26 protein-coding genes and 9 pseudogenes (2 of these 35 only partly in view) are annotated in these 57,671 nt (G+C 67.1%); 26 read left to right on the forward strand and 9 right to left on the reverse strand.

Annotation, left to right across the window (positions count from 1 at the left end; all coding sequences use genetic code 11):
- From OG254_RS00610 to OG254_RS00625, 4 genes and pseudogenes are all read right to left on the reverse strand, one after another.
- Positions 1–467, reverse strand: the 5' portion of a protein-coding gene (locus tag OG254_RS00610; RefSeq protein ID WP_405576303.1) for a GNAT family N-acetyltransferase. 370 nt of this gene lie to the left of the window's left edge; 467 of the gene's 837 nt are visible here — the first part of the coding sequence; it begins with the start codon at positions 465–467; its stop codon lies off the left edge, out of view.
- 103 nt (positions 468–570) lie between these two features.
- Positions 571–663: pseudogene (locus OG254_RS00615) on the reverse strand (restriction endonuclease); the annotation flags it as partial.
- Between the two features lie 323 nt (positions 664–986).
- Positions 987–1,133: a hypothetical protein gene (locus OG254_RS00620; protein ID WP_405576305.1), complete on the reverse strand. Its 147-nt coding sequence runs from the start codon at positions 1,131–1,133 to the stop codon at positions 987–989.
- Positions 1,134–1,279: 146 nt separating this feature from the next.
- Positions 1,280–1,447 (reverse strand): annotated as a pseudogene (locus tag OG254_RS00625) (transposase family protein); the annotation flags it as partial.
- Between the two features lie 205 nt (positions 1,448–1,652).
- Here OG254_RS00625 and OG254_RS00630 point away from each other — a divergent pair.
- From OG254_RS00630 to OG254_RS00655, 6 genes and pseudogenes are all read left to right on the forward strand, one after another.
- On the forward strand, positions 1,653–2,177 hold the full coding sequence (locus OG254_RS00630) for a transposase (protein ID WP_405576307.1): 525 nt from the start codon (positions 1,653–1,655) through the stop codon (positions 2,175–2,177).
- A gap of 328 nt (positions 2,178–2,505) precedes the next feature.
- Positions 2,506–3,238: pseudogene (locus OG254_RS00635) on the forward strand (transposase family protein).
- A 1,369-nt stretch (positions 3,239–4,607) separates the two neighbouring features.
- Positions 4,608–5,165 carry a sigma-70 family RNA polymerase sigma factor gene (locus OG254_RS00640; RefSeq protein ID WP_405576309.1) on the forward strand — a complete coding sequence of 186 codons (558 nt, stop codon included), beginning with the start codon at positions 4,608–4,610 and terminating at the stop codon, positions 5,163–5,165.
- Positions 5,162–5,926: a zf-HC2 domain-containing protein gene (locus OG254_RS00645; RefSeq protein ID WP_405576311.1), complete on the forward strand. Its 765-nt coding sequence runs from the start codon at positions 5,162–5,164 to the stop codon at positions 5,924–5,926. The genes OG254_RS00640 and OG254_RS00645 overlap by 4 nt, the downstream gene beginning before the upstream one ends.
- 446 nt (positions 5,927–6,372) lie before the next feature.
- The gene (locus tag OG254_RS00650; RefSeq protein ID WP_405594760.1) at positions 6,373–6,669 is read left to right on the forward strand and encodes a hypothetical protein; all 297 of its coding nucleotides are present in this window, start codon (positions 6,373–6,375) and stop codon (positions 6,667–6,669) included.
- Between the two features lie 6 nt (positions 6,670–6,675).
- Entirely contained in the window at positions 6,676–7,419 is a 744-nt protein-coding gene (locus OG254_RS00655) for an acyltransferase domain-containing protein (RefSeq protein ID WP_405576313.1), read from the forward strand.
- 10 nt (positions 7,420–7,429) lie between these two features.
- Here the strand turns inward: OG254_RS00655 and OG254_RS00660 are convergent.
- A pseudogene (locus OG254_RS00660) lies at positions 7,430–7,801 on the reverse strand (transposase); the annotation flags it as partial.
- Between the two features lie 310 nt (positions 7,802–8,111).
- On the opposite strand from OG254_RS00660, the gene OG254_RS00665 reads away from it, so the two are divergent.
- The 10 genes and pseudogenes from OG254_RS00665 (at position 8,112) to OG254_RS00710 (ending at position 18,296) form a co-directional block, all read left to right on the forward strand.
- Entirely contained in the window at positions 8,112–8,981 is an 870-nt protein-coding gene (locus OG254_RS00665; protein ID WP_405576315.1) for an IS5 family transposase, read from the forward strand.
- The gene (locus OG254_RS00670; protein WP_405576317.1) at positions 8,978–9,400 is read left to right on the forward strand and encodes an acyltransferase domain-containing protein; all 423 of its coding nucleotides are present in this window, start codon (positions 8,978–8,980) and stop codon (positions 9,398–9,400) included. Before OG254_RS00665 ends, OG254_RS00670 begins: the two co-directional genes overlap by 4 nt.
- Entirely contained in the window at positions 9,400–9,780 is a 381-nt protein-coding gene (locus OG254_RS00675) for a hypothetical protein (RefSeq protein WP_405576319.1), read from the forward strand. The genes OG254_RS00670 and OG254_RS00675 overlap by 1 nt, the downstream gene beginning before the upstream one ends.
- 171 nt (positions 9,781–9,951) lie before the next feature.
- Positions 9,952–10,692: an alcohol dehydrogenase catalytic domain-containing protein gene (locus OG254_RS00680; RefSeq protein WP_405576321.1), complete on the forward strand. Its 741-nt coding sequence runs from the start codon at positions 9,952–9,954 to the stop codon at positions 10,690–10,692.
- A 256-nt stretch (positions 10,693–10,948) separates the two neighbouring features.
- Entirely contained in the window at positions 10,949–12,355 is a 1,407-nt protein-coding gene (locus OG254_RS00685) for an aminotransferase class V-fold PLP-dependent enzyme (protein WP_405576323.1), read from the forward strand.
- A 123-nt stretch (positions 12,356–12,478) separates the two neighbouring features.
- Positions 12,479–14,140, forward strand: a complete 1,662-nt coding sequence (locus OG254_RS00690; protein WP_405594762.1) for an ATP-binding cassette domain-containing protein — start codon at positions 12,479–12,481, stop codon at positions 14,138–14,140.
- 81 nt (positions 14,141–14,221) lie between these two features.
- Positions 14,222–14,953, forward strand: a complete 732-nt coding sequence (locus OG254_RS00695) for an IS3 family transposase (RefSeq protein ID WP_405576325.1) — start codon at positions 14,222–14,224, stop codon at positions 14,951–14,953.
- A gap of 97 nt (positions 14,954–15,050) precedes the next feature.
- Positions 15,051–16,723 (forward strand): annotated as a pseudogene (locus OG254_RS00700) (IS1182 family transposase).
- A gap of 301 nt (positions 16,724–17,024) precedes the next feature.
- A complete protein-coding gene (locus tag OG254_RS00705; protein ID WP_405576327.1) occupies positions 17,025–17,429 on the forward strand; it encodes a transposase family protein in 405 nt (134 codons plus the stop codon).
- Positions 17,430–17,540: 111 nt separating this feature from the next.
- A complete protein-coding gene (locus OG254_RS00710) occupies positions 17,541–18,296 on the forward strand; it encodes a transposase family protein (protein WP_405576329.1) in 756 nt (251 codons plus the stop codon).
- Between the two features lie 27 nt (positions 18,297–18,323).
- On the opposite strand, the gene OG254_RS00715 is transcribed toward OG254_RS00710, so the two are convergent.
- Entirely contained in the window at positions 18,324–19,181 is an 858-nt protein-coding gene (locus tag OG254_RS00715) for a carbohydrate ABC transporter permease (RefSeq protein WP_405594764.1), read from the reverse strand.
- Positions 19,182–19,266: 85 nt separating this feature from the next.
- A pseudogene (locus OG254_RS00720) lies at positions 19,267–19,656 on the reverse strand (transposase family protein); the annotation flags it as partial.
- An 86-nt stretch (positions 19,657–19,742) separates the two neighbouring features.
- Here OG254_RS00720 and OG254_RS00725 point away from each other — a divergent pair.
- A pseudogene (locus OG254_RS00725) lies at positions 19,743–20,251 on the forward strand (transposase family protein); the annotation flags it as partial.
- Between the two features lie 10 nt (positions 20,252–20,261).
- Here OG254_RS00725 and OG254_RS00730 read toward each other — a convergent pair.
- Positions 20,262–21,005 (reverse strand): transposase family protein, encoded by a 744-nt coding sequence (locus OG254_RS00730; RefSeq protein ID WP_405576331.1) that lies wholly within the window; start codon positions 21,003–21,005, stop codon positions 20,262–20,264.
- A gap of 440 nt (positions 21,006–21,445) precedes the next feature.
- Between OG254_RS00730 and OG254_RS00735 the strand changes: the two genes are divergently transcribed.
- From OG254_RS00735 to OG254_RS00775, 9 genes and pseudogenes are all read left to right on the forward strand, one after another.
- Positions 21,446–21,910 carry an ATP-binding protein gene (locus OG254_RS00735; RefSeq protein ID WP_405576333.1) on the forward strand — a complete coding sequence of 155 codons (465 nt, stop codon included), beginning with the start codon at positions 21,446–21,448 and terminating at the stop codon, positions 21,908–21,910.
- Between the two features lie 179 nt (positions 21,911–22,089).
- On the forward strand, positions 22,090–22,986 hold the full coding sequence (locus OG254_RS00740; protein WP_405576335.1) for a sugar-binding transcriptional regulator: 897 nt from the start codon (positions 22,090–22,092) through the stop codon (positions 22,984–22,986).
- Between the two features lie 142 nt (positions 22,987–23,128).
- A complete protein-coding gene (locus tag OG254_RS00745) occupies positions 23,129–25,459 on the forward strand; it encodes an ATP-binding protein (RefSeq protein WP_405576336.1) in 2,331 nt (776 codons plus the stop codon).
- A gap of 364 nt (positions 25,460–25,823) precedes the next feature.
- On the forward strand, positions 25,824–26,156 hold the full coding sequence (locus OG254_RS00750) for an integrase core domain-containing protein (protein WP_405576338.1): 333 nt from the start codon (positions 25,824–25,826) through the stop codon (positions 26,154–26,156).
- Positions 26,157–26,386: 230 nt separating this feature from the next.
- The gene (locus OG254_RS00755) at positions 26,387–27,760 is read left to right on the forward strand and encodes an ABC transporter substrate-binding protein (RefSeq protein ID WP_405576340.1); all 1,374 of its coding nucleotides are present in this window, start codon (positions 26,387–26,389) and stop codon (positions 27,758–27,760) included.
- A 314-nt stretch (positions 27,761–28,074) separates the two neighbouring features.
- A complete protein-coding gene (locus OG254_RS00760) occupies positions 28,075–29,019 on the forward strand; it encodes a carbohydrate ABC transporter permease (protein WP_405576342.1) in 945 nt (314 codons plus the stop codon).
- A gap of 228 nt (positions 29,020–29,247) precedes the next feature.
- On the forward strand, positions 29,248–29,424 hold the full coding sequence (locus OG254_RS00765) for a transposase (protein ID WP_405576344.1): 177 nt from the start codon (positions 29,248–29,250) through the stop codon (positions 29,422–29,424).
- Positions 29,425–29,512: 88 nt separating this feature from the next.
- Positions 29,513–30,163: pseudogene (locus tag OG254_RS00770) on the forward strand (IS3 family transposase); the annotation flags it as partial.
- 86 nt (positions 30,164–30,249) lie between these two features.
- Positions 30,250–31,004 (forward strand): annotated as a pseudogene (locus tag OG254_RS00775) (transposase family protein).
- A gap of 79 nt (positions 31,005–31,083) precedes the next feature.
- Here the strand turns inward: OG254_RS00775 and OG254_RS00780 are convergent.
- On the reverse strand, positions 31,084–57,671 hold the 3' portion of the coding sequence (locus tag OG254_RS00780; protein WP_405576346.1) for a toxin glutamine deamidase domain-containing protein. 7,690 nt of this gene lie beyond the right edge of the window; only the last 26,588 of its 34,278 coding nucleotides appear in the window; its start codon lies off the right edge, out of view; its stop codon occupies positions 31,084–31,086.

The following is a 57,671-nucleotide window of genomic DNA, read 5'->3' on the forward strand; positions in this document are numbered from 1 at the left end:
TGCTGGAAGTATTGCTGGGCATGGGTGGGGGTGAACCCGGCCGCGGTCAGCGCCCGCGCGGTGGTCTTGCGGTGCTGGACGGGCAAACCGGGAATGCCGGTGGCGGTGGCCGGGCCGGTGCACGCGTACAGTGGACGGCTGCCGAGATGGGCCTGGGCCAGCGCGATTAGCGCGGCGACCGTCTCGAACTCCTCGTGCCCGTGGAGCCACACGATCAGCCCGGCCCCATCCGCTGCCCTCAGTCCGCAGCGCACCGCTCCGACGACCCGGCCGTGCTGATCGCACACCACGAGGATGCCCGCACGGTGCAGGCCCGTGGCAGTCGACGCCAGGGTCTCGCGGGCGAGGTGCCGGCCCGGCAGCTCGTCGGCGTCGATCAGCTCCAGCAGCGCTGATGTGTCCTCTGGGTCCATGGGGCGGGCGGTCAGCCCGCTCGTCCCGTCCGGTAGCCGGATCGGTGCATCCATATGGGTCCACTCCCTTCCCACGGACCCTACAGGCCAGTGCAGCACACCCCGTCGCCCGCCGCGCCAGGCGAGCTCAAAAAGCCGTGGGATGATCTTGCCCTGATTAGCTCAGAGAGGACGGGCGGCGCGGGGGCGGTATCGCCCGCAGCATTTCCCACAGCGGGCGCGCGCCGGACGCCCACACGGCAAGCACCTGGTCGGCGAAGAGGACCTCCCCGCCTTCGGCCTTCGCCCTGGCCCGGATCGCCGGCCAGGTCTCCTCCCGCCAGACACGCACCGCTTCCGCGTCCTGCTCGACGGCCCGCTTGTCCGGGCGCTGGAAGGACAGGCCCCCAGCGGCGCAGGTACTTGCCCATGCCCTGCTCGGTCGGCCGCACCCGGTACAGCTTCGTGATCGGATCCCCCACACCCCGGCCCGCGTCCACAGCTGCTCGACCAGCCCCAGGTCACAGGGACGGTGATCCAGTACGGCCTGCCGGATCGCCTGCTGCTCGACCACGTCGAGCACCTGATGTTCGCCTACCCGGCGTCCAGCCACTTCGCCCACCAGTTGTCCACCGCCTTGAGCGAGACCTGGAACACCACCGCGACATCCTCGCGAGTCCGGCCCGCCACCAACGCGGCCACCGCCCGCAGCCGAAGGGCCTCCTGCGCGGACTGCGACAACTACCTTGCATCCCCCACCAGTTCACTCACACAGGGATCAACGACCCGCAACACCTACCGTTTCGGATCAATAGCATCCTCCCGGGCACCGTCGTCGGGTGCTGGATGAGTTCGCCTCCCATTTTCCTTGGCGGGCCCCACTTTCGTTCCGTCACGCTGTGTACGTAGGCATGGGCGGTGGCTTCGCTGATGCCGAACCCGGCGGCGATCTTCGCCGGGGTGGTGTGCTCGCGCAGGCAGGCCAGGGCCACCAACCCCCGCCCCGAGGCCGGGAGTTTGCACCGGCGGACACCTTCTCGGGTGAAGGTGAGCATGGTGACCCCTTAAGAATGCTGGTGGTCCGGGAGGACTGGGTGTGGCTGATGGTGACCTGCCATTGATGGCTCTGAGTGAGTGGCCGCCCGGTCCTTCGGGACGCTCCGGCTGCTGATTGAGAACTGCGGTCATCGCTGGTTAAGGGCTTGGCGGCGGAGTGTTCCCGGACCCAGAGAGTGCTGGTGCCCGAGGAACGGAGCGACGGTGGCGGAAGGTCACGAGCAGGTCTGGGTCGGCATCGACGCCGGCAAGGCCCATCACTGGGCGGTCGGAGTCAACGCCAGCGGAGAGAAGGTGTTCTCGAGGAAGGTCGTCAACGGTGAGGACGAGATCCTGGCCCTGATGGTGGCAGCGTGCGAGATGGCCGACGAGGTGCGGTGGGCGGTGGACATCTGCGGCCGGGCCTCGACCCTGCTGCTTGCACTGCTGATCGCCAACGGCCAAAGCGTGGTCTATGTGCCTGGACGCACGGTCAACCGAATGTCCGGGGCCTACGGCCGGCCCAAGCGCTACCACCGCCGCCTCCGACACGTCTTCTACATGGCTGCTCAAACCGCCATGATGCGCCCGGGGCCCTCCCGGGACTACTACCTCAAGAAACGCGCCGAAGGACTGATCCATGTCCAGGCACTGCTCGCCCTCCCACGCCGCCGAGTCGACGTCTTACGGGCCATGCTTCGTGACAAGAGGCCCTTCACCTCCGCCCCACCGGCCCCCCAATCGGCTTGACACCATCATTGAGACTCACTCCACGAGGGCGTGCGGCAGGTCGAGTGCGGCAGGATAGATGACCACCGAGGCACCCGGGGTTGATGAGTTGAGACGTGGAATCTCTCGCTCATCCGCCCGAGGGCCTCGTCCACTACGTGCCCAGCCCCGTCACCCGATCAGTGGCCAACTCGAAGAAGCTCAGTGAGCCTCTTTCATCCTGGGGTGGGAGGGTGAGATGGGCAGGTCGGGCGGGGTGGTGACGAGGCAGGGCCCCTGGTCGTTGGCGTGGTGATTCTCACTCATCACACCGGCGACCGAGGGGCCCCTGTTGGTTCCGTATCCTTCCATGCTCGATCCCGTACGAGCTTGTCGAGCATGTCTCCTGGCTCATCTACGCCCGAAGGCGTGAACTGCGCTCACCCTGGCGGACGTTGAGTTGCTTCCGGCAGGCCCTGCTCGCCCTGGCCCATCTACGCAAGAACGAGACGTATCGGCAGGTCGGCGCCGGATTCGGGGTGTCCGAGGCAACCGCCTGGCGCTACGTCGACGAGACCATCGACATACTCGCCTCCTGGGCGCCCGGCCTGCACGAAGCCCTGACCGGACTCGGCGAAGGCGACTTCGTCATCGTCGACGGCACCCTCATTCCCACTGACCGCATCAAGACCGATGAGCCGTACTACTCCCAGAAGCACAGGAAACACGGCATGAACGTCCAGGTCATCGCACGGCCGGACGGAACTCCGCTCTGGTTCTCGCGTGCGACACCGGGACGCACCCACGACCTGACCGCAGCACGAGCCCACGACATCATCCAGGCGTGCCTGACCCGGCAGATCCCCGTGCTCACGGATCGCGCCTACCAGGGCGCCGGCGCCACCGTCCGCACCCCCTACAACCACCACAGCATCCAGCCGCTCCACTACCAGCAGTTCAACCGCGACCACGCACGACTGCGGGCACCCGGCGAACACGCCTTCGCCCAGCTGAAGTCCCGGCGAGCACGCTGCTCCACCCGCCGCATCAGCACCATCGTCCAAGCCATCCACACGCTGCTGACCTGCGCCTATTCAGGATGAAAGAAGTTCACTGACGCTTTCACCCTCAAGCACTTCGGTTTCGACGATCTCATTCTCTTCCGCAACCACGATCGCACGCCGCTGTGGTGGTCCAGCGCGTTCCCCCTGGGGACTGTCAGCAGAAGCGTCGCGGCGCCGGTGTCAGTGACGTCACCCTGCAGCCGGACGGCGATCTCGTGGCGCATGATGAGGACGGTGCCCCGCTGCGACCTTCCCGAGACCTTCGGCAGATGCCGCAGCGCCAGGGCCAACTCGCGTACCTCAGGACGTAATTTCTCTGACAGCTTCTTGAAGCCGTCCGCGTCCTCGTGGGCCGCCTCCTCGCGGCCCTACTCCCCCGTCACCAGTTACTCACCCGTCCCCGTGCATGCGTGCTCCAATCGCGTGCCCGTGTGCACGACCGCGTCCCGCTCACGGGGAAAGTCCATCCGCGTTGGCAGCGCTGAGCCAGCGCTTCGCGGTCGCAGGTTAGCCCTCATCGATGACCCAGTTGAAGAACGCTCCGGCGCCCACACAAGCCGCCGTGTCGGCTATGACCGACTCCGCCGGACCACGGCCCTACAGTGCCGTCAGCACTCCTGCGCCCGCACCGGCCAGGACGCCCAGCAGCAGAACCAACGCAGCACGCACGGTCAGCAGCGACCGGTTCGCCCAAACCCTCCGACTGAACGGCAGCACCCCACCCACTGAACAGGGGTGCGAGCACCAGCACCTTGCAAATGTGGCCAGTGTGCCGCCCGGGTGCGAGGGTGTTCCCGCCCGGGAACAGAGTGTTCCCACGCAACCGGGAACACTAATTCCGCTCAGCGTACGCGGAGTTGCGTCGTCGACGTCCGTATTGCTACGACAGGAGCAGATTTCCGCTCAGCGCACTCGGGATGGGCCGCCTACCGTCAGCGTCCGCGGTGATGGATCGCCGGGCCGCATGATCACGAATATCCGTGACGTCTACTCCGCACGCGGAGATGCGCCGCTGAGCTTCGACCGGCACGACGGGGTCTCTGTTACCGCTCCACTATTTTGCACAAACCAACGCGATGATGTCCGATCTCCCGCTGCCCATGGGCTGCCGTCTCTCGCATATCTCGTGCACAACGGAAGTTCAAGGGCGTAACAACTTCTGGCGCCGCGCATCAACACCAATATGACTTCTTGGACTATCCATGCTTTGTAGCCGAGTGCAGAGACGGTTGTACGTCTGTGCAACGTGCGGCTGCCGTCGTGCTGCCATCCGAAGCAGCACGCATGCTGGCCCTACCCCGCCGTCCGTCGCACCCGGCTAGCCTCGAACCTGCACCGGCGAAGCCTCCTAACACTTCGCCCGCCGTTCCGTAGCAAAGCGAGGCGTGCCTTAGGAAAAGGAGGCACCGTGATCGACGGTTCATCAACGTGGCACCCAAAACACAGGATCGACCCTAAGATTCAGCAGGACGAAGAGTTCATGCAGATTCTGTACCGGGAGCATGCAGTTCCATTGCACACTTATGTCTTGCCGCTGGTGGGAGGAGACCGGCACCGCGCAGAAGACGTCGTCCAGGAAACCCTCGTGCGCGCCTGGCGCTACGCTGACCAACTGGATCTAACTCGCTCAATCCGGCCTTGGCTTGTCACCGTGGCGCGCCGTATCATCATTGACAGCCACCGCAGCCGTCAGGCACGTCCGCAGGAAATCGACTCCTCTCCGCTTGACCTTATGCCTGCGGAGGACGAGATCGGCAATACGCTGTCGCTCATGATGCTCTCCGACGCTATGAGCGACCTCACCGATGCGCACCGCGAGGTGCTGGTTGAATCCTACTTCAAGGGAAGCACTATCAATGAAGCTGCTGAGAAACTCGGCATACCTGCCGGAACTGTAAAGTCTCGCATCTTCTACGGCTTGCGGTCCATGAAACTCGCGCTTGAGGAACGAGGAATAGGGGCATGACCGTGCAAAAACTCTCTCCGGAGCACGAGGCGGTCGGAGCCTATGCGCTTGGAGTGCTCGATCCCTTAGACGTCCAAGACTTCGAACAACACATGGCTCGGTGCGATGCCTGTGCGCAGCGGCTCGACGAGTTCATTGGTCTCAGACCGTCGCTCGCGCCGCTCGCCGAGGTTGCTGCTACGGTTTCAGATCCTGCAGTGCTGCAGATCCAGCCAGGGCCGCAACTGCTGGAGAGGCTGGTTACTGCCGTGGATGTCAAGCGCCGTGGCAAGCGGCGACGGAACCTCTATTTGATTGCGGCCGCCGCATTGCTGATCATCGGTGGACCAGTTGTCACAACAGCTGTTACCTCCGATACCTGGACCGATCAGGCGATCCCGCTCGAACACTCCACCAGCCCGGCCCGGGACGCCTTCCTTAACCATGTGAACCACAAGGTCGAAGCTACGGATCCGGTCAGCAGAGTCACCGCTACTGTGGGCACCGAGGAGAAGGTCTGGGGCACACACGCCGTGCTGGAGCTCAAGAACGTCAAGGGCCCGCTCCGATGCAGCCTGATCGCCGTATCCAAGTCGGGCGCAGAGGAAGTAGTCACTTCCTGGTCCGTTCCACGGTGGGGGTACGGCATCCCTCACAGCACCGATGAAAGGAGCAAAGACCCGCTCTACGTGCACGGCGGGGCGGCTATGCCGCGTAACAGCATTGATCATTTCGAGGTGCGCTCCTTCGAAGGGGAACGTCTGGTTAAGGTCTACGCGTGACACAGAGAGTTTGCGGGTGATCGTCAGCGAAGCCCCTGGCTGACGAGCAGCACGATCAGGATGCCCGGAAGATGCTGCACCGGGTGAGGATCCTATGCACCAGTTGTTGGCAGGATCTCCCGGTGCCTTTTGGGAGGTCTGATCAGGGTCTTGTACGCGGCGGTAGGCACCGGCGAGAGACGCCCTTGCGCAGCGCCAAAACGATGGTGAGAGTCAAACCGCGCGGAGACTGACGCTCCGGGCATCGATCGCCTTCTATCTGCCGACTGGTGACCACTCCCTCCATAAGCGCTTAACTTTCCGCGTTCACTTCCGGTCGTTAGCGTCCGCCGCAGCGAGGGTCCCTCTCGTTTGTTGCAGACTCGACCCGCCTGGCCTGGATTTTTTGACCAACTACGCCATCTCCCCGTCCGCGGCGGGCACGCCGCGATGACCGGAGCCCCGTGGTGTGGCCGCTCTCTGCTGCCTCAACCGGTGCCCTGGGTGAGCAGTCCGCGGCCTTGGCTGCATGGCTGCGTGAACACCCGGACCCCCGCCCCGTCGACGTCGCGTGGTCGCTGGCGACCACCCGGAACGCTTTGCCCGAGCGAGCAGTGCTGATGGGGACCGACGTCAAGGAACTCCTGACCCGCCTCGACGCCCTCGCCGTGTCGGGACGTGTACCCGAGGGGGCAGGAACACGGGCCCGGGCCCGTGATGGTGCAGGGCCGGTGTTCGTCTTTCCGGGCCAGGGCACGCACTGAACCGGAATGGGCGCCCGGCTGCTGAAACAATCCCCCGTCTTTGCCGACGCGGTCCACCGGTGCGCCGAGGCGCTGCGGCCGTGGATCGACTTCGATGTCGTGGACGTGCTGCGGGGTGCCGACGGTGCACCGCCGCTGGAGTGCTCGGTGGCGGTCCAGCCTGCCCTGTACGTGTCTCTCGCGGAGCTTTGGGGTTCCTACGGTGTGCAGCCCTCCGCGGTGATCGGTCACAGCCAGAGGGAGATCGCCGCGGCGCACGTAGCCGGAGCACTCACCCTGGAAGACGCAGCCAAGGTGGTGGCCGTGCGCAGTCAGGCCCTGCGCAGCATCACGGGAGCCGGCGGTATGCCATCGCTCGGGCTCCCCGAGGACCGGGCCAGGGCGCTGCTGGAACGGTGGACAGGACTGCTGGAGATCGCGGCCGTCAACGGTCCGAGCTCCATGGCAGTCGCCGTATACGCGCACGCCCTGAACGAACTGCTGCAGCATTGCGCAGCAGGAAACATCTGGGGACGCCGGCTGCCCGTCGACTACGCCTCCCACTGTTTCCACCTCGATGCAGTCCGCAACGAGGTCACGGCAGGTCTGGACGGTCTTAGAGAGCATCTGATCAGTGTTCACGCGGATGCGAGTGGGATGTCCGTTTCGACTCGCCAGGTTGGTGTGGATTCTCCGGTCAGTTCGCGGGACATTTTGTTAGCCATCGCCCAGTGGATCATCGTCCGGGACCTCTGCGGGAGGGCTTCGTAGTCCCGCGCCAGGCGGCGACGTTTGCCGAGGTCTTCACGCTCTGTGCGTCCACAACGGCCGCGGTCGGATGCGCATCGCGCCCGTGAGCCCGCCGGGACTTGTCGCGTAACAGGTCGTGAACCTGCTGGGTGGTGCCGTCCGCTTCCCACTTCGCGTAGTAGTCATAGACGGTCTTGTAGGGCGGGAAGTCGTGCGGCAGATACTCCCACGGGATGCCGGTGCGGTTGACGTAGAGGATCGCGTTCACGATCTCCCGCAGATCGTGCACCCGGGCCGCCGTGCCGGGTCCGGTCCGTCTCGCTCGCCAGGCGGTGAAGACCGGTTCGATCAAGGCCCATCGGGCGTCGGACACGTCACTGCGGTACGGACGACGAACACTCACACCTCATGCAACGACGACCAACGACGCCAGTCACAAAAACATCCCAGAACACCAACTACCTAGATCAGATGCCCTCTTAGAGGTCGTTTTCATCTGCAGTGTGGGGACGGATCCGTGTTTGTGTGCGGTGATGGTCTGGTGCTGGTGGATCTGAGGGGTCGAATGTGACTGACGGGTCGGATGGTGTGGTGTTTGAGGCGCGTGTCATCTTGCGCCTGTCTCATTCCAAAACACCCCAGTCTGTTCCGTGCTCCCGCGAGGCCGACCGCACGCCTGGGCGCACGCCCCCGGCCAGCGGTATGCCCGGGACATGACGGAACGTCGTGCATATCCGAGTGACCTGTCCGATGCACGTTGGGAGTTGATCGAGCCGGTGCTGGCGGCCTGGCGGTTCGAGCGCCGCGGTCGGGCCCTGGACTTCGGGCGGCCGCCCCGGCACGATCTGCGCGAGATCATGAACGCGATCTTGTACGTGGACCGCACCGATTGCCAGTGGGCCTACCTCCCGCACGACTTTCCGCCCTGGCAGTCGGTCTACGGCTACTTCGCCCACTGGCAGAGGGACGGCATTTTTGCCCAGCTCAATGGCCTGTTGCGGGAGTTGGTGCGAGCACAGGAAGGCAAGGGCCGGCACCCCTCGGCCTGTGTCGTCGACGCGCAAAGCGTCAAGACCTCCACCTCGGTGCCCGCCAGGACGCAGGGTGTCGACGCCGGCAAGAAGATCGTCGGGCGCAAGCGCAGCATCATCACCGACACCCTCGGCCTGCTTTTGGCGGTGCTGGTCACCGCGGCCAGCGTCCAGGACTCCACCGCGGGCCGCGCCCTCCTGGGGCAGGTTGCTGCCGACCATCCCGGCCTGCGCAAGGTGTGGGTCGACCGCGGCTACCGCAAGCACTTCATCGAGCATGCCGCCACCCTCGGCATCGACCTCGAAATCGTCCAACGCGCCCCCGCAACCAGGGGTTTCACTCCGATCCCGAAACGCTGGGCTGTCGAACGGACCTATGGCTGGCTGATGCTGCACCGCCGCCTGGCCCGCGACTACGAGACCCACCCGCACCGCTCCGAAGCCATGATCCACCTCGCCATGACCGACCTCATGGCCCGCCGCCTCACCGGCGAGAACACCATCTCCTGGCGCGACCCGACACCAGGCCATCAAAGCCGCATCCAGGGATGAAACGACCTCTTAGCCCCCAGCCGCCCGCTCTCCCCATCCCTGGCAGGTCGGCGGAGCATACAGTCATGAACGCTGACTACTGGTACCAGGGCATCCGTCGGCCCGTGCTCTTCGAGCAGGCCATGCGAAACGCCCTCGATCAGGAGTATCGCCAGTTCATTGAGGTCGCGCCGCGCCCAGTCCTACGCAGCGCCATACAGGACAGTGCGGCAGACACCGCAATCGACGTCGGCGTCGTACGCACCTTGCGCTGCGACGCAGGGGACACGGCCGATTTCACCGGCGCCCTGGCGGAGGCTCACGCGAACGGCATCCAGCTCGCCTGGTCCAAGCTGTGTCCGGACGCCGAGGAAGTCGACCTGCCCACGTTGGTTTCGCCCTCCACCCCGCCCTGCTGGACGCGGCCCTGCACGGGCTGATGCCCAACGAGGATCAGGAAGACCAGTACGACGAGCGGCAGATTCTACTTCCCTACGCCCTCGACTCCGCTGAAGTATTCACAGCTGGCGCGACGACCTTGCGCACGACTCTGACCACGGCCGGCCCCGATCACGTGGATATCTGCGCCACCAATCCTGCAGGGGAAGAACGTGGTCGAAGTGCGCGGCCTACGGCTGCGCCCGATCACCGCCCGCGCTTGGCGCGCTACCCTGACCGCCGCCCCTGTCACACTGCCCTATCTGGCGTCCCGTTGCTTCTCCCGATGCCTCGCAGACCCCGGCAACGAGCCGCTGGTATGCCATCGGGACCTCCAAGATCCTGGCACAGGACCACAGCTTCAACCGGATGCAAGACCTGATCATGGCCCTGCTGCCCGACGAGTCGACCCCCTAGGTGATCTTGCTGGACTGCCGCAGCATAGTGGGCTCGTACCCGCTGGTGAAGAACAAGGACCTGGCCCGGCAAGTCCGTGATCGGCTGCACCACGTCTTGGCCGACACAAAGGCGTTCCTGGCCGAGCCGCGTCTGCGTGACGCGGCTGGTGCTGCTCACCCGCCACGCCCACAGCACCACCTTTGGCGAGCCCATCGCCGACCTTGCCGCGGCAGCCTGTGCCGGAATGCTCCGCTCGGCCCAGAATGAGTATCCCGGTCAGATCCAGCTCGTCGACACTGAGGGCGACCAGCCCGACTTGGCCGTTCTGGCAGCTGCGGCGGCAACAGGGCAGCCGCAGATCGCGGAACGCGGCGACCGCATGCTGGCCCAACGGCTCAGCCGCGCGCACAATGGCGAGTGCCTGGACCTACCCGCCGACGGCACTACCTGGCTCCTTGCGGGCTCCGCCTCTCACATCTTCGAAGAGATTGCGGCAGTACCAGCGCCGGATCTGGGTGAGCCCGTAGCCGCTGGCAAGGTCCGCGTCCGGGTGGAGACCTCCGGCGTGAACTTCCGGGACACGTTTGCCTGCCTCGGCATCCTCGAGGACTCCCCCATCGGCAAGGAAGCAGCGGGAACAGTCGCCGAGGTCGGCGAAGGCGTCAACAGCCCGCGTCCCGGCGACCGAATTCTTGTTCTTGCATTCGCATCAGGCGGAAGTTACGCGCCGATGATGGACGTAGGCCACCAGTACGTCGTCCCTCTGCCGCTGGGGTGGACACCCACACAGGCCTCCGGCCTCTTCTGTGCCTTCGTAACCGCATATCACGGGCAGTACGAGCTCGCCGATGTACGGCCCGGACACAAGGTGCGGAGCTCGGCTCACCAGCAGTGAAAGGCTCGGCGGCCATCATGCGGAACCCCCGGCGCTCGTCCGGCAGACCGCCGCCCTGCGCGTACCGCATAACGAGCGGCGTACCGCGAGGATCAAGCCCTGTCACGACAACCCGATTCATGCTCAGTAGGTCCAGGGACCCTGGCTGGGGCTGTCCGAGAGGTGGTGTCATCTCTGCAAGGACGGGCCCAGACCAAATTCTCCGAGCAGTACGGTGCGGAGATGAACAAAAGATTCGATGGTGGAGGGACGCTTAATGCTTGAAGCACAGGTCAGCGGGGAGTCCCGGACGGTCACCGCGATGCGTGCCGCAGAATTCGGCTACCTCGACGACGGACAGCATGTCTACCTCGACCACACGGGCGCCGGGCTGCCGCCACGGTCGCTGCTACAAGGGCACGTCGAACGCATCACCGGTAACTGTTTCGGCAATCCGCACTCGGAGAATCCGACGTCCATGGCGTCCAGTGAACTGCTCTCGCAAGCCAGAGCTGCGGTGCTTCGGCATTTCAATGCGGATCCCGCCGAATACGCTGTGGTGTTCACACCCAACGCCTCCGGCGCCTTGCGGCTGGTGGGCGAGGCCTACCCCTTCAGCCGAGGCAACCGACTTGTTCTCTCCGCCGACAACCACAACTCGGTCAACGGGATCCGCGAGTACGCCAGGGCAGCACACGCAAAAGTGGTCTATGTCCCGCTGAACGATCCCGAACTGCGGGTCGATGAACGGGATTTGTTCGATGCCCTGCCCATCAGACGGCGGCGTCCCTGCGGTCTGCTGGCCTATCCCGCCCAAAGCAACTTCACCGGGGTCCAGCACCCACTGGAGTGGGTCGCCGCGGCTCGTGCACGGGGATACGACGTACTGCTCGACGCGGCGGCCTTCGCCCCCACCAACCCCCTGGATCTGTCCCTGGTCCAACCCGACTTCACCGTGGTCAGCTGGTACAAGGTGTTCGGCTATCCCACCGGCGTAGGCAGCCTGATCGCCCGCAAGGAGGCGCTGGCGCGGCTGCGTCGGCCGTGGTTCGCGGGCGGCACCATCCGGATCGTGAGCGCCCTGGCGCAGTGGCACCTGCTGGCCGACGACGAGACGGCCTTCGAGGACGGCACCGTCAACTTCCTCTCGATTCCGGATGTTTCAGCTGGTCTGGAGTGGATCGACGGCATTGGACTGGACGCCGTGCACGCACATGTAATGGAACTCACGGACCGCCTGCTCACCGGTCTCCGGGAACTGAGGCACTCCAGCGGTCTCCCGATGGTGCGTTTCTACGGCCCGGCCTCCACGGAGCGCCGCGGCGTTACCGTCGCCCTGAACTTTCTGGACCGGGACGGCCGGGTCGTCGACGAGCGGATCGTCACCCGCGACAGCGCACGGCTCGGCATCTCGCTGCGCGCGGGCTGTTTCTGCAATCCGGGTGCGGGCGAAGCCGCGTTGTCGTTGACTCTGCAGACGTTGCGGTCGTCGATGCGCCGCCCCTTCCACACCATGGACGAGTTTGTGGAGAGGCTGGGGTTGCCGTCAGCCGGTGCTATCCGGGTGTCGCCCGGGCTGGCAACCAATACTGCTGACGTGGATGCGTTCCTGCAGTTCGCCCGGCATGCCTACCGCGACCGGATTCCCGACACCGAAGGCCTCATCCCGCGGCTCGGTTGCTGACCCTACGGGTCTTATGGATCAGGGCCAGCACAGGCGGCGGCTATCACGGACAGGGCAAAGGAGCCCGTGGCTCGGGCACCCTCGAAATCAGCCTGGGTAAGAACTGGGGGAAACTTGAAGGTGATGAACATGGTGACTACAGGACTGCACATCGCGGCCCGTGGTGCTGGGCAGTCGGTGCGCGGCGCCGGCGAGGTACTGCGCGATGTCTCATTGGACCTGATGCCCGGACAACTCACAGCCGTGGCCGGTAGCAGCGGTGCAGGAAAGACCATCTTGCTGGAGACGCTGGCCGGGCTACGCGTCCCCAGCAACGGTGAAGTCCTGCACAACGGCATCAGGCCGGCGCGGTCAGGACCCGGTTTCGGCTATGTCCCGCAGGATGACATAATCCATCGTGAACTTCCCCTGCGACGCACTTTGGTGTACTCTGCGGGGCTGCGCATGCCCCCTGGTACGGCCGCTGAGAAGATCGACACAGTAGTGGCCGAGGTGCTTGACACGTTGGGCCTTTCCCACCGTCTTGGGACGCCCGTCGGAGCACTCAGCGGGGGCGAGCGCAAACGCGCGAGTATTGCCGTCGAGCTCCTGACCCGCCCGGGTGTCCTCTTCCTCGATGAGCCCACATCGGGCCTCGACCCGGCCACCGGTGCCGAACTCATGCGAACCCTGCAGAAGCTGGCCAGCCAGGGCACAACGGTAGTATTCACCACCCATACCCCTGCAGACCTCGCCTACTGCGATCAGGCGGTGTTCCTCTCTTCCTCAGGCTCGCCCGCCTTCGTAGGGCCGCCCGAGAACCTCTGCCCGGCCTTCGGCGTTGCCACCGTGGAGGAGGTCTACGGGGCGGTCGCAGCCGGAAGCTCCGCAACACCGCTACCGCCGGTCACCGCCACGGCCCATGCGTCGGCCGCAGCCTCTCAGGTCCAGCCAGCCGCCCCGGGAGCCGCAAGCCAATGGCTGCTGCTGACCCGCAGGGCAACTGAGATCCTGCTGAACAACCGGCTTTCGGTCGCGGTGCTCGTCGGCTCGCCGATGATGATCGTGGCGATGTTCGCGTTGCTCTTCCGCGCGGACGCCTTCGACCCCGCCTCGCCCGACCCGAGTTCCTCGGCGATGATTCTCTTCTGGATTGCCTTCGGAACGTTCTTCTTCGGCCTCACCTACGGTCTGCTCCAGATCTGCACCGAGCTGTCCGTGCTGCGTCGCGAGCGCCTTGCGGGACTGCGTATCGGCCCGTACGTCGCGTCGAAACTGACCGTGTTGCTGCCGGTGCTCGCCGCCGCCGATGCGCTGTTGCTCGCCGTGCTCCGCGCCCTCGACCGGTTGCCCGCAGCCGATGCGGCCACGTACATCTCCCTCTTCGCGACCGCTGTACTGGCATCAGCTGCCGCGCTCGCCCTTGGACTGCTCGCCTCGGCCACAGTTTCAGAACCTGGCCAGGCTACCCTCTTGCTACCAATGCTCTGCTTCCCGCAGGTTCTCTTCTCCGGCGCCTTCGTCCCCGTGCCCCGGATGGCCTGGGGCGGCCAGGCGCTCAGCTGGGCCATGACTAATCGCTGGGCCTTCGAGGCGCTGGGCAGCGGCGCCGGACTCGAAGGGCTGTGGCGCTCCGGCAACTCACCGCTCGGGCCGCCACTGCTCGCCTCCTACGGTGACAGCTTCGTGCATTCGGCGGCGCGCGGCTGGCTGATCCTCGGCGGGTTCACTCTGATACTGCTTGCCGCCACCTGGGTCGTCCTGGTCCGCAAGACCCGTGGGGCCAGCAGCCGTTCCGCTGACTGAGACCTTCGGTCCCGGGACCTGATCCGCCGGAGCTGTTCGCGGACGACACCCCCCGTGCCGCCTTTTCCCCTGGAGATTCCCATGCCTGTGCCCAAGCCCGCCCGCCGCAGTGGCAGGCCCGGTCCACGCACGGTCCGCGATGCCGGGCTCACCGAGAAGATCGCCGAAGTCCACGAGCGGTCCCGCGGAACTTACGGTGCTGCGCGCATCCATGCCGTCCCTGCAGCGCGAAGGCGAGAGTTGCGGCCGCCGCCGCATCGCGAGACTGATGCGCCGGGCTGCAGGCGAGGGCACCGGACGACGATCCCTGACCCGCGGGCCGCTGTCCGGCCCGACGTCGTCGTCCGCAACTTCGCTGCCGACCCGGCCGGCCTCAACAGCCGCTGGTGCGGTGACATCACCTACGTCCCCACCGAGGAGGGCTGGCTCTATCTGGCCACCGTCATCGACATCGCCTCCCGCCGGGTGGTCGGCTGGTCCGCCGCCGACCACCTGCGGACCGAACTGGTCACTGACGCCCTCCGGTCCGCCTGCGGCCGGCGTCGTCCCACCCGGCCGCTGATCTTCCACTGCGATCGCGGCTGCCAGTACACCAGTCAGCACTTCGCCACACTGGCAACGGAGTTGGGCATCCGCCCGTCCGTCGGCCGCAGCGGGCAGTTCCGGGACAACGCGCTCGCCGAGTCGTTCTTCGCCACCATCAAGCGGGAGTTGCTCGGAACGCAACCCTGGCCCAGCCGGGCCGCCGCCCGCACGGCGATCTTCGACTTCATCGAGAGACCCTGTTGCCCAATTCGAGTGAAGCCAGCGTGATCACGGGGCATGCGGCGTCCGGGGCCATGAGCGTGTTGTGCGACGGTCTCAAGGGCACGAGCTGGGTGTCCGGCCGCGGGGAACTGGGGGTGCGGCGGTGTCGATGCGCTCGGACTCAGGAGCGGAGGTTCCTGCCCTGACGCGGGATGTGGCTCGCGCGGCGTGCCCCAAGGGCTGTCTGGCCATGAGGATCCGGGACGGCCTCGGTCCGCTGTTCTCGGATGAGGATTTCAAGGCGGCCTTCGGGGTCAGGGGGCGTCCCGGGATCTCGCCCGGCCGGCTGGCCCTGGTCAGCGTCCTGCAGTTCGCCGAGAACCTGACTGATCGCCAGGCCGCGCACGCAGTGCGGGCCAGGATCGACGTGAAATACCTGCTGGGCCTGGAGCTGACCGATCCCGGCTTCGACCACACAGTGCTGACCGGGTTCCGGGACCGGCTGCTGGCGCATGGCATGGAAGCGAGGGTCCTGGACCTGCTGCTGGAGCGCCTCGCCGAGCTGGGGCTGGTCGGCTCCGGAGGGAGGCAGCGCACGGACTCGACACACGTACTCGCCGCGGTCCGCGGCCTCAACCGCCTGGAGTTCATCGGCGAGACGCTGCGGGCGGTGCTGGAAGCACTCGCCGCAGCCGCGCCGGACTGGCTGCGCGCGTCGATGGACCCGGCGTGGCAGGAACGCTACGGGGCGCGGGTCGACGCCTACCGACTGCCGACCGACGAGCAGGAGCGGCGCACCCTCGCCCGGCAGATCGCCACTGACGGATACCGCCTGCTCGAAGCTGTCTTCGCGCCGACGGCGCCAGGATGGCTGCAGCAGGTGCCTGCCGTCACCGTCCTGCGCACGGTGTGGGTGCAGCAGTTCACGCGCACCGTCACCGACGGCGAAGAGGAGGTGCCCTGGCGGGGAAGGACGATCTCCCGCCGAGCAGAGCAATGGTCGCCTCGCCCTACGATCCTGAGGCCCGGTACGCCAAGAAGCGCGGATCCGCCTGGGTCGGCTACAAGATCCATCTCAGTGAGAGCTGTGACGACTGCGGGGCGTCGAAGCGCCCGCACTTGATCACCCACGTTGTCACGACCGACGCCACGGTCAACGACGCGATGGTCGTCGAGGAGGTCCACGACCGACTCACCAGCAAGGGTCTCTTACCAGGGGAGCATCTCCTGGATGCTGGCTACACCTCGGCCGAGCTACTGCTCACCGCGCCGACCACCCGTGGCGTCAGCGTCGTCGGCCCAGTCCGGTCCAACAACACCCGGCAGTCGGCATCGGGCGGAGACTTCGGCAAGTCCGCCTTCACCATCAACTGGCCGGCCAAGCACGCACTTTGCCCGACCGGTGCCACCAGCAGGTATTGGACGGAGGGAGTGGACAACAACGGCCGGGACGCGATCCGCATCCGCTTCGCGACCGCCACCTGCGCGCCCTGCCCGGTGCGCGATCAGTGCACCAGATCCACCCAGTACGGGCGGCAGCTGACTGTCCGGCCCCAGGAACAGGACGCGGTGTTGGAACGCATCCGAGCGGAGCAGTCCACCGACGAGTGGAAGGACCGCTACGCGGCCCGCGCCGGCGTCGAAGGCACCATCCACCAGCCCGTCGCGACCGCCGGCGTCCGCCGGACCCACTACATCGGCCTGGCCAAGACGCGGCTCGCGCACATTCTCACAGCAACCGCCATCAACTTGATCCGTCTCGACGCCTGGTGGAACGAAATCCCCCTCGCACGCACGCGCATCTCCCGACTGGCAGCCCTTGACCTCGCAGCGTGAGGTGTATTGGGCAACAGGGTCATCGAGAGCTGGTACAACTTGCACCGACTGCACAGCAGCCTCGGCTACCTCAGTCCCGCCGACTGCGAGACCGCACTCGTAGCCTGACCACCACACCGACGGTGTCCGTCAAAGCGGAACAAACTGGCTCGTCGCGCGTTTAGCGAAAGACCTCATATGGATCTTGGTGGGCCGTGATCATGCGTCGTGTCGGTTGCTGATCTCATCGCGGTTCTGTTCCCGCATTTCGTCCGCTTGCACGTCGAGTCCGTCAGGGTGACAGGCCGTACGGTTCGGATACATGCACGCGGCCGGGAGCCCTCTGCGGCCTGCCCTGGCTGTGGCAAGTGCGGAGAGGCGGGTCCACAGTCGGTACGAGCGCAGGCTCTCCGATACGGCCATTTCGAACCAGCAGACCGTTCTTCACCTGCGAGTTCGCCGCTTCTTCTGTGACGACGGCGGATGTGAGAAGAAGACCTTCGCCGAGCAGGTCCCGGGACTGACCTTCCGGCATGACCGTTGCACTGTGCTGTTACGGAAAGTCCGCGAGGCCATCGCCTTGGCGTTGGGCGGCCGGGCTGGCGCCCGGCTCGCCGAAGTGCAGGCCATCGGGATCGGCAAGGACGCGCTCTTGCGTCTCATTTCGGGCCTTGCCCGATCCGGTCCCGGGCAGTGTGCGGGTGCTCGGCGTCGACGATTTCACTGAGCCCTTTTCAAGTTGGCGGCGTTGACCACGTGTTGGACGGGCTGACTGAACGAGGAAGCGCCTGGTAGACGGTGTCACAACCAAGATCCACCGTGCTGCCAGGAGCTTCGAGTGCTTGTGTACCCGTCGGCGATCGACCTGCCCAGCCGTACCTTGCGCTACCTGACAGGGCAACTGGCCGCGCGGCGGCGCGAGATCGGCACTCGATGGCGACGTCTGGCAGCCGGGCGCCAGGCCCTGCTCGTCCTGGCTCATCTGCGGTGCGGTGACACTTACGCCCGGCTCGCCGCCGGGTTCGGGATCGGTATCGCGACGGTCTACCGCTACATACGCGAGGCCGTCGATCTCCTGTCCGCCCTCGCTCCCACCCTGGCCGAGGCCATGGACACGGCCCGGAAGAAGGCATTCGTGATCCTGGACGGCACCCTCCTGCCGATCGACCGGATCGCCGCCGACACCCCGTACTACTCCGGGAAACATAAACGCCACGGCATGAACGTCCAGGTCCTGACCGATCCGTTCGGCCGTCTGCTGTGGGCCTCGCCCGCCCTGCCCGGCTCGACCCACGACCTGACGGCAGCCCGACGCCACGGAATCGTCAACGCGCTCGCGGCCGAGGGGCTCAAGTGCTGGGCAGACAAGGCGTACCAAGGTGCCGGACATCCCGTCCGCGTGCCGTTCCGAGGCCGCCGGCTCAAGCGGTGGAGGCGACGCCACAACACCACCCACGCAAAGATCCGCTGCGTCGGCGAGCAGGCCATGGCCATCCTGAAGGGCTGGCGCCTCCTGCGGAAACCCCGCTGCAGCACGACCCGGATCACCGACATCGTGAAGACCGTCTTCGTCCTTCACCAGGCATCAACGTGAGGATGAAAAGCCTCAATGACTACGGCTTCACTTGACTGCTCCCAGCGAAAAACCCTGGACAAGCTTGCCCTGAGCGGCGAATCCAGCGGCCAGCACCGGCAGTGAGACCACAACGGCTGCCGCGCAGACCTGGGCGAGGAACAGTCCTTGGCTAGTGACGAAGCGGGTCAGGAAGACCGGCGCAGTCGTCGCGTTGACCCCGGTGAGTACGCGAGCGAACAATATTTCGTTCCAGCTGAAGATGAAGCAGATGAGCGAGGTTGCTGCGATGCCCGGCGCGGTGATCGGAATGATGATTTTGTGAACAACGGTGAGGATTCCGGCACCGTCGATTGCTGCAGCCTCAAACACATCCACCGGGATCTCTGCGAGAAATGAGCGCATCATCCATACCGCGATCGGCAGATTCATGGCGGTGTATAGGACGGCGAGCAGCCAGATGTTGTCCAGCAGCCCTAGCTCCTTGGCGAAGAGGTACACCGGGAGGAGGCCCGCGACGGCAGGCAGCATCTTGGTCGCCAGGAAGAAGAACATTACGTCGGACCATCGGCGCACTGGTTTGACAACCAACGCGTACGCCGCAGGGATCGCGAGGGCAAGGACGAGCACGGTCGAGGTGATCCCCGCGGTCCCGGAATTGATCAAGGCTGGCCAAGGGCTGGCCCCGGTTGAGGCGCCGAAAAACTCGCGATAGCCCTGGAGCGTCAGGGGCGCGGTAAGTGAGGGGGGATTCGTGGCGGCATCCGTCTCGCTGTGAAGAGAGGTCAACACCATCCAGGCGACTGGTGCGAAGAAGGCCAGCCCTGTGGCCCAGGCGGCCAGTCCTCGGATGGCACTGGGGTGATGTCTGGCTGAGTCGCGGTTGTGCCGGCAATGCGATGACAGTGCCCTAGCAATCCTCATGGAGGTCTCCCTTCGTTGGTGGGCGGAACGGGGGCCAGATGTAGCTAATGACCTGAGTGAGCGTCTTTCATCGTGAGTTCGTGCAGATCAGGAGGGTGTGAACTGCTCGGACGATGCGGCCGAGGCGATTGGTTGAACAGCGTGCCCTTCGGAGCAGGCGCCAGGACTTGAGCTGGGCGAAGGCGCGTTCGCCGGGTGCCCGGAGTCGGGCGTGGTCGCGGTTGTACTGCTGGTAGGGCTCGGGCAGTTCGCGGTGGCCGTAGTAGGGGGTGCGGACGGTGGCGCCGACGCCTTGGTAGGCGCGGTCGGCCAGGATGAGGATCTGGCGGGTCAGGCAGGCTTGGATGATGCCGTGGGCGCGGGCGGCGGTCAGGTCGTGGGTCCGTCCCGGCGTTGCCCGTGAGAACCACAGCGGCGTACCGTCCGGCGTGGTGATGACCTGGACGTTCATGCCGCAGCGGTCCTCACTCTGGAGCGGCAACGCTGAAAGTCTCACTCAACACGACCACCGGCCGGGGGGCTTCGTTGGTTCCGTATCCTTACATGGTCGACGTCCCGCACGAGCTCGTTGAGCACGTTGCGTGGCTCATCTACGCCCGAAGGCGTGAACTGAACTCACCGTGGCGGAAGCTGGGTTGCTTCAAGTAGGCCCTGCTCGTCCTGGCTCACCTGCGGAAGAACGAGACGTTCGCCCAGGTGGGAGCCGGGTTTGGCGTCTCGGAAGCCACCGCGTGGCGGTACGTCGACGAGACACTCGAGGTCCTCGCCGCGTGGGCGCCCGGCTTGCGCGAGGCACTGCTAGGCTCGGGGGAGGGCGACTTCGTCATCGTCGACGGCATGAACGTGCAGGTCATCGCCGCCCTGGACGGCACACCTCTCTGGCTCTCCCGCGCACTGCCGGGCCGCACCCACGACCTGACCCCGCCCGGACACACGGCATCGTCCAAGCCTGCCTCACCTGCCAGATCCTCATCCTGGCCGACCGCGCCTGCCAGGGCATCGCCGCCACCGTCCGCACCCCCTACTACCACCACAGTATCCAGCCACTCCACTGAGCCTCTTTCAACCTGAATAGTCGCAGGTCAGGAGGGTGTGGACGGCTTGTACGATGGTGCCGATACGGCGGGTGGAGCACCGTGCCCGCCGCAGGACCCGCCACTGCTTGAGTTGCGCGAAGGCGTGTTCACCCGGAGCCCTCAACTGGGCGTGGTCGCGGTTGAACTGCTGGTAGTGCTCGGGTTGTTCGCGGTGGTGGTAGGGGGTGCGGACGGTGGCGCCGGCGCCCTGGTAGGCGCGGTCCGCGAGCACAAGGATCTGCCGGGTCAGGCACGCCTGGACGATGCCGTGAGTGCGGGCCGCGGTCAGGTCGTGGGTCCGCCCTGGTGTCGCGCGCGAGAACCAGAGCGGTGTTCCGTCCGGCGTGGCGATGACCTGCACGTTTATCCCGTGCTTCCTGTGCTTCTGTGAGTGGTAGGGCTCGTCGGCCTTGATGCGGTCGGTGGGGATCAGCGTCCCGTCGACGATGACGAAGTCGCCCTCACCGAGGCCGGCCAGGGCCTCGTGCAGGCCGGGTGCCCAGGAGGCGAGGATCTCGAGCGTCTCGTCGACATACCGCCAGGCCGTGGCCTCGGACACCCCGAACCCTGCCCCGACCTGCCGATACGTCTCGTTCTTACGCAGATGGGCGAGCACGAGCAGAGCCTGCTTGAAGCAGCCCAGCTTCCGCCACCGCGAACCACGTTCACACCTTCGCATGTAGATGAGCCAGGAGACATGCTCAACCAGCTCGTACGGGACGTCGAGCATGGAAGGATACGGAACCAACAGAGCCCCTTGGCGCCGGTGTCGAGTGAGATCAACACCGCCAACGACCAAGGGGCTCTGCCATGTCACCAACAACCCACCTGACCTGCCCTTTCACCCCCCAGCGACAGGTTGAAAGAGGCTCACTATGCTCATATGAGCAACTATCGCTCAATTTCTCAAAAAATCTACGCTGGAGCACCTTCAAGCTATTGACATCGCCTTCCATCGGTCTTTAATTGAGACATAGGTCCACACATGAGATGTATGAGCTCATATGAGTAGAGTTGCAGCGCATACTCGTTTAGCGCAACCAGTCGCCCGAGGCGAACGACTCTCACACCCCACACCGCAGCATTAGCTCGCAGGTGTCCCACGCAGAGTCCGCGGCAACCTCAACGGGTGATTCGTCTACCGATTGAAGGGCCGAGACAATGGATGCCGTGGCTGAGATTGCGACTCTCCCTGATACAGAAATAGCCTCCGCCTCGCTCATGTTGGAGCCGGCCCTGTCCGCCCCCCGGCGGGCGCGGTCCTTCGCCAGGGAGTCTCTGTGCCGTTGGGGGGAGATCGAGGAACTCATCGAAGCGGCCGTTCTGATCGTCTCTGAGCTGGCCACGAATGCCGTCTGTCACGGCGCTTCGGTCCCCGCGGCCGAACCTGAGGGGGCGCCGGACTCGTTCATCAGTCTCACGCTGGCGCTGCACTGCGAGTCGCTCCAGATCGAGGTGTTTGACGGTTCATCGATCCTGCCTGTCCGGCGCGCAGCCGGACACGAAAGTGATTGCGGACGCGGGATAATGATCATCGAAGCGCTTGCCGGGTCCTGGGCATCCGGCCTGGTGCCCGACGGCGGCAAGTGGGTCAGGGCCTCCCTACCGCGCGCAGTCGACGCCCTCGCCCAATGACCTGTTCGTCACAGCCGCTTTTGCCGGACACCCACTTCGGTGACGTGACGACTCTTGGGTCCACGGCTGAATATTTCGCAGAATGGGCGGTGAGTCACCACGTGAAGACTCAGGGAAGACGACGAGCTGCGCTCAGCGCAGGCCCGGAAGAATTGGTTCAGACGGCTGCCATGGCGCGGATGTTCTATCTTGATGGCAAGTCAAAGATCGAGATAGCGGAGGAATTCGGCATCAGCCGCTTCAAGGTGGCCCGGAGACTCGAAACCGCCCTCCAAGACGGATTGGTCCGACTCGAGATCCACCTTCCCGCTGAACTGGACGCCGAACGCTCCGAAGCCCTGCGCGTACGGTATGGCCTGAGCCACGCCGTCGTTTTCAAATCGGCGCATGAAGACCCAGACGATCCGGGGCTGTCAACCCGCCGCCTCGGCGTGGTTACCGCGGGCCTGCTCGCTGAGATAGTCACGGAGGGCGATGTCCTGGGGCTCATCTGGGGCCCCGAGATCGACGCGCTCGGCCGTGAACTGACCGCACTGGCGCGGTGTACAGTCATACAGCTATGCGGTGTGACGCCGCTGCGGCCGGTGAATGCGGACACCGTGGGGGCTGTACTCCGGGCCGCTGCGATAGGGGGAGGTGCCGCCTACCCCGTCTACGCGCCGCTGCTGCTGCCTGACAGCGCGACAGTCCGGATGCTACGCGAGAAACCAGGCGTCATCGAAGCGGTTAGCCAGTACGGCCGGGTCACAAAGGCGGTCATCACAGTCGGCGTATGGGGGCCGAGACTGTCCTCCGTCTACGAGGCGCTCAGCGAATCCGAACGCGAGGAATACGAGCGCCAAGGAGTGTGCGCCGAAGTGTGCGGATACCTGCTCGACGCGGAGGGTCGGAGCATCGCCCCGGAACTAACCGAACGGATGATCGCCGTCACTTTCGAGGAGCTACGCCGAATACCCGAGGTGATTCTCCTGGCTGACGGCGTCGAGCGGGCCACCGCCACGTCGGCAGCACTGAAGACCGGCCTATTCAACGGAATTGTTGCGAACTCGGGGATAGCCGAGCGTTTGCTCGAATGATGGCTCGACTCTGCCGGCCCCAATCGGCCTGCTCATGAGGTGGGCGCTCCCGGACACCGTATAAGCCGCAAGCATTGCGCGGCCCTGATCGCGCTGTGGACGAATCTGCGAGTAAGCAATGAGCGAAGTTTCGAGTCACCAAGTGAACCATCTGCCGGGCGAGATGACGTCGTTCCTGGGGCGCCGGCAGGCGATGGCTGAAGCGCGGCGGCTTATGTCGGTGTCGCGGCTGGTGACGTTGACCGGAGTGGCGGGCGTGGGGAAAACACGTCTGGCGTTGCAGTTGGCGCGGAAGTTGAACCGTGCATTCGCGGACGGTGTGTGGTTCGCAGGGTTGGCGGATGTGGCTGACCCGTCGGGGGTGCCGCAGACGGTGGCGATGGGAGTGGACTTGCGGACCTGGTCGGGAGCGGATCCGCAGCCCGCGCTTGCGGATTACCTGGCCGGCAAGCAGGTGCTGCTGGTTCTGGACAATTGCGAGCAAGTGCTGGATGCCAGTGCTCTTCTGGTCCGGGATTTGCTGGCCGTGGCGCCGGAGTTGCGCGTGCTGGTGACAAGCCGGACACCGTTGGCGCTCCGTGGGGAGCATGCGTGGCAGGTGCCACCGCTGAGCTTTCCTGGTGAGCGAGAGGTGTTTGCTCCTGGTGCGGCCCGGCAGTTCGAGGCACCGCTGTTGTTCGAGGAGCGTGCGGCCGCGGTGGCGCCGGGGTTTGTGATCAACGAGGGGAACGAGGAGGCGGTGGTCCAGCTGTGCCGTCGGTTGGACGGTGTTCCGCTGGCGATCGAGTTGGCGGCGCTGCGGGCGCGGGCGTTTTCGGTGGAGCAGATCCTGTCCCGGTTGGATGAGCCGTTGACGTTGTTGACACAGGGGCATCGAGAGTCGTTGCCGCGACATCGTACGCTTCGGTCTGCGATGGGATGGAGTCACGACCTGTGTTCTCCGCAGGAGCAGCTGTTGTGGGCGAGGTTGTCGGTGTTTGCCGGTGACTTTGACCTGGATGCGGCCGAGGCAGTGTGCGCCGGGGACGGCCTGGGGCTGGATGCCGTGTTCGACGTGATCCACGGGCTGCTGGAGCAATCCATCCTGGTCCGGTCGGTCGGCTCATCCCGAGAGGGTGGCCCTGTCCGCTACCGGATGCTAGAGACGATCCGCCAGTACGGTCAGGAGCAGCTCTCGGCGCGGGACGACGGCGCACTCATAGTGCTGCAGCGCCGGATGAGGGACTACTACCTTGGGATGGCGGAGAAATCGTACGAGGAGTGCTTCGGCCCGAACCAACTGAAGTGGTTCACACAATTGCGGGTGGAGCAAGCCAATGTGTGGGCGTCCCTGGACTTCTGCCTCACCCACCCAGGGGAGGAACGGGCAGGGCTGCAGATGGCCGGTGCGCTGAGCTTCGCCTGGACGGCCACCGGTTGCCTCTCCGAGGGCCGGTACTGGTTGGACCGTGCCCTAAAGGCCCAGGATGAACCCGGCTGGGAACGCGCCCGTGCCCTGTGGGCCATGGGGTACATCCTGATCGCTCTCGGATACACGACATCCGCCATACGGGTCCTCACGGAGTGCTGCGAGACGGCCCAGCGCGTGGGTGATGGCACGGCGCTCGCACACGCCACATCTGTGTTGGGTGCGACCGGTGCACGGCTTGGTGCAAGGCGGGAACGAGCAACACCAGGAGACGGCCTCCTTCCTGGAAAGGAGGCGAGTGGCCCCAATATGATCTTGCCGCTGCTCGACCGGTTCAGCTTCGTCCTCATGCTATTGACTTCGGAGGCTGAAGTGCAACGAGCTGTGGCTCTCCTGGAGGAATCCCGTGTCTGCTGCGAAACGTCGGATGACCACTGGCAGCGATCCTGGGCCCTCCGGTTCCTCGGCGTAGCGTACTGGCGGCAAGGCGACCCGCACAGAGCGCTCACAGTACTCCGAGAGTCAGCGCAAATCGGGCGGGAATTCCAAGACGTCTTGGGCCAGGTCTGGGGTCTCGAGGTCGCGGCCTGGGCGCTGGTGGAGACCGATGCCGATCGGGCAGCCTGCCTCCTCGGTGCCAGTGAGGCACGGTGGCGGTCCCTCGGCGCGCGCCTTCCTTGCGCCCCTCACATACGCAGGTGGCACGACGATTGCAAGAAGCGGGCTCGCACGGTCCTGGGTAAGCGGTTGTTCGAGTCCAACTACATGGCGGGCACACAAATGCACTACGACGACGCCAACAATCTCATCCTCGGACGGCGGACAGTCAACCCCGCGCCTGTGCGTGTGCAGGCGCCGGAGATAGCCCTGACCAAGCGTGAGCAGGAGGTCGCCGCGAAGGTGGCCGAGGGCATGTCGAACCAGCACGTCGCCAGCGCCCTCATCATCTCCCAGCGCACCGCTGAATCGCACGTGCAGAGCATCCTCCGCAAGCTCGGCTTCACCTCGCGCTCCCAGATCGCAGCATGGCAGGCCGACCGGCAGTCGAGTACGATCTCGGAGTGATGTGAGCATGCGACGAGCGTGCGGCGCTGACGAGTCCACTGAGCTGACCAGCCGCGAGGAACCGCGGGTGGTTGCGCCGCAAGTCATGATCTCAGGGGGCACACCCGCCATGTGCCACCCCACGGCCGTCCAACAATCGCAACAACCTCTCCCAACGACCCCGGCGTCCAATGGGTCTGGCGGTTGCTGAAGCTCTCCCCGAGGCTGCCACCAGCGGCCGGGCTGGCGGATCGCAGGGGCTTGGTGCAAGACAGCAGGCGATGCCTTTTGGCGACACGATCCAAAGGGTCCACACTGAAGCTTCCCCCTTGATCGTGGACACCTGGAGACTGGGACCTTGAGGTTCCAGAGGAAGTAGCACCAGGTGGGAAGCAAGTACACGAAGCGGTACACCAGTGATCGCGGCAGTGAGTACACCCCGGCCCAATTCCGGGACCGGATAGGCGAGTTGGGACTACGGCAAAGCTGTGGCCGCACCGGATCATGCTTCGACAATGCCGCAGCGGAGAGTTTCTGGGCACTACTCAAGGAGGAGATCGGCACCCGGACCTGGCCCGACCGGACCACCGCCCGCGCCGAGGTCTTCAACTTCATCGAGACCTTCTACAACGGCCGCCGCCTACACAAGCACAAGACCTTCGGCTACCCCACCCCGACCGAGACCAGACAGCGGCATCAACACACCCTCGCGGCATAACCATCGAGTGTCCAAGATCACGGGGAAACTTCAGCTCGGCTGCTGCTCCCGTGCTACGACGCCAGGCGAGCGTCACAGCGCGCGCTCGATCCCCTGATGGAGTTCCAAGAAGGGCGTGTCGCCCGGTCAATCTCTTGCTCGTGGCATTAAATTTCAGACCATGTCGTGTCATCTATTTGTCCGAGCAAGGGGTGTTGGACTACCTTCATCCGCCCAGAAAGAGGGTTCCCGTGAAGACGAGGTCTGTGAGGGCCGGTCGGCATGCAGTTGCCGAATCCACTGTCCTCGGTACCTGTATCGTCCTGGTGCTCGCTGGTTGCAGCGGAGCCGGAGACAGCGGTGGCAGCGGGAACGAGAAGTCGGTGAACGTGCTCATGGTGAACAATCCTCAGATGCTCGATCTTGAGAAGCTGACCAAGAGTAATTTCACCAAGCAGACCGGAATCAAGGTCAACTACACCGTCCTGCCGGAAAACGACGTACGCGACAAGATTAGTCAGGAATTCTCCAGCCAGGCCGGCACGTACGATGTGGCATCGATCAGTAACTTCGAGGCACCTATTTACGGCGTGAACGGCTGGTTGGCCCCGCTGGACGACATCGCGGAGGATAGCGCCTTCGACCAGTCCGACATCCTCGCGCCGATCCAGGAGGGGCTTACCGCGAACGACGGCAAACTGTACGCCGAGCCTTTCTACGGTGAGTCATCGTTTCTCATGTATCGCAAGGACGTGTTCCAGGCCAAGGGGCTGAGAATGCCCAGTCACCCGACCTGGGCGCAAGTCGAAGAATTGGCGGCCGAGGCGGACGGTGCCATGCCCGAGATGAAGGGCATCTGCCTACGTGGCATGCCCGGTTGGGGTCAGCTCAGCGGCGTACTGACCACGGTAGTCAACACCTACGGCGGCACCTGGTTCACCAAGGACTGGAAGGCCCAGGTCAACGGCGCAGGCTTTACCGAGGCGACGCAGCTATATACCAACCTAGTCCGCAAGCATGGTGAGCCCGGTGCCGCTCAGGCAGGCTTCGCTGAATGTCTCAACAGCTTCCAGCAGGGCAGGACCGCTATGTGGTACGACGCTACTTCGGCTGCCGGGTTGCTGGAAACGAAGGACTCGCCTGTCGCCGGAAAAGTGGGCTACGTTGCGGCCCCGGTGAACAAGACTAAGAGCTCCGGATGGCTGTACTCGTGGGCTTGGGGCATCCAGAAAGCGAGTAAACGCCAGGCCGCTGCGGCGAAGTTCATCGAGTGGGCTTCAAGCAAGAAGTACGAGGACCTTGTCGGAGCCAGGCTAGGCTGGGCTAGGGTACCGGCCGGCAAGCGCGCCTCAACCTATACCAACTCTGACTACCGGAAAGCGGCAGCCCCGTTCTACCAGGCCGCAAGGGACGCCCTCACCAGCGCAGACCCGCGCAATCCCGGGGTACAACCCCGCCCGACCGTCGGCATCCAGTTCGTGGCCATCCCGGAGTTCCCGGATCTGGGGACCAAGGTCTCCCAGTTGATCGCGGGCGTCATCGCGGGCCGCACCACGGTGACCGCGGCCCTGAACGAGGGCCAGAAACTCGCCGAGAAGGTCGCCGCTGAATACGCGAAGAATTGACCAGTGCCATGCCGGGCCCCCTGCTCCTTCTGGGGGACGGGGACACTGATCGAAGCGGAGAAACAGTGACGCAGCGCTGGAAATAGACGCATCGGCTACACCTTTTCGCCACCTGGCCATCAGACTGAGCAGGCCCCATTCGCCCACTCCGAACGCTCGTACGGGCCCGCGGCAGCCACTCGACACAGCCCCGATAAAGACCAGAGTCGACACGCGGCCCCAGCATCGGTCAACACTATCCCGCCATCACCAACTGCAAGTCCGAAAACGTGCGCCAAGTCGGAGGTAACCAACACGAAACGAGCACTACCCGCATGCACAAGACAGGACACCGCGCTGGAACCCCACCGGTACTAGTGCCTCGACGGCGGTTGCCCCGAGCCTGGGCCAGACGCGCCCCGCTGCTGCCGGCCCTCGTCTTCATGGCTATCGTCACTCAGCTGCCGTTTCTGGCAACGCTGGTGATCTCCTTCCTGGACTGGAACGCCCTGCGGCCAGACGAGCGCGGGTTCGCGGGGTTCGAAAACTATACGCAGGTACTCAGCGACCCGGCCTCGCGTTCCTCGCTTCTCACAACGGTCCAGCTTACCGCGGGTGTAGTACTGCTCAGCCTAGTGCTCGGCCTGGGCGCGGCGCTGCTGCTCATCGGGAAGTTCCACGGCCGCGCACTGGTGCGCACCATGTTCATCACACCACTCCTCCTCGTTCCTGTCGCTTCCGCGCTGGTGTGGAAGCACGCGCTCTACAACCCCGAGTACGGGTTGCTCAACGGTGTGATGACTTGGTTTTGGTCCCTGTTCGGCTCGGGTAGCCCCCCGCAACTGGACTGGATCACATCGGCTCCCTTGAGCTCCGTCGCGGTATCTCTGATCTGGCAGTGGACGCCATTCATGACGCTGATCCTGCTCGCCGGCCTACAGAGCCGCCCAATTGACGCCATCGAGTGCGCACGTGTGGACGGGGCGAACGACTGGCAAATCTTCCGCTACCTGACGCTGCCGCACCTGCAGCGCTACCTCGAACTCGGCATTCTGCTCGGTTCGATCTACATCGTGCAGAACTTCGACGCGGTGTTCACCATCAGCTCAGGCGGCCTCGGAACTGCAAACCTGCCTTACACCATCTACCAAAGCTTCTACCAGGGGCACGACTACGGCAGGGCGTCCGCAGCCGGCATCCTCGTTGTCATCGGCACCATCATCCTTGCCGCGCTCTCCCTGCGTCTGATCTCGACACTCCTTCGAGAAGAACGGTCATGAGTGTCGGAACAGCAACAATGCCATCGCGTCGACTCCGTTGCCGTCGCCCCCGCCGTTCACCGCCCACCGCCGTCCTGTCGCAGCAGGGCGGTTGAAGCTGAGGGCAGCCCGACCCGGGAGGTGCCGGGGAGGGTGGCCAGCGGCCCTGACAAAGCCGGGATGAAGCTTCCCCTTGATCGTGGACACCTGGAGACTGGGACCTTGAGGTTCCAGAGGAAGTAGCACCAGGTGGGAAGCAAGTACACGAAGCGGTATACCGAGGAGTTCAAACGGGACGCGGTCGCGCTCGTCGATTCCTCGGGCAAGACGGTCACTGCCGTCGCCCGGGAACTCGGCATCCCCGAGTCTCTGCGCGGCTGGTACCGCAAGGCCAAGGCGGACCGGGGCGAGGACCGGGCGAGCTGACCGGAGCCGAGCGTGAGGAGCTCAGGCGGCTGCGGCGGGAGAACCGCGAACAGCAGCAGACGATCGAGATCCTGAAAAAAGCGACCGCCTTCTTCGTGAAGGAGAACGACCGGTGACCGAGCTGTACCGGTTCATCCATGCGGAGAAGGCGAACCATCCGATCACGCTGCTGTGCCGGGTGCTGCACGTGGCCCGCTCCTCCTACTACGCATGGCGCGAGGGCGAGGCCGCCCGCCAAAGGCGTCGGGCCGCCGACGACGCACTCGCGCACGAGATCACCGTGCTGCACATCGCCTCACGCCGTACCTACGGCGTCCCGCGTATCCATGCCGAACTGCGCCGCCTGGGGCGGCGGGTAAACCGCAAGCGCATCGCCCGCGTGATGCGCGAGCGCGACATCCGCGGCGTCACCCGGCGCAAGCACCGCTCGCTGACCCGGCCGGACAAGAAGGCGAGGCCGGCCCCGGACCTCATCGGCCGCGACTTCCACGCGGACATCCCCGGCACGAAGCTGGTCGGAGACGTCACCTTCCTCCCGACGACCGAGGGCTGGCTCTACCTCGCCTGCTGGCTGGACCTGGCCACCCGCGAGGTCGTCGGCTATGCCATGGCCGACCATCACCGCGCCGAACTCGTCGTGGATGCCCTCGACACGGCCCACGGCCGGGGCGGGCTGGAGCCTGGCTGCGTGATCCACAGTGATCGCGGCAGTGAGCCCTTTTCAAGTTGGCGGCGTTGACCACGTGTTGGACGGGCTGACTGAACGAGGAAGCGCCTGGTAGACGGTGTCACAACCAAGATCCACCGTGCTGCCAGGAGCTTCGAGTGCTTGTGTACCCGTCGGCGATCGACCTGCCCAGCCGTACCTTGCGCTACCTGACAGGGCAACTGGCCGCGCGGCGGCGCGAGATCGGCACTCGATGGCGACGTCTGGCAGCCGGGCGCCAGGCCCTGCTCGTCCTGGCTCATCTGCGGTGCGGTGACACTTACGCCCGGCTCGCCGCCGGGTTCGGGATCGGTATCGCGACGGTCTACCGCTACATACGCGAGGCCGTCGATCTCCTGTCCGCCCTCGCTCCCACCCTGGCCGAGGCCATGGACACGGCCCGGAAGAAGGCATTCGTGATCCTGGACGGCACCCTCCTGCCGATCGACCGGATCGCCGCCGACACCCCGTACTACTCCGGGAAACATAAACGCCACGGCATGAACGTCCAGGTCCTGACCGATCCGTTCGGCCGTCTGCTGTGGGCCTCGCCCGCCCTGCCCGGCTCGACCCACGACCTGACGGCAGCCCGACGCCACGGAATCGTCAACGCGCTCGCGGCCGAGGGGCTCAAGTGCTGGGCAGACAAGGCGTACCAAGGTGCCGGACATCCCGTCCGCGTGCCGTTCCGAGGCCGCCGGCTCAAGCGGTGGAGGCGACGCCACAACACCACCCACGCAAAGATCCGCTGCGTGGCGAGCAGGCCATGGCCATCCCGAAGGCCTGGCGCCTCCTGCGGAAACCCCGCTGCAGCACGACCCGGATCACCGACATCGTGAAGACCGTCTTCGTCCTTCACCAGGCATCAACGTGAGGATGAAAAGCCTCACTGTCCGAGAACTTCGAGGCGGCTCAATCGGGCACCATGGGCACGATGCGCGCGCTGCCTGGGTTCAGGGGGGCGGGGTGGTTGTGGTGTCCGGGTGTGGGTCGTTGAGGGTTTGTCCGGGGCCTACGCCGTGGGCGTGTTCGTCGGGGAAGCGGCCGTCTACCGCGGCGTGGGTGCGTAGTTCGTCCTCGGTCAGCGGCGGCAGGGTGCGGTAGCGGCCCCAGTCGTCCTGGTAGTCGAGGAGACCGCCGGTGTGCAGGAACTGCTCGTCGGCCAGGGCGGCGCCCCTCATCACCTCGTGGAACGTGTGGTGTCCGGGTGTGCCGACGGGGAGCATGGTGGCCAGCATCAGCAGCCGCATCTTTTGCCAGTCCACCGGAAGCTGCAAGCGGTGGACCACCCAGAAGCTGAAGTATGTGGTTTTGGAGGTTCCGGCGAATACCAGTCCACCGGTGGCGTCGGCGTTGCGGTGGACGGCATTGGACAGCCGGATCCCGCGGGTCTTCGAGCCGGGCCACCACTTCAGCCGGCCATCATCGCCGACCGAGAGCCTGCGCTCGGCGTCACTGAGCGGGGGCACGACCTCCCCCGGTGACAGGTCTGTCAGCTCCCCGGGCGTGTTGTGGAGCGTATTGCGGTGCTCATCCGCCCATTCCTCCTTGAGTACACCCCACTTCGGCTTGCCGAACAGGTCACTCAGGACACGGTTGACATCTGCATTGCGGAGCATGTTCATCCGCTCACGCAGGTTGCCGGAGTCCACCACCCGCTGCAGGTCGGCCGGGTCGGTGCCCACCGCGCCGGCGGACCACGCCAGGTCGCTGCCCATGAGCGCCCGCTGCCCGGGATCGGCCCTGTCCCACACGGCCTTGAGGATCCGGCCAGCCAACTCGTTCAGCTCAGGCAGGCCGGCCAGATACCGGCCCAGACTCAGCTCGTACGCCAGCGACGCATCACGCAAACGGATCCGACGCTCCACCTCAAGGACAGGATCCTCAACCCCCGGCGACCCCTGTGCACCGGAAGGAGCAAACCGGCGGTCGGCGACAGACACGGTGAGATCACGCGGGCCGGAGGCCTCGGCGGTGCGGGCCTCGCCGGAGTGTGACGGGCCTGCACCGGAGCCCCTGTGCTGAGGGTTCGCCTCGCTGGACGCAGGCGAGTTATCCCTTCCCCCACGTAGTCCGGAGCGGTTCGGGTCGGAAGCACCAGTCGCAGGAGATGCCGGGTCAGTCACGGCCGAGCCAGAGCTGACGGATAGCGTCTCGTCCTTGATGAGCTCGTGTTGTGGGGTTTCACCGATCCCCGCGGTGCCGCCCGAAGGGGCCGCGGTCAGGCTGCGCAAAATCTGGCCGGCCGGGCCTTCGCCGGCTTCCGCCCGGACAGCTTCGGGCTGCTCCTGCACGGCTGCGGATGCAGTGACCGTCCGGGACGGTAGCGCCCATGCGCGCTCAGCCTCATCGTCCGTCGGCGGCTCCTGACTCGTCCGGTCCTCGTGTCCCGTATGCGGCCCCATACCGCCCTGACCGTCGGTGAGCGTGGCCGGTGTTACTTGCTGTGTGGGCTGGTCCTGACCGGGCGCGGGTTCGCGGCCGAACGCCGGGTCAGGGTGAGGGTCGGGGTTGGTAAGAGGGTGCGAGGCTGCGGGGGAATCGGTTTTCGCGGGGGTGGGGGCCGGGTCGCCGGCGTGGGTTTCGTGCCCGGCGGCGGGAGATGGCAGTGCCAGGCCGGTGAGGCGTGCCATCAACCCCTCGGCCCGGCTGATCCCGGTTGTTGATGCGAGAATCTCGCGGGCGACCGTGTGTTCCGGGCCCCCGGAAGCGGTCAGCAGCAGCCGTTCGTCTTCCTTCGCGGGTGGTGTCGCGCCGGCCGGGTTCACCTCAGGCGACAAGCCCGCCTCGGACGGCCCCCCATCCTCGTCCGAGTTCAACTCTTCAGGAGAGTCAAACACGTAGGAAGATCCAGCTCCGTCTTCGTCCGGCCCCCGACCGTCCAGAGGCGCGTTCTCGGAACGTTCAGGGACAGGATCGCGCGGTGCGGGCGTGGACTCGTCAGAGGTGTTCGCGCTGTTCTGCCGTGGCGTGCTGCCGGGGTTCTCGGCCTGCCGGGTGGTGTCTGCGCTGGTGTCGGCGGGGGTGTCTGTTCCAGGATCGGGCGATGCCCCGATGGATGCATGGGCATCGCTGGATGCGGTGAAGTCCCGGAAGCCCTGCCACAGGTCCTTCTCAGCACGTGTCCTCGCGACCGGGTTGAGCCCCGGTGCAGGGTCGGGATCCGCGCCGTAGAGGCGCTCCAGCAGCCGGACCATCCGGGGATCTTCGTGGGTGCGGACCCAGCCGGTCCCGTTGTTCCGTGCCCTGCCGGTGTACGGGTCGTGGCCGTGGTTCGCGCCCAGGTACGCGGTGCTGGTCTGCGCGAAGAACTCCTCGGCGCTGAGCGAGGAGTAGTTGCCGGTCTCTGCTCCCTCGGTGCCCCGGCGGGGCCCATCCGCCCATCCGGTGTCCGGACCCGCCGCCAGCTTGTCCTCGAACTTCTCGCGCACGAGCTCGCGGTCCTGCTCGCTCAGCCCGAAGTACCAGACCAGGTGAGCCAGCTCGTGCGTCACGCTGGAGTAGCCGTCCGGGTAGAACGCAGACTCCCCGTCGACGTCGACCTTTGCCCTCTCGCCGAGCAGATTCTCCTCCGCGACCAGAACGAGCCGGGCATCCGGGTCGGTCACCCCACGCACCCCGCGCACCGGCCGCCCGTCCTGGGTCCGCAGCAGCCCGGCGTGGGCGGCATCCGTCAGGCCCGGCACCTCGCTGACCGGGACGGTGCGCGGAACGACCACGACCCGCACACCACTGCCCCGCACCCGTACCGCCGTCTCCGGATCCGCCAGTACACCCACCAGCCGACGGGTCAACTCCATCCGGGCAGCCACCGGACGACCCACCTGCTCCGGAACATCGATCAGGGACTGGGCAAGGCCCGTGACGGGAGAGGCAGGCAACGGCACATACCAGTCCACCCCCAGCCCATCCGGCGCCACCTCAGGCGGAACACCCACCCGCCTTGCGGGAGGAGCACCGCGGCGGAAGGACCACGGGGAAGGTGGGCGGGAACCGGAGGAGAAGCCGGGGTGTGATCCGGAGTCCGCTCGCTGCCACCCGCCGTGACCACCAAGATCCCCGGGGCCCATCAGGGGAGACCGTGCGGGCTCACCGGTCCGTTGCGTAAGCCCACGCCCCGCAACCGGCAACTCAAACCCGAACAACGACCCCGACGAGAACGACGGCGGACCAGCCTCCGGACCCACCGAACCCGGCCGCCGCAACCCACCGAACTCGCCCGTGTTCGTGCCCGCCGGTACCGACGCTGATCCGGCAGACAACCCTTGCAGATAAGAACCCCACTGATGGTCGGTGGGTGGGCCGGTCAGCGCACGCTCTGTTTCCGCGGCGCGAACCCTGGCCAGATTCCTCACATCCTCTACCGACACCATCACAACCACATGCCCCGCCCTCCTGGTAACGACGTAACGCCGACCCCTGGCCACCCCCTCCCCCACCTCGGACAGGTGATTCGTGGCGTAGCTAGCCGGGATCGAGTCGGTCCGGGTCCCGCCGTTGAGATGGGCCCGGTAGTCGGCCTCGCTGACCACTCCCAGGCCCTTCTCCCCCATGAAGGTGATGACGACAAGTTCCCGGTCCTCCACAACCCGCCGCGTCACCGCAGCGTCGAAGCTCGCCTGCGCTGCCGACGCGGTGATCACCCAGAGCCCCAGCTGCTCGTCGTACTCCCCCGGTGCAGGCAGCACGGTCCGCCGCCGGGCGGCCGGATGCCTATCCTCCAACTCCTCAACCGAAATCACACCCATCACCGAATTGCCGCGGTCGGTGACGGCGTGTCGCTTCCCACGAGCAGACCGATATGTGGCAAGCCCACCACGAAGTTGTCCCATGGTGATCTCGGTCGCCGGGCCGGGCTCCAGATCCGGCAGCGGCACCAGCGCCATCACCGGCTCACCGTAACGGGTGAGAACTACACGAGCCCCGCCCTTCACCTGGCTCACCAGATCAAGCAACTCCATTCTCGCCCTACCTGTCGTGGCCTCGTAGAACCGGTCTGCCGCCGCGGCCGGTCCCCCAACGGGCACAGGACCCACCCCGGCAACCACTCCACCAGCAGCCGGCCCGGACAACTCCGGCAACCCAACAGGCGAAGAGAAAGAACCACGCCGACCGACACCACCCGACCCCGACGCCCCCACACCCGGCCCCCCGACCGGAATGTCTCCAAAAGGCCCGGCAGGCTGCGCTCCAGAACCAACACCCCGATGCGGGACAAGCGTCGTGGACCGACCCGACCACCCCTCCGTGCCGGACGGGAACCAGCCAACGTCCCCCCAGTCCCCCCTCAGGAAAAGCGGCCCGGCAGCGTCCCACTCACCACCAGCGCCGTCGGAACCCGACCCGCCCCGGGCCACGGGACCGGAAAAGAACGGCGACGCCACCCTCGACACCCGCATGTCACTACCACCAGGCACAACACCCGCCGCCCCGCCACCCCCTTCCGCGGCGCGAATCGTGGCCAGATCCGCCTCCGACACCACCACCACACGCCCCGCCGGCCGGGAAACGACGTAACGCCGACCTTCAGCCATCTGATTCCGCACTATGCCCGGGTCATTCATGACCGCGCGAGTTGAGATCGGCTCGGGCCGCCGGGGCCTGTGGGGGAGATGGGCCTGGTAGGCGGCCTCGCTGACCATCACCAGGGACACACTGTTCCAGGCGGTGATGGCGACAGGCTCCCCCCCCTCCACAACCCTGCGCACCACCACATCGTCAAAGTCCACCAGCCGCACTTCCGAAGCGGTGATCTTCCAGGCCCCCAGCTGAGCGTCGTACACCATCCCTGCAGGCCGCACGGTCCGCACACGACCCGCCCCGGTAACCCCTCCACCAGCAGCCGGCCCGGACAACTCCGGCAACGGCGACGCCACCCTCGACACCCGCATGTCACTACCACCAGGCACAACACCCGCCGCCCCGCCACCCCCTTCCGCGGCGCGAATCGTGGCCAGATCCGCCTCCGACACCACCACCACACGCCCCGCCGGCCGGGAAACGACGTAACGCCGACCTTCAGCCATCTGATTCCGCACTATGCCCGGGTCATTCATGACCTCGTGAGTTGAGATCGGCTCGGGCCGCCGGGGCCTGTGGGGGAGATGGGCCTGGTAGGCGGCCTCGCTGACCATCACCAGGGACACACTGTTCCAGGCGGTGATGGCGACAGGTTCCCCCCCCTCCACAACCCTGCGCACCACCACATCGTCAAAGTCCACCAGCCGCAGTTCCGAAGCGGTGATCTTCCAGGCCCCCAGCTGGGCGTCGTACACCCCCGGTGCAGGCAGCACGGTCCGCTGCCGGGCGGCCGGATGCCCAGCCTCCAACTCCTCAACCGAAATCACACCCATCACCGAATTGCCGCGGTCGGTGACGGTGAGTCGCTCCCCACGAGCAACCCGATGTGTGGCAAGCCCACGACGAAGTTGGTATTTGCTGATCTCGTCCGTGCGGGCGGGCCCCAGATCCGACAGCGGCACCAGCACCATCACCGGCTCACCGCCACGGGTGAGAACTACACGAGCCCCGCCCTTCACCTGGTTCACCACATAACTCAAATCATCAATTGCCCTACCTGTCGTGGCCTCGTAGAACCGGTCTGCCGCCGCGGCCGGTCCCCCAACGGGCACAGGACCCGCCCCGGCAACCACTCCGCCAGCAGCCGACCCCGACACCTCCCGCGGCCCAAAAGACGAGGAGAAAGCACCACGCCGACCGACACCACCCGGCCCCGACACCCCCACAGCCGACGACGCAGACCGGGACAACAGCCCCGGCGAACCTCCAGGCACCGGCCTGCCCCCGGTCATCCCCCCCGAGAACGACGGACCAGCCCCCGGACCCGCCGAACCCGGCCGCCGCAACCCACCGAACCTGCCCGTGCTCGTGCCCGCCGGAACCGACACTGATCCGGCAGACAACCCTTGCAGATAAGAATCCCACTCACTCCGCGCATACCCAGATGTCAAATCCGCTTGGTCAAACCGAACAGCGGGCGACCCCGTAGCGGCAAGGCCGGACATGAGGTCTATGCCAGGATCCGCAGGAGCCATCTCCTCCGGGCCCGGCGTAGCCACACCTGTGGACGCCCCCACACCCGGCGTGCCAGGCCGCGTGACCGGCCCGCCCGGCGTAGCCACCCGACCACCAGGGAACGGCGACGCCGCCCGCGACCCCAGCCGACCCGACCACCCCTCCATGCCGGACGGGAAGGAGGTGGACGGACCTGCCACCGGACCCGCCGAACCCGGCCACCCGGACCCACCGAACCCGACCGTGCTCGTGTCCGCCGGTACCGACCAGGGAGAGAAAAACCCTCCGCCCCGATCCCCGTACGCGTCCCGCGACACCGCCGGAAACTCCTGGGACGAAGCTCGATAAGACGAACCGGAATACGACGGAAGCCCCTCCACAAATGCACGCATCGCCGCCATCTCCTCCGGGCCCGGCGTAGCCACACCTGTGGACGCCCCCACACCCGGCGTGCCAGGCCGCGTGACCGGCCCGCCCGGCGTAGCCACCCGACCACCAGGGAACGGCGACGCCGCCCGCGACCCCGGCCGACCCGACCACCCCTCCATGCCGACCGGGAACCAGCCAACGTCCCCCCAGTCCCCCGTCCTCCCCTGCCATGGCTCCATGCCGTAGCGGTGGTCGGTGGGTGGGTCGGTCAGCGCCCGCGCCGTCGAATCCGCCGCCGACGCCCAGGGCAGGGCATCGGGCACCACACGCCCACCGGGGTCGACCACCACCGCCCGCGCATGAAGCACATCCCCCTCCGGCGGCGCATCACGGCCCACCCGCTCACCCGCCGGCGCCTGCAGCTCAACCCACACCACACCCTCACCGGTGAAATGGTGAACCGCAAAGGCATGCCCCACCCCCCGGGAACGCTGGACCAGCACGAGCGCGGTCGCCCCAGGCCCGGCCTCCCGTACGGCGTCGGCGAGCCGCTCCCAGGAGGTCACCGGGCCCCAGTGCGCGCCCGGGGCAAGCATGTCCTCGGCGCGGCCGCTCCCCTCCACCACGTCGTCCACCGCCCGGGCCGGCCGGATCCCGCTGGGCGCCGTGGGGCGAACCGCGGGGCCAAACGCCTCACTCCGGTGCAACTCCTTCCCCAACCCTGCCAGCAGCACCAGGCAGTCCCGCGGGGACACCCCCCGCCCTGCGGCCTCCCCGGCCCGCAGGACCGGGCCAGCAGCCTGCGAGGCGGGGGCCGCACCCGACGCAGACGAGGAAGCGGCCCGCACCCGCCGCACCACACCATCGACCAGCCGCTCCAGACCAGCCACGTCCCGCGGAAGAACCGGCCGGACACCGCCAGCGTTACCCGCCGCCACCTCGCTCGCATTCGCCCCGCCGGGCAAGGCGTCCGGCTCGGCCGCCCCGGCCCGGCCGGTTTCGGCGGGGATCAGATAGTGCGTGATCGCGCCGGCCACGGGATAGTCCGGCAGGTTCGCGCCGCTACGGAAATCTCCGGGACGCAGCACCACCGCCCGCCCCTGGGCACTCGGGTCGATCCTGGCGAGGTCGTAGGCCGTGCCCGACGGGAAGGCCACCAGCACATCTCCGCGGCGGACGTCGGTGGGCTCGCTCAGCTCGGTGAACAGGTACGGCTGCTCCGCAAGACGGTTCAGCGCCTCGAACGTCTCCTCCAGTGACAGGAGCGTCCCGGAATCGTGGCCCGCGGGCCGCAGCACGAGCCAGGTGCTGCTGTTGAGCCGGGCCTCGCGCATCTCCCGCACGGAGACCAAGCCCCCGGCCAGGTCCCGGGCGAGCGCCTCCTGGCGCGGTGTGCCGGGAGAGACCGGCACCCAGGACCGATAGGGGGGAGGGGCAGGATACCGGGGGGGCGGGCCGAGGCGGGCCGGCGGCGGAGCCTCTTCCGCTCGGTGACGATCACCGCTTCCCTCGTCCGGGCCCTGCCAAAGGTCGGCGGGAGGGGAGGGCCACGGGGTCTCGGGGCCTGCATGCTCGGCATGATCCTGCCCGGGGGTCTCACCGGTCGCAGCGGTGCCGGGCTGTGCGGCGAGGTCCGCTGGATGGGTCTGAGCGTGCAGGGTAGCCGGGGTGGTGGGGGTATCTGGGGTGGTAGGGGCGACGGGAGGGTGACCCGAACCGGCCGGGGTGGGCGGGGGCGGGGTAGCGGAACGGACCTCATTGCGGTCCTCGGACCGCAAGGCTTCAGGGGTGTACCGGACCCACCTGGCGATGGACCGACCTTGGGGATCCATCAAGGGAAAACCGCCCCAGTCCATGTCCTGCCTGTACGCGGTCGTGCTGCCGGACGCGGCGCTCCAGTCAATCTGTCCGGTAGTCGCGATCACCTCGACCTTCGCCAAGTCGTCCAGCACCCGGCCGAAGCGCCTGCCCGGGACTCTCCGCTGGAAGACGAGCCCGTCCACGGCCAGTCGTATCTTCTGTTCCTCCCGCCACCCGCTCGCGCGCAGGACGTCCAGCAGCGCCCGAGGTCCGACCGCCAGCTCCCGCCCGTCCTGAAGCTGGAGCAGCACCTCGTCACGGTCCCCGCGGCCGACCACCAGGAACTCACCTCGTGCCCGGAACTCATCTCGGGCGGCGACCCCCCGCCACGGCTCCTTCGTGTCGTTGCTGCTGCCCGGGGGCAGCAGGGACACACCGCCCGGGAAGACGTTCCGGGTGATGTCGGCGAGGGAGACGCCCGCCGCCGCGAGGTCGTCAACCGGCACGCGCTCGACCGGGACCAGCGCCCCATAACCGTTGGTGGCGAACCGTGCCGCGCCTCCACGGCCCTCAAACCTCAGCCAGACCGAGGGCTGCCCGCTGCGCTCCCCGACCGTCGCAGAGGCCTCCTCGACAAACACGGACCGGACCCCCGCGGCGGCGATCGTGTAGACGTCGACGTTCAGGGCACGGGCCAGCCTGTCCGCGAAAGTCTGGTGCACGGCGGCCTGGTCGGCGTTGAACACCGGTGCAGGGTAGGCGACACGGCCGAGTCTGTCCTCGAAGAACCTGGTGACGAGCTGGATGTCAGTGCCCTCGCGCCACCCGAGCAGGCTGCCGATACGGCGGTCGTCGGAGCTCCCCCGGAGGGCGACGGCCAGGTCTTCCGGCATGATGCGGCGCGATCGTTCGTGTGAACTGGTCAGCGCCAGCCAGCCATCGTGTTTCTGGACGAGTTCCAGCCGCAGCATGCCGTCGTACCGGGGGTATGTGTACAGGTCGCCCAATGACCACAGATTATCCAGGCCAAGGCCCCGGATGACTGTGAGGTCGGTGAGGCCGCCGGTATCACGAGTGAAGGCCGACACCACGTCCCCGGACACCGTCGTCAGCAGTACCCCGCCGCTGTTCCCCAGGAGCGGCGGAGACGGATCCTCACCGCCGCCGGTCAGGATCGCTCGGCCCGGTGCACTCTCGCGGTTAGGCCATATGACCTTGAAGAACGACTGTCCTGCGTGGTGCTCTACCGTGATCCGTGCTCCGGGCTCATAGGCGTACACCTCCACCATGCCGGCCCGGCCGTTGCCCTCCGGTCCCTGGAAGAACGGCATCTCGTCGCGCGCGGCGGAGAGGTCCCTGCGGAACTGGCTGACCCACTCGTCGAACCGGGCGTATTGCGGCCCCGGGTCCGGCGTGTTGCACAGCAGCACTACCGGCCCGCCCGTCCAGGTATGCGCGAGCCGCGGTGCCATACCGGCGTCCAGTCCCTCCGGCGTTTCGGCGGGACGCATCAGGCTCACGATCTCAGCGGGGACGGCATCGCCGCGCAAAGAGCCCTCCGCCACCGGGATGCCGCTCCGTTCGTCGACATGCAACCCCACGATGACCGAGGTGTTTTTCCGCCTTTGGGCGAGCTCGGCGACCGCCTGGACGGGCCACGAGGAGGGGTGCACCACGATGGCACGGTTCAGGGGGGCGTGGTGGGGGAGGTCGGAGGGCTCGATGAGCCGTCCGAACGGGCTGGTCACATACTCCGGTGTGCTGTCGGCGGGCTCACGGGGCGGCGTGAAGCGCCGCCAGGACGGGCTATCGCCCTGCTCGCCTCTGATCGCCACATCCTGGATGTGCCCGGGCAGCGAGCCTTGTTCGACGGACGGCGGACTGTGCACATCGGTGTCCAGGCGCTCGGCCAACTGGCGCAGCAGGTCGTCATCAGCGTCGGCGGGCGCCCCGCTGTCCTGTGCCGCGTCTGCCTGGTTCGACCAGATCAGTTGCACTGGCTGACCCTCGCGCCACCCATGGGCACGGATCCAGAAGGCAAGTTCGTCCACTGTCACCGGTGACGGGTTCAGCGCGGACAGGCGGAAGTCACCGGCACCGAACCGTAGCGGCCTGGCGAGGAACAGGTTCTCGGGCCGGCCCACGGGACGGCCGACTCCAGTGAGCGGCCGCAGCATCCCGCTGCCCGAGATGTCCTCGAACGGCATAGTCGCGATCACACCACCGGGTATCCGCAGCGTTCCCGCATACTCCACGGGAGAGTCCACACCGGAGGTATAGCGGTAGCCGTCGAGAAGCAGCGGCGCCCACTCGACCATCGTCCTTCCGTCTTCTTGCGTGCTTCGCACGCCTATCCACACTCGGGATCGCAGCTCGGTGGCCATGTCGAAGATCCATGCCCGCGCCGCGTACGTATGGGCGTCGCTGCGGCTGTCGATGGCAAATGCCCACCGGTCACCCCTACCCCGGCGGCGGAGGTGCCAGGCGGCCTCGAGGAACTGGGCGGGCGTGACCGCAGCGACCTGACCCTGGATCGTGGTGAATCCCGGTCTTCCAGCCTCATCCACCCCCAGAACCGTAGGAGTTATTCCCGCCGCGAGGTGGGCGTCTATCCATGCGGAGGCTACCGGCGTGGGGGTCGAGACGATGCCATTGCCTGGCTGCAGGATCACGTCGGTGGTCAGCCACTCGCCGTCGCGGTCCGTCAGGGGGTGGCTTCCGTCCAGGACCGCGCGCCCGTTAGCCAGCGTCTGCACGTCGGCCGGAACGCCCCCGCCCGGCGAGTAGCGAAGCCAGGTGGCGGGGGAACGCCCCCCCTGCGCGCCGTGTGAGGCGACCACATCCCGGATGCGCGTATCGTTCAGGCTCCCCATTCCGCCTCCCGGTACCAGCACCGGCAGGCGAAGGCGGTCCGACAGCTCCTGGACATGAGCGTAGAAGGCATCCCGAGACGTCTCCGGTACGTCCCCACCGACGATGAGCAGTTGGACAACCTCGTTGCCCCCCGGCCTGGATCCCTCGATCTCCTCATGGAGGTCGTCGATCTCCTCTTGGAGGTCGCGCGGATCTTGGACCACCCGCCCGCTGTCGGCCAAGGTGCGCGACAGCCTGCCGTTCGACAAGGCGGAGACTTGGAGAAGAGCCCGTACCGGCTGAGCGACCAGATCCGCCGTGCCTGGCGGCCTCCACCACACCACCGGGATCGGATCCCCGGCGAACATCAGGTACTGCATCGTCATGTGGTCACCCTGCGGGAGATCCGACTCCCGCCCCGCCACGGGATCGCCTACCCGCGTCCATCGCGCGGCGGCACCGCCGGGACGAAGGGCTTGGACCCTGCCGTTCCTGACGGTCGAGAGCGCACCCTCCTCGGGGACGAACACGGGCAGTCCCAGCGCGCGGGCCAACGACTCGGCCGAAGCGCGGTCCACCCGTATCGCCGCCGCGCCCTCCTCCGCCACCACATGCAGCTGGACGGCGTGGAGAACACCCGGCCTTCCCGCGACGGCCTCCTCGAGCGCCGAGCGGATCACACCGGGGTCCGGCGGCACCAGGCCGCCCTCCCACAGCGGCATCCGCAGCGCACCGTTCCGGTCAGCGGTGAGCTCCAGTACAGCCCAGCCGTTCCCAGACCGGAGGGCCCCGGAGATCTCACCCCGGTCCTCGCCCCGCCTGAGGAACGCCACCCCCGCGCGCCGGACGACAGGCGCCGCCGCGTGCCTCCTCTGAAGACGCCCCAGACTGTCGGTCGAGTACGGGGTGGCCGAACCGCCCGGCGGCAGGTGCTCGGACCAGCTTGGAGGCGCGGCCATGCTGATGGCCGCAACCCGCCGGTGTTCGACGGTCACAATACCGTCCACAAAGATCCACACCGATTTCCCGGTGCGCTGGGCCACCGCCGCCGCAAGCGCTTCGGCGATCTGCCTCTCGGTCACATCCAGTATGACGAGCTGGATCGCGCGCGCGTTGGTGTACTGGCTCGCCGCGGGGAGCCTCTCGGCCAGCGCGGAGGCGACATCGTCGACATCGCCCAGGTCGCCGGACAGTCCCGGGACGACGACCTGAAGCAGACCGGGGACGGGCAGCAACGATTGGTAGTCCCCGTCCGCCAGCAGGCTCCTGTCCCCGGTCAGCAACTCCTCGGTCACCGACTCCCCGGTCACCAACACGCCCGCGGGCAAGTCACGCACTACGAGGGCGGCCGAAGCCGACGCCCTTCCTCCCGCCGAGGATTCCCCGGGTGAGGAGAACAGCGGCCGCGTCTCCGGTGTGCTGTCGGCGGGCTCACGGGGCGGCGTGAAGCGCCGCCAGGACGGGCTATCGCCCTGCTCGCCTCTGATCGCCACATCCTGGATGTGCCCGGGCAGCGAGCCTTGTTCGACGGACGGCGGACTGTGCACATCGGTGTCCAGGCGCTCGGCCAACTGGCGCAGCAGGTCGTCATCAGCGTCGGCGGGCGCCCCGCTGTCCTGTGCCGCGTCTGCCTGGTTCGACCAGATCAGTTGCACTGGCTGACCCTCGCGCCACCCATGGGCACGGATCCAGAAGGCAAGTTCGTCCACTGTCACCGGTGACGGGTTCAGCGCGGACAGGCGGAAGTCACCGGCACCGAACCGTAGCGGCCTGGCGAGGAACAGGTTCTCGGGCCGGCCCACGGGACGGCCGACTCCAGTGAGCGGCCGCAGCATCCCGCTGCCCGAGATGTCCTCGAACGGCATAGTCGCGATCACACCACCGGGTATCCGCAGCGTTCCCGCATACTCCACGGGAGAGTCCACACCGGAGGTATAGCGGTAGCCGTCGAGAAGCAGCGGGCACACTAGCACCCTCTCTACGTCTTCTTGCGTGCTTTTCACGTCCATACGCACTGGGGATCGCAGCTCGGTGGCCATGTCGAAGATCCATGCCCGCGCCGCGTACGTATGGGCGTCGCTGCGGCTGTCGATGGCAAATGCCCACCGGTCACCCCTACCCCGGCGGCGGAGGTGCCAGGCGGCCTCGAGGAACTGGGCGGGCGTGACCGCAGCGACCTGACCCTGGATCGTGGTGAATCCCGGTCTTCCAGCCTCATCCACCCCCAGAACCGTAGGAGTTATTCCCGCCGCGAGGAGGACGTCTATCGATGCGGAACCTACCGGCATGGGGGTCGAGACGATGTCATCGCCTGGCTGCAGGATCACGTCGGTGGTCAGCCACCTGCCGTCGCGGTCCGTCAGGGGGTGGCTTCCGTCCAGCACCGCGCGCCCGTTAGCCAGCGTCTGCACGTCGGCCGGAACGCCCCCGCCCGGCGAGTAGCGAAGCCAGGAGTCGGCGACCAGATCCAAGGTGTGCTCATCGTGCCGGCTCCCCATTCCGCCTCCCGGTACCAGCACCGGCAGGCGAAGGCGGTCCGACAGCTCCTGGACATGAGCGTAGAAGGCATCCCGAGACGTCTCCGGTACGTCCCCCTCCTTGACAAGCAGTTGGACCACAACCTCGTTGTCCCCCGGCCTGGACACCTTGATCTCCTCTTGGAGGTCACGCGGATCTAGGACCACCTGCCCACCGTTGGCCGAGAGCCGCGACAGCGTGCCCTCCGGCGAGAGGGAGACTCGGAGAAGAGCCCGTACCGGCTGAGCGACCAGATCTGCCGCGCCTAGCTGCCACCACAGCACCGGGATCGGATCCCCGGGGAACAGCAGCTCCGTCGTCGTCATGTGGTCACCCTGCGGGAGATCCGACTCCCGCCCCGCCACGGGATCGCCTACCCGCGTCCATCGCGCGGCGGCACCGCCGGGACGAAGGGCTTGGACCCTGCCGTTCCTGACGGTCGAGAGCGCACCCTCCTCGGGGACGAACACGGGCAGTCCCAGCGCGCGGGCCAACGACTCGGCCGAAGCGCGGTCCACCCGTATCGCCGCCGCGCCCTCCTCCGCCACCACATGCAGCTGGACGGCGTGGAGAACACCCGGCCTTCCCGCGACGGCCTCCTCGAGCGCCGAGCGGATCACACCGGGGTCCGGCGGCACCAGGCCGCCCTCCCACAGCGGCATCCGCAGCGCACCGTTCCGGTCAGCGGTGAGCTCCAGTACAGCCCAGCCGTTCCCAGACCGGAGGGCCCCGGAGATCTCACCCCGGTCCTCGCCCCGCCTGAGGAACGCCACCCCCGCGCGCCGGACGACAGGCGCCGCCGCGTGCCTCCTCTGAAGACGCCCCAGACTGTCGGTCGAGTACGGGGTGGCCGAACCGCCCGGCGGCAGGTGCTCGGACCAGCTTGGAGGCGCGGCCATGCTGATGGCCGCAACCCGCCGGTGTCTGACCGTCACCCAACCGTCCACAAAGATCCACACCGATTTCCCGGTGCGCTGGGCCACCGCCGCCGCAAGCGCTTCGGCGATCCGCCTCTCGTTGGTGGTCCGCCTCTCGGCCGCTCCCAGTATGACGAGCTGGATCGCGCGCGCGTTGGTGTACTGGCTCGCCGCGGGGAGCCTCTCGGCCAGCGCGGAGGCGACATCGTCGACATCGCCCAGGTCGCCGGACAGTCCCGGGACGACGACCTGAAGCAGACCGGGGACGGGCAGCAACTCATCGTAGTCCTCGTCCGTCGCCAGGTGCCTGTATCCGGTCACCGACTCCCCGGTCACCAACACGCCCGCGGGCAAGTCACGCACTACGAGGGCGGCCGAAGCCGACGCCCTTCCTCCCGCCGAGGATTCCCCGGGTGAGGAGAACAGCGGCCGCGTCTCCGTGCCGCTGCCGCCGGTCTGTCGGCTGCCACCCGGCGCTTCGGGAGAGCCGTCCGCGTCCGGGCGGGGCAGGAGCGGGGCGAGCGGAGGCGAACCCTCGTCCCAGCCCCCGGCCCCGCCGCGCGGGGCGCTACCGCCCCGCAGTCCCGAGCCGCGAACTGCCCACGTCCCGGGATACAGGGGGGGCACATCCGCCTGCGAAGACAACCCACCCACCGCTTGGTTCCGTGCACCGGGCCCCCAAGAATCCTGGCCCTGGGCCTGCCCCCAACTGCCCGCAGTACGCCCCGTCACAAGACCGTATGCCACTCGCCGCACCACCTGCTCGTAAGGCGAGATCTGCTCGAACGACTCACGGCCGTCACGGGGGAGCTGCCGCGCCAGCGGTGTTCGCCCCTCGCCACCCCGAATCGCCTCAACCACCATCTGGGCCCGGGCCAAAGCCCAGTCCAGCTCAGCAGCACCCTCCTCCAGCTTCCCCCATGCCCTGTCAAACCTCTCCGGAGCAAAATCAGCTTCGAAGGCCGGCAACGCTCCCCCCTCACGCAACGGCTCAAGCCACCGCTCCGCCAAGAGCACCGCCTCGGCAGTTACCCCCCGCCATCCCGTCAGCACAACGGATTCGTCCCTCGCAGAGCGCGCCTGGGCCCATGCGCCCCATGCCGCCACCGCAGCTTCCTCCACCCGAGCCGCTACACCACGCGCCCACCGCACATGGCCCTCTCCCGCAGCCGGGGCCGGGATTGCCCAACTGCCGGGGACGCCCTCGTCCCCGGAACGGACCGGTAGGTGGTCAGCGGCGGGAGCAGACCCGCCCGGATACTCCTGCCCTCCAACGCCTTGGTTGGCGGCCGGGACCGCCCTCCCCGGGGCACCCGCAGCGGGCACGGGATCGGTCGGGCTGCCCGGGTCCGTGGTAGGAACGCGCGAGGTTGACCGACTCGCCTCGTCGGCCGCGGCAGAGGAGGCCTGGCCGGTAAGCCGTGCCATCACCTCCTCCACCCGCGACGAGGGCCCGCTGGAACCCTCAGACCCCTGACCAGGAGCAGACGCCCCCAACGCGTCAGGCTGCACCTCACCGGCGCCACGCCCAACCCGACCAGCATCCCCCTCGAGTGCCGAACCGGAAACCGGCGAAGGGGAGTCGTGCACCCAATCAGCCCAAATGATCTCGTCGCCGCCCGCGGAATCTGCCACCGGGTTCCCAGCCGGATCCGCCTGCCCGGCAGTCTCGTCCACCGGCAGGGAGGCGTAGCGCCCACGCTTGCCATCAGGAGGTACGCCGTCATCACCACCGTCGGGCCGCCCACGCTTACCCGAAGAAACAACACCAACAGAAGGCGCCCAACCCTGCCCCAAAGCCCCCTCGCCCGATGAAGCCACCCCCCAAACAGACCCGCCAACACCATCCCCGGCATCACCCAGCCCCAGATCACCGGGCTGCACCCCCGCCTTCAGTAGGGCCGTCTTCATCTCGTGCGACGCCAGCCTCCTTCCGGACTTGATTCGGCTGACAAGCTCACCAATGCGCACAGGAACAGGAACGCCATCAATACGCTGTTTCGCCCTGTACAGCAGGCGCTTCCCACGCCGGCCGGGATTATCCCTGAAGTATTTCTCCACCGCCTCAATAATCTGATCGTTGGAAGACCTCGGATCACTGGTCAGTAGCACCCCCGCATTCTGCAGAGCCGTCTTCGTCTCCCGCGACGCCAGCCTGCTTCCGCACCTGATTTCGCTGATCAGCCTGCCAATGGGCACACGAACAGGAACGCCATCAACATCAATAACCTGAACTGCCTTGTACCGCAGGGCCTTCCCAACCTCCGCGGGATTCTGCTCGCAGTATTCCCGCACCGCCCGAATAATCACATCATCCGAATATGAATGATTCCGCCCCTTCGGCTGAGAGCGCGGCCGCTTCGCACCGCTACCGCCCCGCAGCCGTGCGGGGGGGGCCCAAGAATCACGGCGGGGAGAGTCAGGCAACGGCGCGTCCCAGTCCACCCCCAGCCCGTCCGACGCCACGTCAGGCGGGGCGCCCACCCGCCTTGCGGGCAGAGCCCCGCGACGCAAGGACCCAGGCCCCGGGGAAGACTGGCGGTAACCGGAGAAGCCGGGGCTTGATCCGGAGGGCCTTCGCTGCCGCCCGCCGTAACCACCAATATCCTCAGAGCCCATCAGGGGAGACCGTGCGGACTCACCGGTCCGTTGCGTAAACCCACGCCCTGCAACCGGCAACTCAAACCCGAACAACGACCCCGACGCCGCTCCAGGCACCGGCCTGCCCCCGGTCATCCCGCCCGGGAAGGAGGTGGACGGACCTGCCACCGGACCCGCCGAACCCGGCCACCCGGACCCACCGAACCCGACCGTGCTCGTGTCCGCCGGTACCGACCAGGGAGAGAAAAACCCTCCGCCCCGATCCGCGTGCGCGTCCCGCGACACCGCCGGAAACTCCTGGGACGAAGCTCGATAAGACGAACCGGAATACGACGGAAGCCCCTCCACATATGCACGCATCGCCGCCATCTCCTCCGGGCCCGGCGTAGCCACACCTGTGGACGCCCCCACACCCGGCGTGCCAGGCCGCGTGACCGGCCCGCCCGGCGTAGCCACCCGACCACCAGGGAACGGCGACGCCGCCCGCGACCCCGACGCCCCCACATCCTGCCCGCCACGGGGGGCAACGCCAGCCGCCGCGCCACCCCCTCTCGCGGCGCGAACCCTGGCCAGATCCGTCAGCCGCACCATCACCACCACATGCCCCGCCTTGCTGGTAACGATGTAACGCCGACCTCTGGCCACCCCCTCCCCCACCTCGGACAGGTGATTCGTGGCGTAGTCAGCTGTGATCGACTTGGCCCGGAGCCCGTAGCTGAGATGGGCCCGGTAGTCGGGCTCGCTGACCACCCCCAGCTCCTCCCCCTCGAGGGTGATGACGACAAGCGCCCGGTCCTCCACAACCCGCAGCGCCACCGCAGCGTCGAAGCTCGCCTGCGCTGCCGACGCGGTGATCACCCAGAGCCCCAGCTGCTCGTCGTACTCCCCCGGTGCAGGCAGCACTGCCCCCGCACCCTGCCCCCTGACCGGAATGTCTCTGGGGGGCTGGGCAGGCTGCTGCGCTCCAGGACCAACACTCCGATGCGGGACAGGCGTCGTGGACCGACTCGGCCACTCCCCCCATGCCATATGGGAACCCGCCAACGCCCCCCTCGGGAGAAGCGGCCCGGCAGCGTCCCACTCACCACCAGCGCCGTCGGAACCCGACCCGCCCCGGGCCACGGGACCGGAAAAGAACGGCGACGCCACCCTCGACACCCGCATGTCACTACCACCAGGCACAACACCCGCCGCCCCGCCACCCCCTTCCGCGGCGCGAACCCTGGCCAGATCCGCCGTCGACACCACCACCACACGCCGCTCCCCACGCCCCCTCCCGCTGGACACGACGTAACGCCGACCGCCAGCCACCCCCTCGCGCAACTCGTCCAGCTGACGCATGACGTTGTCTGCTCTGATCGCCTCGGCCCGGGGCCCGTCCTTGAGATGGGCCCGGTAGTCGGCCTCGCTGACCACCCCCAGGTCCGCCTCCCCCTCGAAGGTGATGACGACGCGCTTCCCCCCCTCCACAACCCGCTGCATCACCGCAGCGTCAAACCTCTTCCGCGCTACCTTCGGGGTGATCTTCCAGGCCCCCAGCTGGTCGTCGTACACCCCCGGTACCGGCCGCTTGGTCCGCTGCCGGGCGGCCGGATGCATAGCCTCCAACTCCTCAACCGAAATCACACCTATCGCCCGCGTGCCGTGGTTGGTGACGGTGAGTCGCTCCCGATCAGCAACCCGCAATGTGGCAAGCTGACAATGAAGTTGGTATTTGCTGATCTCGTCCGTGCGGGCGGGCCCCAGATCCGACAGCGGCACCAGCGCCATCACCGGCTCACCGCCACGGGTGAGGACTACACGAGCCCCGTCCTTCACCTGGTTCACCAACTCAGGCAAATCCACATACGCCCAATGTGTCGTGTCCTCGTAGACCCCCCCGCCCGGCATGTCCAACCAATCACCAAAGCTCGGCGCCGCAGCCCTCGACCCCGACGCCCCCACACCCGGCCCCCCCTCAGGAGCAACGCCGGCCGCCCTGCCACCCTCTTCCGCGTCGCGAACCCTCTTCAGAACCTCCGTCGACACCATCACCACACGCCGCGCCCTAGACCCCGACCGGCTGGTAACGACGCAATGCCCATCGTCATCCACCCTCTTCCGCACCCTGCCCAGGTAATTTATGGCGGCGCCAGCTGTGATCGGATTGGGCTCGGTCCTGTAGCCGGGATAGGCCTTCCTGTAGGCGTCCTCGCTGACCACCCCCAGGTCCACCCCCCTCTGGGAGGTGATGACGACACGCTTCCGCTCCTCCACAACCCGCCGCACCACCGCATCGTCAAAGCTCGCCCGCGCTACCGCCGCGGTGATCTTCCAGACCCCCAGCTGGGCGTCGTACACCCCCGGTGCAGGCAGCACGGTCCGCTGCCGGGCGGCCGGATGCCCAGCCTCCAACTCCTCAACCGAAATCACACCCATCACCGACTTGCCGCGGTCAGTGAGGGTGAGTCGCTCCCCATCAGCAACCCGATATGTGGTAAGCCGCTTACGAAATTCCCCCATGCTGATCTTGTCCGTCTGGGCGCGCTCCACATCCGGCAGCGGCACCAGCACCAGCACCCGCTCACGGCCACGGCGGAGGACTACACGTGCCCCACCCTTCACCTGCTTCACCACATGAGACCACTCCCGATCCGCCTTATCTGTCGATTCCTCGTGGATCGGGCCTGTCGCGGTGGCCGGTCCCCCACCGGGCGCAGAATCCGCCCCGGCAATCACTCCACCAGCAGTCGGCCCGGACAACTCCGGCAATGCAAAAGGCGAGGAGAAAGAGCCACGCCGACCGCCACCCGGCCCCGACGCCGCTCCAGGCACCGGCCTGCTCCCGGTCATCCCGCCCGGGAAGGAGGTGGACGGACCTGCCACCGGACCCGCCGAACCCGGCCACCCGGACCCACCGAACCCGACCGTGCTCGTGTCCGCCGGTACCGACCAGGGAGAGAAAAACCCTCCGCCCCGATCCCCGTACGCGTCCCGCGACACCGCCGGAAACTCCTGGGACGAAGCTCGATAAGACGAACCGGAATACGACGGAAGCCCCTCCACAAATGCACGCATCGCCGCCATCTCCTCCGGGCCCGGCGTAGCCACACCTGTGGACGCCCCCACACCCGGCGTGCCAGGCCGCGTGACCGGCCCGCCCGGCGTAGCCACCCGACCACCAGGGAACGGCGACGCCGCCCGCGACCCCAGCCGACCCGACCACCCCTCCATGCCGGACGGGAAGGAGGTGGACGGACCTGCCACCGGACCCGCCGAACCCGGCCACCCGGACCCACCGAACCCGACCGTGCTCGTGTCCGCCGGTACCGACCAGGGAGAGAAAAACCCTCCGCCCCGATCCCCGTACGCGTCCCGCGACACCGCCGGAAACTCCTGGGACGAAGCTCGATAAGACGAACCGGAATACGACGGAAGCCCCTCCACAAATGCACGCATCGCCGCCATCTCCTCCGGGCCCGGCGTAGCCACACCTGTGGACGCCCCCACACCCGGCGTGCCAGGCCGCGTGACCGGCCCGCCCGGCGTAGCCACCCGACCACCAGGGAACGGCGACGCCGCCCGCGACCCCAGCCGACCCGACCACCCCTCCATGCCGACCGGGAACCAGCCAACGTCCCCCCAGTCCCCCGTCCTCCCCTGCCATGGCTCCATGCCGTAGCGGTGGTCGGTGGGTGGGTCGGTCAGCGCCCGCGCCGTCGAATCCGCCGCCGACGCCCAGGGCAGGGCATCGGGCACCACACGCCCACCGGGGTCGACCACCACCGCCCGCGCATGAAGCACATCCCCCTCCGGCGGCGCATCACGGCCCACCCGCTCACCCGCCGGCGCCTGCAGCTCAACCCACACCACACCCTCACCGGTGAAATGGTGAACCGCAAAGGCATGCCCCACCCCCCGGGAACGCTGGACCAGCACGAGCGCGGTCGCCCCAGGCCCGGCCTCCCGTACGGCGTCGGCGAGCCGCTCCCAGGAGGTCACCGGGCCCCAGTGCGCGCCCGGGGCAAGCATGTCCTCGGCGCGGCCGCTCCCCTCCACCACGTCGTCCACCGCCCGGGCCGGCCGGATCCCGCTGGGCGCCGTGGGGCGAACCGCGGGGCCAAACGCCTCACTCCGGTGCAACTCCTTCCCCAACCCTGCCAGCAGCACCAGGCAGTCCCGCGGGGACACCCCCCGCCCTGCGGCCTCCCCGGCCCGCAGGACCGGGCCAGCAGCCTGCGAGGCGGGGGCCGCACCCGACGCAGACGAGGAAGCGGCCCGCACCCGCCGCACCACACCATCGACCAGCCGCTCCAGACCAGCCACGTCAAGCACCCGCCCAAAACCACCAACCGACCCCAGGCCCACCCGCTGGATGGTGCCCCCCCGCTGCGAGCTCAGCGCGGCCTGCCCTGTCAGCTCTTCCTTGCTGGGGGTTTGCGCGGTGCTCCGATGCATGGCCGCATCATCTTCGGCCCCGACCGCGGACTCGGCCAGGGCCGGTGACCACGCTGCTGACATCGGTTGAGGCCTGGCCGCGAGGTGATCCTCACGGTGCACGGAATCGGCCGGACTCCCCAGGTCCGCGGCAGCACCACGCGAGACTGACGCACTCACCCCAAAACCGTCGGCCGCAGCAGACGAGGCCTCGCCGGTGAGCCGTGCCACCACCTCCTCCACCCGCCGCGAGGACAAATGAGAGCCCTCTGGCCCCTCACCAGGGCCGGACGCCCCCACCTGAGGCTGCAGCTCACCGGCGCCACCCCCAGCCCGACCACCACCCCCATCAACACCCGAACCGGGCATATCCCCCGAGACCTCACCCTCAGAAACCTCAGCGGCCGGAAGTTGGTCTGCTGTGTTGTGGGGCGGGCTGGCACCTAGTGTTTGGGCCATCGGGGTCAGGGGCGATTCGCCGAGCGAATCGGGAATCACCCGCTCAGGCAGAGCATGTGGCTGCGGTGCTGTCTCCTGGCTTGCCGGGCCTGCCGTCTGGGTTCGGGCGGGCTCGTCCAGCGCTGCTGCGCCTGAGAGTTGGTCTGTTTCCTTCGCAGTCGGTGGCTGGGAGCGGTCGTCTGGCTCGGGGACGTCACCCGACGGGGCTGTCGCCCACGACTCATCCGATGCCCGGGACGCATCGTCGGACATCTCTGTGACAGCTGTGTGCCATGACGTACGCGACGGCGATGACGCATCCGAGGTGTCCTCCTGCGGTGATGCGCCCGGCTTGGCGGCCGTGTCGTGCGCGGTCGGATGCCGCGGGATCAGCGCCTTGAACGTGCCGTCCTCCAGCAGCACGTGCACGCGGGGCAGGCCCGATCGGCGTCGCGGGGCCGGACTGTCCGGGTGGAAGTCCAGGACACCCTCGCCGGGCAGCACGACGTGCACCTCCACCTCGAACCTGCGGGCGTACAAGAGCGGGGCGTAGTCCGATGCGGCGTTGTCGTGGCCGGACTCATCCGAGCCTGGGAGCCCCGTAGAGCCACTGCGCTCGAGCTGGCGGGCCAGGAGTTCCACGCGCGCCTCATGCGAAAGCTGCACATTCGGATGCAGGGTGCCGTCCTGGTGGAATTCGGCCTCATGCGCCAAGTCCAGCTCGGTGAGCTCGGCGGCTTCGCGGTCCTCCGAGGTGACCTTGTCCCGGCCCGAATCGGGCTGGAGCCATGTGTTCCCGTCGAGAAATGCAACCCGCAGCCAGGCGGCATCCGTTTCAGCGTCTTCCCGCAATTGCCTGGCCAGATTGGTGCGCACGAACCGAGCAGTTTCCGGCCACATCCCATTACGGTGGTCCTGCCCCTGCGCGGCGCGCTGCGCAGCGTACAGCGAGAGGGGCAGGCCCTCGCCCCTGATCTTCTCGGGGAACTTGGCATCGTGCGGGTCGACGATGTCGTAGACCGTGCCGTGGATGTCGGTGTAGACCGGGGTCCCCTCGTCCTGGCCGGCCTGGAACACGGGGTTGCTGAACAGTTCCTGCTTCTTCAAGGCGTCGCGCTCGGCCCCGGGCCGGTCTTTGGCGGCTGCCGTCGAGGGGAACGTCGATGGTTCTGGCATGTGCTTGCGCGCGAAGTCGGCCACGGCCTGCTGGATTTCGGCTTGGGCGAGTTCTCCCTTCAGCCGCTTGACGTGTGCATTCCGTCCGTCACGCACTTGGCGTGCGGCCTCGAGGCGCTCCTGAAAGCGCTCCTTAAGGAGCTCAGACCTCTTGGCAATCGCCGCGTGAGCGGCGCGTGGCGGCAGGACGTAGGCCGCAGACACGTGGTGGTGCTGCATGGCCTTCTTCACCTGTTGCACGGCCTTGTTATCGTCGCGGAGGGCCTTGCGTTCCTGCTCCAGCTGCAAGCGGAGGCTCTCCACTTCGCCGGGGCGCACGTCGATGATTCTGCCCTTTTCGAGATGCTCTGCCTGGGAGACGCTGAGCTCGGACATGCCGAGCCGGATCACCGACATCATGACGTCTCGCGCCTTGACCGCCCGGCTTCGAGCCTGGGCGAGGTACGCGAATTCGGCGCGGCGCAAATGGACCAGGTCCTGGTCCCCAGCATCTCGGGCTTCGCTCAGCTCTTGTTGCTTGTCGCGCAAGGCCTTCCCGATCGCGTGCGCCTTTATCGCCTCGCGCGCCGCCAGCCACCGCGGCGGAACCTTACCCCGCCAGAGGCCGCCGCGGGACTCGCCTTCGGCGGCCAATTCGGCTGCCAACCGCCGGTTGTCCGGGTCGTCGTACGGCGAAAGGCCGGGCTCGGCCTCGCCAGGGGCGCTGCCGTCGCTCTCCGGCCCGGGGTCCGCAAGCGGGTACCCGGCCGGGTCGGTTCCGTCTTCGGGTTTGTAGGGGACTGGCTTGAGCGCTTCGTCGCGGGCCGTAGGACCTTGCTGGTACCAGTCGAGCTGTTCCTTGGCGCTGCGCCTGGCCTGGTGGACCTCTGTGGCCAGCCGGTAGTGCGCATCTCGCCGGCGGGCCCGCTCGATCTCGTGCTCGACCAGCCGTCGGGCGACGGTGTCGTAGCGCGGCTGCCGCCGCTGGCCATCCGGCTCACGGAGGAGCTCATCCGCCTCTTCCCAGTCGCGCTCAATGGGAATGTCGGCCGATTTGTATGCCTCCTCCGCCTCGCTGAGCTTCTTTTCCAGCTCCTTGACCAGGTCGTAGGCCGCGGTGACCGCACCCGGGAACTGGTCATCGTCGAGGATGCCTGCCTCGCGGGCGACACGCTCGGGTACGAGGGCGACCAGTGGCTTCTTTGAGGTGAAGGCGGCGGCGAACCGCCCGCGGTCCGCGGAAGACGTCCTTCCGGCATCGGCATCGGCTGACTGGGCCGGACGGCGCGCGAGGCTGTCGCGGAAGCCCCGGAGAGCGTCGCTCAGAGCGTCCGTGTATCGCTTCAGGCGGCTCTTGGAGACGCCCGCCTCCACCATCTGGTCGATCGGAATCTCACACAGGACCATGCGCTCGGGCCTGCTCCTCGTCCCCATCCGGGCCGCGTCGCTCACGCCTCCAGCGAGGACGCCGGCCGTGGTGGTCTGGTTCACCGGCAGGGGGTTCTGGGCGGCAAGGGTGGAGGTCGAGGGTCCATGCGTGGGGACCAGGGACGGGTCCACGAACCCGACAACGGAGGATTCAACGTCCGGCGGGCGCTCGCGAAGCTGTTCCGTGCCTGCCTTCATCACGCGGGAGTGGATCAAGAAGTCGTCCACGACGGCGAGCACCTTGGGACGGCGGCCCGGGGTGGGACGGAAGCGCACGGTGAGGTCGCCGGTCATGGAGCCGATCGCCGAACCGTCTGGGGCCGGCGGCGGCCGGTAGCCTTCAGTGCCCATGGCGTCGCGGGCCGCCGATCGCAGGAAGCTGAAGGAGAGTTCCTGCCCCAGCTGCTGGTACGGTGCCGTCCCCGGTCTCGTGAGGGTGCTGAGGCCGACATCCGCTGTCTTGAGGGCCGGTGAACGGAAGACCCGCCCCCAACGGCGCTTGGATTCGGGAGTGTTCACCGGAACCGGGGCGTCCGCCCGTATGGGCAACCGTTTGTCGATGTTCTTTCCCGCGTCCACAGCCTGCTGCCGATGGGCAGCACCGGCAGCGTGGTCAATAACCTGCGCCGCACAGTGCTGCAAATGCTCGGCGTCGGGCACGGACAGGACCGCCACTCCCTGATTCCGGAGCATGGCGACGACCTTGGCGTCCCCCGCCGCCGTCCATGACCCGTCCAGGTCTGCGGGAAAGACTTCGACCTGCTCGCGCGGTGCGTCGGCGTTCCGTTCCGACGCGGTCGCGGGCGCTGCGGGATCCTCGCTCTCGGCGCGCGGAGCGACCTTCTCCGGGGTGCCGCCATCCGGCACGAGCAGGGACGCTGCGTGCGTTTCTACCTTCTTGCCGACGGGGGCCTTGACCGTCACGGTCTCGCCGTCGGAGCTCGTGTAGCTCAGCTCGAGTTCCAGCGGTACCTCGAATTCCGCGTGGCGTCCCTTGCTCTGGATGGCCAGGTGTCGGGTGTACTCGTCAGAACTCATCGCGGTGCGGCTGGTGGGGTTGACGATGGCGGCCTGCCCGCCGAGACTCACCGTGTGGCTGTCAGCTTGGCCTATGGACTCACCCTGGTCGGGGTTACTCTCGGTGGCCAGGGCGTTGGCAGAGGTGATGGCCTGGCCCTTGCCGCGTGTCCCTTCGAACGCCACTTGGGAATTCTTGGTGAGCAGCAGATGCTCCTCCACATCAACGCCGTGCTGCGTACGCAGGTACGTGAGATCACCGCGGATCAGGCGCATTCTCGCCTCACCGGTGAGGGCGCCGGACGGTTTGTTGATGAAGCACCGAAACGTGATGCCCTCGGAGCAGAGCTGCTCGTGGTGGCCATCCAGCGCTTCCGGCGTGAGCTGACTGTTCAACCAGGGGCGAAACCCGCCCAAGTCGCCGATGCTGGATTCGGGCAGCAGACCGGGCCACCTCTTTTGCAATTCGTACTCGAAAGCGCGGACCGCCGGTTCGGGGTTGATCCCTCCCTCCACGGCCGTGTGGACGGGCGTCGAGAGCAGCGGACGCAGAGGACCGGGCTGCACGAGTTCGTCCACCAAGCCGTTGTCGACCTCGCCCAGCCGCCGCGCATCGTCGAAGGTCACGAGCTCGTCCCGCTGCCCGAACACGATGAGCCCCTTGGCGGCGGTGCGCATAGGCGCCCCCCAGCGACGGGATCGCGACTTCCCGTCCACGAGGTAGGTGGTGCTCGTGTAGCCGGCTCTCACCATCCGACCGGATCGCTCCACCTTGATGCGCCGCATGGCGTCTAGGGTCTCGGTCATCGTCCGGGAGCGGAGGCGGTACCCCAGCGAGGCGATGTTCGGACTTGGCGCATAAGGCAGCGCCCCGGTGGTGTCGGAATTGCTGCGGCCGAAGCCCCAGAGTCCGAACCGCCACGTCCAGCCACGCCGCTGGCTGCTGCCCGAGCTGACGGGCATGGCGCCCGAGATGTGGCGTACCGCAACCACGC

Source organism: Streptomyces sp. NBC_01092, assembly GCF_045039535.1.
Lineage (GTDB): Bacteria > Actinomycetota > Actinomycetes > Streptomycetales > Streptomycetaceae > Streptomyces.

What these genes read in the sequence shown, in the direction of transcription:
- OG254_RS00675 (WP_405576319.1), top strand. Translation starts at nt 9,400, where the DNA reads ATGCCCAACGAGGATCAGGAAGACCAGTACGACGAGCGGCAGATTCTA.
- OG254_RS00690 (WP_405594762.1), top strand. Translation starts at nt 12,479, where the DNA reads ATGAACATGGTGACTACAGGACTGCACATCGCGGCCCGTGGTGCTGGG.
- OG254_RS00705 (WP_405576327.1), top strand. Translation starts at nt 17,025, where the DNA reads ATGCACGCGGCCGGGAGCCCTCTGCGGCCTGCCCTGGCTGTGGCAAGT.
- OG254_RS00695 (WP_405576325.1), top strand. Translation starts at nt 14,222, where the DNA reads ATGCCTGTGCCCAAGCCCGCCCGCCGCAGTGGCAGGCCCGGTCCACGC.
- OG254_RS00665 (WP_405576315.1), top strand. Translation starts at nt 8,112, where the DNA reads ATGACGGAACGTCGTGCATATCCGAGTGACCTGTCCGATGCACGTTGG.
- OG254_RS00760 (WP_405576342.1), top strand. Translation starts at nt 28,075, where the DNA reads ATGCACAAGACAGGACACCGCGCTGGAACCCCACCGGTACTAGTGCCT.
- OG254_RS00655 (WP_405576313.1), top strand. Translation starts at nt 6,676, where the DNA reads ATGGGCGCCCGGCTGCTGAAACAATCCCCCGTCTTTGCCGACGCGGTC.
- OG254_RS00645 (WP_405576311.1), top strand. Translation starts at nt 5,162, where the DNA reads ATGACCGTGCAAAAACTCTCTCCGGAGCACGAGGCGGTCGGAGCCTAT.
- OG254_RS00670 (WP_405576317.1), top strand. Translation starts at nt 8,978, where the DNA reads ATGAAACGACCTCTTAGCCCCCAGCCGCCCGCTCTCCCCATCCCTGGC.
- OG254_RS00740 (WP_405576335.1), top strand. Translation starts at nt 22,090, where the DNA reads ATGTTCTATCTTGATGGCAAGTCAAAGATCGAGATAGCGGAGGAATTC.
- OG254_RS00685 (WP_405576323.1), top strand. Translation starts at nt 10,949, where the DNA reads ATGCTTGAAGCACAGGTCAGCGGGGAGTCCCGGACGGTCACCGCGATG.
- OG254_RS00730 (WP_405576331.1), bottom strand. Translation starts at nt 21,005, where the DNA reads ATGCTCGACGTCCCGTACGAGCTGGTTGAGCATGTCTCCTGGCTCATC.